This is a genomic window from Kribbella sp. NPDC051587, assembly GCF_044453945.1.
In the GTDB taxonomy this organism is placed as follows: Bacteria; Actinomycetota; Actinomycetes; order Propionibacteriales; family Kribbellaceae; genus Kribbella.
The window spans coordinates 282,782-340,452 of sequence record NZ_JBITDE010000001.1; the positions used below are offsets into that span (position 1 = coordinate 282,782).

Here is a 57,671-nt window from a genome sequence, read left to right on the forward strand (position 1 = left end):
GACGCCGATATTCACAGCGGATATCGCGCGGTCGATGCGAACGCAGGTTCGCCCCAACGTCTCCATCGATAGCGGCTGTTCTCACGACCCTCAGGATCCCGGGGCCCTTCGAGTTGCTCGCCGGCCGCCTGAACAGGCGGGCGGTCCAGGTTCTCGAGCTCCGCGCCCGGCAGCGCCGCAAACTTCTTCACCACCCTGCTCCTCGCATCCGGCGTACCGATGCTGTCCCACGGCAATGAGCTGACCTGGGTGGACTGTTCGACGACCATGACGAGTACCTGCGAACGTTCGTGGCCGAGCTCGCCGAGTACCGCGCTGCGCACTCATGTCGGGGTTGTACGGACCGTGGACCCGGAAGCCGTGCCGCTGCCCGGCCATGACCGAGGGCAGGTAGCAGTGCCATGGCGACCCATCGGCAAGTGAGTGCTCTGGACTATGGCGCAGGCTCGCCGTGGCGCATCCTCGCAGGCGAGAATGCTTCCCATCGTGCGTACGAACCGCTGGCTCGATACGCTCCGTGGGTGAGGATGCACGGGTTGTTGAGAGCCGTCGTGGCGATCCTCACCATCTCGCTCACGCTGGTCCTGCTGCCGATCGCGATCAACGTCGGCACCGGGGGCGCCGCGCCGGCGTTTCTCGAGCCGTACGTCGCCTGGACCTGGCCGGCCATCGGCGTGCTGTGGGCGATCGCGATCGTCACCGGCCTGCTGGAGATCCGCAGCCGCCGGAGCGGTGCGCAGTACGCGCGGTCCGCCGATCAGCCGCGGAACCGCCCGAACGCGCTGGACCGGGTAGGGCGCTATTTGGAGGGCCGGTTCGCCGGCTCTTTGGCGTCCCGGACCCGGCTCGCTCTCGATCTGGACGAGCCTCCCGGTGCCGAACTACACCCCTACGACCTGCTGGTCCGGCCGCTCGGCGGTGTCGACACCCAGGTCAGGTCGGGTGGCGAAATCGCGACTGTGTTCGACGAACTGCAGGATTCGATGCTGATCCTCGGAGCCCCCGGGGCCGGCAAGACCACGCTACTGCTCGACCTGGCCCGCTCGCTGGCCGAGCAAGCGCGCAACGATCGCGACCGGCCCATTCCGGTCCTGGTCGACCTGGCCGGCTGGACCGGACCGGGTGCCTCCGCCCGGGCTGGACTCGCCGACGGCGACCCCGCTGACAGCACGCTGCTCGCTTCCTTCGTCAGCTGGCTCCTCGACGAACTGAGCAGCAGGTATCAGATCCCGCCCGCGGTCGGCAGAGTCTGGCTGCGCGACGGGCGACTGGCCTTGCTGCTCGACGGTTTGGACGAGGTCGCGATCGGGCATCGGGACCGGCTGGCTCCGGTGCTCGACGAACTGCGCCGGCGGTACCTGATCACGCAACTGGCAGTCACCTGCCGGATCCATGACTACGAACGCCTGCCGCAACAGCTCGGACTGTACGGCGCTGTCCGGATCCGGCCGTTGAGCCGCCGGCGGGTGCTGGAGTATTTCGCCGCCGTCGGGCCGGAGCTCGCCGGAGCCCGAGCCGCGATCGAGCAGGACGAGGACCTGTGGGACATGGTGGACTCACCGCTGATGCTGAACGTGATGGCCCTCGCGTACCAGGGCCGCGACGCCGACGACATCGTCGCGGGCGACGTCGCGGATCACCGGCGGGAACTGTTCGACACCTATGTCTCCGAGGTGCTGGCCCGACGCAGGCCGGCCACCGGGCCGTACAGCTCGCGGACCGCTGTGCGGTCACTGTGGTGCCTGGCCCGATGGACCCGGATGGGCGAGGGTGACCGGATCGCTCTGCCCCGCCGCCTTCCCGCCGGCGGCTGGTACGGGATGTCGCTGCCCGAGATCCGCGAGCTGGGCCACATGGTCTGCCTCCCGGCGCTGCTGGCGGGGTACCTCGGCGGACTGACACTGGCCGTCGCGGGGCTGTTCGGCCTGCTGACCGGGCTGGGGTTCGGCGTCCTGGGGCTGGTCCTCGCCCAGTCGTCGCCACGGACCTGGCGGGTCTTCCGGCGCCGGCCGGAGCAGCCGCGGGCGTTGATCGCCGCGCTGGTGATCGGCCTCGGCGCGATCGCCGGTCTCGCCGCCGGCCTCGCAGCGGTCGGGATCGTCACCTTGCTACCAGTGTGGTCGAGTCTCGGCCTGTTGGCGGTCGGCGCCGCGATCGTCTACCTGATGGAGGCCGTGGACCTGACCCGGCCGACGCAGAGCTGGCACCGGCGACTGCTCGGTCTGCGATTCGTGGTGATCGTCGGATTCGGAGCGCTGACAGTGTCCCGGGCGCCGTCACCGAAGGCGTTCCTCCAGGCGTTCGTCATCGGCCTGGTCGTGGTCGAAGGCGCCCGGTTGATCAAGCGTCTCCCGATGGACCAGCTGGAACCTCGCGACGACAGCAGCGAGTACGTCGACGGTCCGCGGTTCCGGTGGCGGATGGCCCCCTGGATCGGCAGCACGGTTCTCCTTTCGTTGCTAGCGGCAACTGTCTTGAGGGCGGGAGTGGGGACGACCCGTTTCGAGCCCCTGCTCGGCCTGTTGCTCGGGGTGATGGCCGCCCAGGGCTGGGAGTCGCGCGGTCATCGGACGGCCGAAGCCGTCTCGCGCCTGCTCCACGGCCTGCTGCTGAGATGGACCGGCTACCTGCCGTGGCGGCGCAGAACCTTCTTGCGCTATGCGGCCGACCGGCATGTGCTGGCCCGGACCGGGCAGGGCAGCCGGTTCGAGGGTGAGCAGTACGCCTTCATTCACCTGCTCGTCCGCGATCACCTGGCCGAGTGTGACCCGGATGCGCTAGCGGTCAAGGTGGACGAACGCATCGCGGCCCGGGAAGGTCGTGCCGGGCCAGCGACGCGCAGCCGCTAGGACCTTACGTGCGGCCGACACCGCGATGTACGCCGCCAGGGAGGCGCCGCAACCGTCGTCACCGCGCCCACGTCCGCCTCGACCCGAGAGCTACCGGCCGAACACCCAGCGATCAGTCGGTCCACACCCCGCCGGTCTGGCCCCAGCAACCCGGCGACCAGCAAATGCAGGCCCACCTCGACGTACAGGTCGACGACCTGGAACGCGAAACCGCCCGCGCAGTCAGCCTCGGAGCGACCGTCGAAGACCACCAGCCCCAACCCGACGGCGTACGAGTCATCCGCGACCCTCACGGACACATCCTGTGCCTGTTCCTCCCAGGCTTCTGAGGTCAGTGGGCCTCCACGGGCTTGGACGTGACTGACACTGAACGCGATCGCCAGCGAGTTCTCGGACAGGCGAACCACAAGCTCCGAACGACGACGAGCCGGCGTACTTCGTGAGCGACTGAACCGGGGCTGACCGTGATCGGACAGCTCCTCATTCTCATGCCCGTGCCCCGGTCAGCAAGACACCCAGCATGAACACCACCCATCAGCTCAACCGACGAGCCCCTCCATGAGGTCTTCCGGGCCAGGCCTGCCGGGAATCCCCGCCATACGGTGGCCGTTGCGCCGGCTGCAGGGTAATGCCCACCTGGACTGCCTTCTGCTGCACCGCGGCCTGCGGACGACCGAGCCTGACACCGATCACGCACGGCGGAATGTTCGATGCGGCGAACTCAGCCAAGGTGGCGAGCTCCCGCTCCGTCCACGGCTTCTCCGCATTGCTGACGGACTGCGGCAACACCATCGATCTCACTTCTTCCTTTGAGCGTCTCTCGCCCTGTGCCCACCGATCGCCGCTTGAAAAGCCCGGCGGAAACGTCGCGGCGGCGTGGGCGCCGAGGACCGGGGGCTTGGACAGGAAACGGTGGGCCACCACAGGTCATACCTTGTTCAAACCCACCACGCCATGGGTTACCCCTGAGTTGACGGACCGCGCCGCACCTCCTGCAGCCCAGCCCGGCGCGACCTCGGCCTCACCCTCCGAGCCCTTCGCCGCGCCGCAGACTCACCAGCAAGGAACTCGCCGCCAGCATCAACTGGCCTGCCTTGGGGGCCACCTTCGCCAACGCGTCCTCAGGAGGATTTGCTGACCCTCTGCCTGGAGATCAGCTCCCGTCCCATTGGAAGCCGTAGCAGCCGGGGCCGAAGTTGAGTGCAACACCGTGCAGGGAATCGGAGTTGTCCAGTTCGACGGGTTCGCGGTGTTCGGTACCGTCGGCTGCGCGGGTCACCCGGATCGGGCGGCACGGCAGAGCGTCCTTGTCGAAGTTGACTTCGAGCGCGTACAGACGGACGGGCAGCCGGAACTTGCGTTCGAAGTTCGTGGCTGTGGGATAGGGCGGCCGGTTCACGAGGGCGTGTTCGGTCATGATCGTCTCGCCCCGGGCGAGGGGATGGTCGAAGAGCAGTTCGGCGATGACGATGCCCTCGGCCTGCCGGTTGACCAGGCGCCCGAGCCGGCACCGCCGCAGCGGTTTCACCAAGGGCAGGGGCGAGTTGTGGTCGTCGAGGTGGACGACGAGGACCCACCTGTCCGGCCCGTCGGCCTGGGCACGCAGTACCTGGCGCGACAGCGCCGAGCGTTCCTCGCCGTCGGCGCCGACGACGACCACGTCGTGCTGGCTGATGCAGGTGAGCCGTTCGTCCCAGTGGGTGTCGATCGAGTGGAGTGCGTTGCTGATGGATTCGGGGTGTTCCCACAAGGCAGTGAATCCGAGGCCACCGTCGGCGAGGTGGCCGAGGCCCCGGCCACGTGGGCGGGGTGGGCCGAGCAGAGCGGTCAGAGAGCCTCCCGGCAGGTTCAGCATCGTCTCCAGGTGTTCGAGCGCGACGAGTGACTCGCCGCGTTCGGGCCGGCTACGCCCGCTTTGCCAATAGCTCAGGGTCGCGATCGTGACGGGGGCCCCTAGCTCGCAGAGGCGTTGTTTGATCCGTTCAAGACTCAGGCCGCGAGCTGCGATCGCAGCTCGCAAGGCGGCCGGAAACGGTCCGTCGCGCAGGAGCAGCGTGAGGCCGGCCGACCTTTCGGCGGCGCCGATCGGTCCTTGATCGTGTGGTCCAGCCATCGTGACTCCCCGTGGTGATCTGCGCCGTCTGCTGAGGATAGAACCTCGGTCCGGCAACGGAACAGGGCCGGCGGCAATAACCTCGGTGGCAATGCGGAATTAATTGTTAACTGCTGATCGGTGGCCGTGCTGGTGCAGTGCTGCCGAATTCTGCCCACCACCGGTAGAAAGCAGGGTTGCGGTCGACGAGGGTCAGATATGCCTCGGCCCCGGCGTCGAGCAGCACTTGGGGGTCGAGCCGGCAATGGCTCGACCAGACCAGGTCCCAGCGATAGCACAACGGGTCGCCGGTGATGGGGCGGATGGCGATACCTGGACTTTCGCGCGAAATAGCCTGCGCCAGCGAAATGTATTGCCCGCTGCTGACGAACTCCCGGGCGGTGCCGGCGTCTGCGGTCTCGCACCCCACGTCGGGGTCCAGTCCCGCGCCGGCGCACAGTTTGCGTACCTCGGCGAGATCGCCGGTGTCGTCGTGCGGGTCGACGACCCACCTGCTGCCGGCAAGATCGGTCAGGTCCACAGCGCTCTTGCGGGCCAGTGGCCCGTGGTGTGCCACTGCTACGAAGACCGGCTCTCTAGGGACGAACGTGGCCCGACGGACCTTGGCGGAAGGCGACACGTCGGCCTCGACCGGCAATGCGAGCAGCGCGGCATCCAGCCGACCGGCCTGGACTTCCTGGACAAGGTTTGCCGTGGACGGGTCGGCGGTGCAGTACACGGCATGCCCGGCGCGGCCGAGTTGGAGCGCGGTGGCGCCGAGCAATGGACCGGGCGGGCCGGCGAGCCGTACGGCGGGCTGGAGGACGGAGTCGTCAAGTGCGGTTCCGGTCACGGGCAGACGAGCCATCTCCGCCAGCACCGTCCTCGCCGTGGCCAAGACCTGCCTGCCGTGCTCGGTGGTCGAGATCCCGGCGCGGGATCGCTCGAAGACCCGCACCCCCAGCAGGTGCTCGATCCGCACCAGCTGGGCGCTCAGGGACGGCTGTGCGACCCCTGATGCGCTCGCCGCCTTACTGATGCTGCCGTGCTCAGCGATAGCGACGAGTATGCGCAGGTGCCGTACCTCGAGTTCCATAGCCCGGATGCTATTGGAGCGTTCGGGGAAATGGTATGCCCCGTTCGGCTTGTCAATGGCTTCGGCCGCGTCTTGGTGTGACCGCAGCTTCGCCGCCGCAACTAATACAGCCCGTGATCGGAAGTTCGGCGCATTTTTCTCCTTAAATCTTAATCATCGCCTTCCGCGGCGCGGCGGGGTTAGCGTTTCGGCCACCCTGAAATCCGCCCCCCAAGGAGGGTCAGTCATGCGAATGCACCGGAAAATTGGCGCGGCACTGAGCGCAGCCACGCTCGCAGCAACAGTACTGATAGTGATGAATGGAGGCTCGGCCCCCAGTTCTGCGGCGGCGACGCCTCCTGCCCCGTCGGAAACGCCGTCCATTCCGCCGGCAGAAGTGGCCGGCCTGGCGGCCCATCTCGGAATCTCGCCTGACCAGGCCCGCAAGCAGTTGTTGCAGCAGGACAAGGCGCACCGGGTCGCAGCCTCCCTGCCCGGCCCGTTGAAATCACAGCTGGCCGGCCAGTGGTTCGACGCCTCGACCGGGAAGCTGACGGTGGCGGTGACGACGAAGGCCGCAGCAGCCGCCGCCCGCAACGCCGGCGCCGAGCCGAAGCTGGTCAGCCGCAGCCGCTCGGAGCTGGCCGGCTTGAAGTCGTCGGTGCGGTCGCTCGTGGGCAAAGGGGTGCCAGGCGTGTACGGCTGGGGCGCGGACGTCCAGGCCAATGTGATCACCGTCGACGTGAACACCTCCGCCAGCACTCCGGCGACGGAAGGGTTCTTGACCAAGCTGGCCAAGCTCGGTGACGGCGTACGGGTGGTCAAGACCGACTCACAACCGCATCAGCAAGGCGGCACCCTGCACACCGGCGACCCGTGGTGGCCCGGGACAGAGAGCAACTGCTCGGTCGGTTTCAACGCGACCGATGCCAGCGGGGCCAAGCAGTTGCTCACCGCCGGGCACTGCACCAACGATGTCAACCAGCCCGCGTACGGGCAGAGCGGCCAACTGAACAAGCTCGGCACGTCGAACGTGGGCGGCACGCACAGCGTGAACGCTCTTGAGGGCGACATGGGCGTCGTGGCGATCACTGAGCCGAACTGGACCCAGACAGCCGCCGTGAACACCTGGGGCCAGCCGGCGATCACCGTGTCCGGCCAGCAGGAAGCCATGGTTGGCGACACAGTCTGCCACTCCGGCAACACCTCGCACTGGAAGTGCGGCACGGTGAAGTACACCCACAAGGACGTCACCTACGGCAGTCTGGTGATCGGCGACCTGACGTGGACCACTGCCTGCTCACTGGGCGGTGACTCAGGGGGCGGCTGGCTGGTCGGTGACAAGGCGACCGGTCTGCACGACGGCGGCCCGTCGCAGTGTGTGGACAACCCCAGCGACGATGACATGTCGATCTTCCAGCCGGTCGGCGAAGCGCTGCAGAAGTGGAACCTCACGCTGGTGACTGGCGGTGGGGGCGGCGACACGCAGGCGCCGACAGCGCCAGGTAACCCGCGGAGCACGACCACAACAGCCAACAGTGTATCCTTGGCCTGGGATGCCTCCACCGACAACGTGGGCGTGACCGGCTACGACGTCTACAACGGATCAACCCTCGCGACCAGCGTGGCCGGGACCAGCGCCACCGTCTCCGGTCTGTCGGCGGACACCAGCTACACGTTCACGATCAAAGCCAAGGATGCGGCCGGCAACGTCTCACCTGCCAGCGGCGCAGTCGCGGCACGCACCCAGCCCGGCGGCGGCAGCGACGACGAGCCGCCGACGACGCCAGGCAACCCCCGCTCGACCGGGGCCACCAGCTCGACCGTCACCTTGGCCTGGGACGCCTCCGTGGACAACATCGCCGTGAGCGGGTACGACGTACTCAACGGCGCCACTGTGGTTACCTCGGTGGCAGGCACCGCCACCACGGCCACCGTCACCGGCCTGACGGCGGACACGGCGTACTCGTTCAGCATCCAGGCCAAGGATGCCGCCGGCAACAAGTCCAAGCCGACCGTCGCGGTCAACGTCCGCACCCAGCCCGGAAGCGGTGGCGGCCGGACATTCACCAACGGCACCGACTACCCGATCCTCGACTACCAGTACGTCTACAGCCCGGTCACCAGCAATGTGACCGGTAACGCCGCGACCACGGTGACGCTCGCCATCACCATCCGGCACAGCTGCTCGGAAGATCTCGGTATCTCGCTGTTCGATCCCAACGGCAAGGCCTACCCGGTCAAGTACAGCGGCGGCTCCGGTTGCACACCTTGGAGCGGACCGAAGACCTTCACCGTTCCCGGCGTCTCCTCCCCAGCGGGCGGGACCTGGCGGCTACGCGTGACCGACTACGGCCCGGGTGACACCGGAACGCTCGACACCTGGTCCATCACGCTCTGACCGTCCCCGCCAGGGCTCGGACGGAGCAGGGGCGGACCAGCCCGAGCCCATCCCGGGGCCGGGTGGCACCTGCCGACACGCCCTGCCTGCAGGCAGCACGGCCACCCGGCCCCATCCCACAGCCAGCCCCACTTTCTCGAGCGGAACACTCATCATGAAAATCAAGCAGGTCGCCCGCAAAAGGGCGTTGAAGACTACCGCCGTCGCGGCGCTGGTCGCCGCGATGACGGCTACCGCGCTCACCACCGGCGGCTGGTCCGGGCCCAGCCCGGCCGCCGCCCAACCACCCACTCCCGCCCAGCTCGCCGCGAACTCCGCGGACGGTCTCGTCTCGGCACGCCTGCCGGAGTTGCGGGTCGGCAAGTACGACACGTTCGTACGCCGCGGCGTCGTCGCCGGCACCAACGGTTCGCAGTACGTCCCCTACGACCGGCTGTATCAGGGACTTCCCGTGGTCGGCGGTGACTTCGTGATCGTCACCGATCACGCCGGCCACGTTCTCGACACCTCTGTCGCTCAGACAAAGCCTCTGGGCACGGTGGCCACCAAGCCGGCCGTCAGCCAGGCCGGCGCCGAATCCGTCGCCCGTCGCAGACTCGCGCACGTGCAGCGCCTCGAGGGATCCCGGCTGGTCGTGGACGCCCACCTGGCCACCCCGCGCCTGGCCTGGGAATCCACGGTCTCCGGACAGTCCCGCACCGGTGAGGCGAGCCGGCTCAGCGTCTACGTCGACGCCTTCACCGGCAAGGTACTGCGAACGCAGGAGCACGTCGCGCACGGCAGCGGCACCGCTGCCTACAACGGACCCAACCCCGTACAGATCGCCACTTCCAACTCCGGTGGCCAGTACTCGATGCGTGACCCTGAGATCACCAACTTGTCCTGCCAGGACTACAGCACCAATCAGGTCTTCACCAAGTCCACCGACACCTGGGGCAACGGGCAGGCGACCAACAAGGAAACCGGCTGTGTGGACGCGTTGTTCGCCGCACAGACCGAGAAGAAGATGCTCTCGGCCTGGCTCGGCCGCAACGCCATGGACGGTAACGGCGGCGCCTGGCCGATGAAGGTCGGACTCAGCGACGTCAACGCCTACTACGACGGCAGCGCCGTCACCATCGGCCACAACCAGGCCAACGCCTGGATCCCAGCGATGGACGTCGTCGCGCACGAGATGGGTCACGGCATCGACGACCACACCCCCGGCGGCATCTCCCAGGGCGGCACCCAGGAATTCGTCGCCGACACCTTCGGCGCGGCCACCGAGTGGTACGCGAACGAATCCAGCCAGTACGACCCGCCCGACTACACCGTCGGCGAGGAGATCAACCTCACCGGCAGCGGCCCGATCCGCAACATGGCCGACCCGTCCAAGGTCAACGGCGACCCCAACTGCTACTCCAGTTCGGTGCCCGGTAGCGAGGTACACAAGGCCGCCGGCCCCGGCAACCACTGGTTCTACCTCCTTGCCGAAGGCACCAACCCGACCGACGGCCAACCGACCAGCCCCACCTGCAACGGCTCGACGGTGACCGGTCTGGGCATCCAGAAGGCCATCACCATCATGTACAACGCGATGCTGTTGAAGACCTCGTCCAGCTCCTACCTCAAGTACCGCACCTGGGCCCTGCAGGCCGCCAAGAATCTCTACCCCGGATCCTGCACGGAGTTCAACACCGTCAAGGCCGCCTGGGATGCGGTCAGTGTCCCGGCTCAGTCCGGTGACCCGACCTGCATCACCAGCAGCAACGACTACTCCCTCGCGGTCACGCCGTCGTCTGCCTCCGTCCAACCCGGGCAGTCCACCACGGCGACCGTGGCCACCCAAGTGACGCAGGGCAGCGCGACCACGGTGAACCTGTCAGCCGCTGTCACCCCGTCCGGACCGACCGTTTCCGTCAGCCCGAGCTCGGTCACCTCCGGCAACTCGGCCACACTGAACATCGCCACCACAACCGGTACTCCGGCCGGCAGCTACACCGTCACCGTGACCGGTAGCGGGCCGGCGAGCCACTCCGCGACCTTCACCCTCACCGTGGGCGGCGGCAACGGCGGCACCACACCGGACATCGACGTCGCGAAGATCAAGGCCGACCTCTCCCAGCTGAACACCGTCGCCACCAACAACGGCGGCACCAGGCGCGCCGGCACGGCCGGTCACACCCAGTCGGTCGCCTACATCGAGGACAGGCTGAAGGCAGCCGGGTTCACCACCGTCCACCAGCGGTGCAGCTCGTGCAGCTACCCGTCGGACAACCTGGTCGCCGACTGGCCGGGTGGCGACAGCAACCAGGTCATCATGCTCGGCTCGCATCTGGACAGCGTGTCGGCCGGGCCCGGCATCAACGACAACGGCTCAGGCTCGGCCACCATCCTTCAGATCGCGCTGGCGCTTGCCCAGCAGAACCCGGCCATGGCCAAGCACGTCCGCTTCGCCTGGTGGACCGGCGAGGAACAAGGTGAGCAAGGCTCGCAGTTCTATGTCAACAGCCTGACTTCCGCACAGAAGTCCGCGATCAAGACGTACTACAACTTCGACATGGTGGCCTCACCCAACGGCGGCTACTTCATCAACCACCTCGCCTCCAGCGCCTCCACCGAACTGAAGGCGTACTGGGACTCCAAGAACCTGCAGCCCGAGGAGAACACCGAAGGCGCCGGACGCTCGGACGACTACCAGTTCGAGCAGGCGGGCATCGCCACCAGCGGGTACGCCGCCGGAGCGTCCGCCACCAAGACCTCGGCGCAGGCCAGCAAATGGGGCGGCAGCGCGAACCGGGCCTACGACTCCTGCTACCACCAGTCCTGCGACACAGCAACCAACATCAACGACACGATCTTGAACAACTCGGCCGACGGTACGGCGTACTCGCTGTGGAAAGTCGCTGTCGGTGCCACCCAGCCGTCGCCGGTGACCGTGGCCAACCCCGGTGCGCAGACCAGCACCGCCGGGCAAGCCATCAGCCCGATCACCCTGACCGCGTCCGGGGGCACCGCGCCGTACACCTGGTCAGCCACCGGGCTGCCCGCCGGGCTGTCGATCAGCGCGTCCGGGACGATCTCGGGCACGCCCAGCAGCCCCGGCAGCGCGAACGTCACCGTCACCGCCCGGGACAACACCGGCCAGACCGCCGGTACCTCGTTCACCTGGACCATCAACCCCTCCGGTGGCGGCTCGAGCATCAGCAACGGTGATTTCGAGGCGGGCAACCTGAGCGGCTGGACCGTTGGCGGTACCGCCAAGGCAGCCACCGTTGTCAGCACGGGCGCACACGCCGGCAGCTACGCCGTGCGGTTGGGCGACACCACGGCCACCAACGGCGAATCGACGGTCAGCCAGACCTTCACCGCGCCCGCCAACGCCACTCGTGCGGCCTTCTGGTACAACGCCGTCTGCCCGGACACCGTGACCTACGCGTGGGCCAAGGCGACGCTGACCGACAATACCGCGGGCAGCACGGCGACCCCGCTCGCGAAAACCTGCACCAACAACCAGGGCTGGAAGCAGGTCGCGGCGCCAGTCACGGCCGGCCACAGCTACACTCTCACGCTGGTCAACCGCGACGACAACTACCCGGGCGACCCGGCGTACACACTGTTCGACGACGTCACCACCGATGGCACCAGCACCCCGCCGGGCAACGACTTCAGCATCAGCACGAGCCCGGCGTCGCTGACCGTCCAGCCCGGACAATCCGCCACCGCCACCATAACGACCACCGCATCAGGCACCCCACAGACGGTCACGCTGTCCGCGGCGGGCCTTCCCGCGGGAGCCACCGCCTCGTTCAACCCGGCGTCGGTGACCGCGGGCGGATCCGCCACCCTGACCATCGCAACCCAGGCATCCACCCCGGCCGGTACCTCCCAGGTGACCGTGACGGGCACCGCCGGATCGCTGACACACACCGCGGTGATCTCGCTGGCTGTCGGATCCACCACCCCGCCACCATCCGGATTGACCAAGATCAGCACCGATCCGTACAGCAACACCGATGCCCAGCACGCCACCCAGCTGGAAACCGTCAGCTACGCGGCGGGCAACACCGTCGTCACCGCTTGGCAGAACGCCCGCTATGAGAACGGCGCGGGCACTGGTGTCGGATGGGGCACCTCCACCGACGCCGGCGTCACCTGGCAGCAGGGCAAGGTGCCCGGCCTGACCAAGACCGACGGCGGTACCTACGACCGGGTCGCACTTCCGGCAGTCGCGTACGACGCCAAGCACGCCAAGTGGCTCATCGCCTCGACCGGCTACAGCTATGACGGCTCAAGCGTCAAGGGCATGGCTGTGGCAGTCAACTCCTCGGCCGACGGAGTGAGCTGGGGCAATCCGATCACCGCGATCGCGGCTTCGGGCAGTCAGAGCCTGGACAAGGACTGGATCGCGTGCGACAACGTCGCGGCCAGCCCCCGCTACGGCACCTGCTACACGGTCGTCGACGACTTCGCCGCCGGCAACCAGCTCTCCGTGGCGACCTCGACCGACGGCGGCAGCACCTGGACCGCGGCGAAGTCGGTGTCGGGCGCGACCGGCGCTCTGCCGACCGGAATCGCGAGCCAGCCGAACGGCAACGTGGTGGTGCTCTACGACCGCGTCTCCGGCGGCAACAACCAGATGGTGGTGCAATCCACCGACGGTGGCGGCACCTGGAGCCAGCCGATCAACCTCAGCGAGCTGCGGTTCCACCAGCCCGCCGGCGGTGTGCGAGGCAACCCGCTGCCGCGGATCGACGTCGACGCGGGCGGCAAGTACTACGCCGTGTGGCCTGACAGTGCTGCTCACTCAGGCGACACCGCGAACGACATCGTGTTGTCCACCTCGACCGACGGGAAGACGTGGTCGGCCAAGACCAGGATCCCCATCGCTGCGGTCGACAGCGGGAAGGACCACTATTTCGCCAACATCGCCGTCGATCACAGCAGCCAAGGCAGCAACGCCAAGCTGATCGTCTACTACCACGAATGGGCCAACGCTGACTGCACCGCCGAAACCTGCCAGCTCACGCTCGCCTACATCACCTCCACCGACGGTGGCGCGCACTGGTCAGCCCCGGTCACCCTGGCCGGCCCGTTCGGCCCGCAGCAACTGGCCAACACCTCGTCCGGCCGGTTCCTGGGCAACTACATCGCGGGCTCGGTGACAGCCGGCAAGGGCGTCGGGGCCTGGTCGATCGCCAAGGCTCCGACCGACGGCAAGGCCTACGACCAGTCCATCAACGCCGGCACCCAGGTCATCACCGGCGGCTCGGTGGTGGGCAGCACCCTCGCGCCGGCCAAGCCGGCCCAAGCTTCCCACCAGCAACGAAAGGAGATCAGGTAGCTACCGACGCACAGACGGCGCACAGAGCGATGCCGGGATGACCTCGTCGGGCGAGGCATTCCGGCGTCGCACTTCTGCGACGCGGCTCGCAGCCACATCAGACGCGCCATCACCGTAACCCGATGCTCGACATCGACGGTGCTCATCGGTGTCGAGCAGGATCTTGGCGTGCTTGATGCGTTCATGGCGTTCTCTGCATGCACGATGTCGCCTTGGCCGGCGACAGGCTTCGGTGGTGCCGCCCTTAGCTCTTGTTAGCGGGGTTGAGGTGGCTGACAATTGGCCCGGGGGATCGCCGTTGTGAGGAGCTGACCGACAGGATGCGACGGACGCTGTCACCCTTGGTCGGGCGCCGAGAGCAACTGAAAGCTCTTCTCGGAATGGTTGCGGCCCCTCCTGCTGCTGTCTGTGTGGAGGGTGAGGCAGGCGTCGGCAAATCCCGTCTGCTGCAGGAGGTTCTCAGCCATCGCCTGCTGGGTGATCGGCAGCGGCTGGTCGGGACGTGCTCCTCGTTGAGTGTGCCGGCACCGTTGGCGCCGGTCATCGAGGCCGTGGTGTCGGTGGACAGGGCCCGGCTGCGTACGGCGTCCGATCCGCTGCTCGGTGCCTTGGTGCCGTTGCTCCCGGAGTTGAGTTCGTGGCTGCCGGCGCCGTTGCCTCCGCTCGAAGACGTGCGGATGAACTGGCATCGGCGGTACCGGGCGCTCGGGAGTCTGCTGGCAACTGCCTGTCCGGCTGTCCTCGTGATCGAGGATGTCCACTGGGCCGACTCTGTCACGATCGATTTCCTGCGGTTCCTGCTGCGCGATCCGCCGGCCGGTCTCTCGGTGGTACTGACGTACCGGTCCGGTGAGCTCGCGCAGAACCTGAACGGCATCCTCGACCGAACGGCGCCGCTACCGGCGATCGTGGTCGAGCCGATGACCGTTGCCGAAACGGCCAGGATGCTGGAGGTGATGGTCGGCAGAGCGCCCGTGGCGGTGCGCGAGGCCTTGCAGAAGCGGTCGGGAGGAATACCGTTCGCGATCGAGGAGATCGTCCTGTCCGCGGTGGAGCGGCGTCAGCAGAGCGCAGCTGCCGGATCGTTGTGGGACGAGCTTGCCAACGACGTGGTGCCTGCGGGGTTCGTTGGGGCGGTGGAGCAACGCTTGTCCCGCTTGGACGAAACTGCGCGGAGCTTGGTGACCGCGGCCGCCGTACTGGGTGCTCCGGTCTCCGAGATGGTGCTTTTCCCGGTCGCCGGCGTTTCCGAACAGGTTGGGGAGACGGCGCTCGATCTCGCGCTGGAGGCGGGACTGCTGGTGGAACGTGACGGCACTCATCAGTGCCGTCACGATCTCCTGCAGCAGGCGGTCCTTCAGACTCTCAGTCGCTCGGTCTCCCGTCGGCTGCACCGCCGGGCGGCCGCCGCGCTCGGCGCCGAAGCGGTACCGGACCTTGCGCGGATAGCGTTGCACCTGCGGTCCGCCGGCGATGCGGCCGGCTGGCGCCTGTACGGCGAACGTGGCGCGGACTCCGCCATCGCGGCCGGCAACGCGGCGACCGCTGTGAACCTGCTCCTCGAGCTGCTTCCTGGAGCAGAGCAAGCCGATGCGGGCCGGCTCGCCCTGAAGCTGGGGCGGGCCGCCCTCGACGGGCTGGACTGGTCCGCGACGGTCAGCTTGCTCCGCGGTCTTCTGGACCAGGTTCCGTTGCGGCCCGAAGTACGGGGCGAACTCCGTACCGATCTCGGCCTGCTGCTCTTGAACCAGGCCGGCGATCCCGCTGGTGGTTATCGCGAACTGGAACGGGCGGCGGAGGAACTGCGGGCCGCTCGTCCCGACCTGGCCGCCAGGGTGATGTCGTGCCTGGCCAACATCCATGCCGGACATCAGCACGTCACGACCCATCTCGGCTGGCTGACCGAAGCCGAAACTCTGGCCCCGGCGATCACCGATCCGTCCGCACAGATGGCGTTCCAGGTCAACAAGGTGACCACGTTGATGACCTGCGGCGAGCCGACCTGCTGGTCGTTGGCAGACGCGCTGTTCGAGCCGACCGGCGACACTGAGGCCGGCCGCCACCAGATGCGGGCCTGCCTGAACCTGACCGACGCCTCCTCATGGCTCGGCCGCTACGATCGTGCGGCGGGGTATCTGGCTGCCGGGCGGGAACTCGCGGCGAGCTTCAGCGCGGCCTACACGGAGGAACAGTTCGACGTCGCCTGTCTCTTGATCGACTGGCTGCGCGGTGACTGGCACGGTCTGCGGGAGCGTGCGGACGACCTGGCTCGTCGCCACGAAGGACTGCCACGGTTGGCCGCCGAGTGTCGGCTGATTGCCGCTGCCCTGGCGATGGAGCTCGGCGGGACGGACCCCTCTGTGATGCTGCTCCGGCTGGTGAACTGTGACCCGCCTCTGACTCCCCCGGTGACGGCGACCGCGCACATTCTGATGGCTGAGCTGAGATCGCGTCAGCAGGCGAAAGACCTGGCCGTCGCGAGTGTCGACAGGGCTGTCGAGGTGATTCGCCGGACCGGCATGTGGGTGTGGGCGAGTGAGGTCACGCCGACTGCCGTCGAAGTGCTGTGCCGGTTCGGGCGCGCGGGTGACGCCCGAAAGCTGCTGGTTGAGCATGGCAACGGAATCTCTGGGCTGGATGCCCCTTCCGCGTACGCCGCCTGGGAGTTGGGGACCGCCATCGCGGAGCACCACGAAGGCAACCTCGATGCAGCCCTGCACAGGTATCAGCGCGTCGCGACGGCGTACGCCGAACTTCCTCGGTCCTTCTGGCTGGCCAGAACGAAAGCCCGGCTGGGCGAATGTGCCTTCGCCGCCGGCCATGACGGGACAGCCGACGTGCGAGAGGCCGAACAGCTGTTCGGCGCTCTCGGTCTGGCACGGAGGGAACAAGCCTGCCGCGAGATTCTCCGTGCGCACAACGCGCTTCCGCCGCGCAAGCGCGGTCGTCCCGGGTACGGCGATCGCCTGTCGCCCCGGGAGCGTCAGACGGCGCAGTTGGCGGCGTCGGGGCGTACCAACCAAGAGATTGCGGCCGCGTTGCACCTGTCGGTTCGCACCGTCGAGCAGCATGTCGCGCGATCGCTGCACAAGCTCGGCCTGGCCTCCCGGGTCGAGTTGGCCGCCGGCCTCGTCGACGAGAACCGGCCAGGACAATGAGAAACGCCGGTCCGATACGTCATCGGACCGGCGTTCATCGACGTCCAGCAAGGACTAGACGGTGATCGACCAGCGATCGAGCTGTCCGGTGTCACCGGGGCCGCCGTCGCTGATCGACAGCTTCCAGCTGCCGGCCGCGCGCTCGCCCGACGTGGGAACGCTGAACGACTTGGTCCCCGGGAACGCGTGGCAGACAGAACCGCCGTACTGCAGCAGGGCGTATCGCCGCCCGGACGGCGAGATCAGCGCCATATCGAGGTCTTCGATACAGGTGTGCTGCGCGGTGACGTCGACCTTCACCAAGGACGTCGCATCTCCGGAGGCGGTGGACTGGATCGTGCTGCTCACCGGCTGGAAGTCCTGGATCGGTACGACGGTGTTGTTGCTGAACACCCGGCTACCGCCGTTGTCGGTACCGGTGCGCGCCTTGACGGCGCTGCTCGCAGCAGACCTGTTCCCGGCCGCATCCGTGGCTCGAACAGTCAACGTGTACTCAGTTCCGGGAGCCAGATTTCCGACCATGCCGGAGGTGTTCTGGGTGGTGAGAACGAGCGAGTTCCCGTTGTAGATCTGGTAGCTCGCTACCCCGACGTTGTCGGTCGAGGCGTTCCACGACAACGTGATGCTCGTCGCCGTCGTTCCGTTCACCCGGACGCCGCCAGGAACAGACGGCGGGGTCGTGTCGCCGCCCCCACCACCGCCGGTGAACAGCCTGAGCCCCCACTTGTTGAGAGCCTCGTTGACCGGCTGGAACAGCGACTGGTCAGGAGCACCACCCGGGCTGCAGGATGCGTAGCCGCCGGAGTGCAGTCCGACAGCCTTGTCACCGGCGAGCCACGCGCCGCCAGAGTCTCCGGCCAGCGAACATGCTGTGGTGAAGGCCAATCCGTCGATCGCTCCGCTGGCGTAGACGACGGTCTGGTTCACCGCGGTGACCTTGCCACACTGCCAGCCGGACCCGATTCCGGAGTGACACACGGCCTGGTTGACCATCGGTTCGGTCGATCCGGAGACCGTAACCGGCGCGCCGCCGTACGTGTTCACGACTGCCGACAGCTGCCAGTTCGGCTCGGTCACGTCGACCATTCCCATGTCGCCCTCGCGATTGAAAACGCTGTGACTGCCATCCGTGTTGGAGGTCCCGATCCGGTCCTGCTGACCAGGTGACCCCCAGGCCGGCTGGTTCACGTCATTGGTGCAGTGGCCGGCGGTGAGGAAGTGCCGACCACCGCCGGAGTCGACGGCCGGAAAACCGACCGAACAGTTGCTCTCGGCACCGGGGAACCACGGATTACCCGGCTGTACGTCGCTCTGCGGCGCCGGCGAGGACGACACGTCCTGGATCCTCACGCCGGAACCAAGCCGCTCGACCTCGGCGCGAAACCTCGCCGTGGCAGCTGCGGCTTCGGTGGTGTTCACCCGGACGACGACCTGGTTGGCGACCGGATCGACGCCCCATCCGCTCACCCCCGGCACACCTGGTGCCGCGAGCCGGGAGACGGCAGCCGTCAGCGTGCGCAGCTCAGCCGGCCCACGAGAAACCAGCCGGGGCAGAGCTCCCGCAGCAGTCACCAGGTCGCTGCTGCGTTGGTTGTCCACGGCAACAGTCAGCCGTCCACTCTGTTCGTCCAGCCACATCCCGGCGTTGCTCGTCCGAACCGAGGCAGGCAGGGCAGCGGCAACCACCGCCGCCTGCTCCTGACGCTGGAGCCGAAGCCTGGCCTGGTCCTGGCTGATGCCGAGGTCGCGGCTCAGTGCGGTCACCATTGCGGACGGCGGGCCCGAAGGCTGTGGGCTTGGCGGTCCGGCGTTCGCCGGGGTCACCACAGCCAGTACGGCGGTGGTCAGCGCGGCAACGCCGATTGCCGCGGCATGTCGATGGGATCTCATCAGTTGTCTCCTCTGGGGCGTGAGATGTGCAACGGACGTTCGGGCCACGTCAGCGGGTCGTTCGGTTGGTGACGCGAACGTCGTCGACGCCCGCTTCCACCAGGCTTCCGCCCGCGGCGTCGGCCGCCTCGACCACGAGCCGAATCGACTTGCCGGCCAGCGCGGACAGATCAGCCTTGGCCGTGGTCCAGCTGGCGGCAGTGTCGGTGCTACCGGTCTTCTTCTCGAAGACCACGGTGCTGCCCGTGCTACTGACCGCTCGGACCCGGAGGTAGTCAGCACCGGCGGAATTCGTCAGATAGCCCAGGTACCACGACATCGACAGGGTCGTCTGTCCGGTCGTGGGCACCTGGATCGGACCCGAGGTGGCACTGGTGACGCCGCCGTCGATGTCGTTGTCGCCAACGCTCGCGCCCGCGGCAGCACCGCTGACGAGCGCCTTGGAGCCGCTGACCGCGTCGTTCGGCTGCATCGCCAGACCCGAGTACGTCGTCCCTTGCGGATCACCGATCTCGAACCGTCCACTCGTGGCCTGGTCGGTGTGGTCGGCGTTCACGGTCCAGTTGCCGGCTTGCTCGAAATCACTGCTGAACACGGTCGTCTCGGTCGGGTCGGGCCCCGGGTCGGAGCCACCGCCGCCCACAGCCTTGAGGGCGTTGGCGATTCCCTCACCGAAGAACGAGTTCTTGGCCGGCGTACCGGTGCAACGGGTGTCTCCGGACGGGCACGGGGTGTCGATAGCCTGGCTGAGCAGCAGCGCGCGCAGCTCGTCCGGCGTGGCCTGCGGGTGGGCCGAGGCCAGCAGCGCGACGACTCCGGCGGCGTGCGGGGACGAGGCGGACGTGCCGTTGAAGGTGGTGTAACCCCCGCCGAGGGCGGTGGTGTTGATCATCGCGTTGCCCTCACCACCAGGAGCGGTCAGCTCCACGGTGTTGATGCCGTAGTTCGAGTAGGAGGCGAGCCCCTTGTCGATCGTGTCGGCGGTGACCGAGATGGCGTTGGGCAGATCACCGGGCAGGAACAGACCCGGCTCGGTGTCGAGGTTGGTGGAGTAGTTGCCCGCGGCAGCGACCGTGGTGGTCCCCTTCGACTTGGCGTAGTCGACGGCGCGCTGGACCCCCTCGATGACGGCCGCCTGGTCGGGATCGTTGGGGTCGTTGTACTGGTTCGGGTCGACGTAGTAGCTGTTGTTCGTGACCTTGAACCCGTGCTCGGCCGACCAGACCAGGCCGCAGATCACGTTCTCGGGGAACATGTTGCCCGACGACTCCATCACCTTCACCGCGGCGATCCGCACGTTCGGGGCGACGCCGACGACACCCTTGCCGTTCTTGGCCGCCGCGACGATGCCGGCGACCGACGTACCGTGTCCGGCCGCGGGCGCGCCCGGGTCGGGTTCCCAGGCGCCCGGCGCGGTGTTCGGCCGTCCATAGAGGCAGGACACGGAGTCGGCGGAATCGAAGTTGTCCCGCAGGTCCTCGTGAGTGCCCTGGACACCGGTGTCGACGATACCGACCACGACGTTGCGGCTCCCGGGGTTGATGGCCCAGGCCTTGTCCGCACCCATCTGCTGCATGTTCCAGTCGACCGGCTCGCTCGGCGCCGCGATCGCCGAACCCAGCTGCGGCTCGAGGTACTTGCGTGCCATCGACCGCGGTCCTGCGGGAACCCGGGTCCCCTCGTCGGGTACGTCGTACCCGGCGCGGCTGTCACCGACCTTCTGCACCCCGGCGACCTTGCGCATCTTGGCGGCGAAGGTGTCGGCACCGGAGTGCGCGACGACGATCCCGAGCTGCGGGTAGGAGTTGTACACCGTGCCGCCGTTGGCGGTGACGGCCTGGGCGATCGTGTCGAGGTTCCCCGGCGCGGCGATCACCAGATAGGCACGGACGCTGACCGTGGCCTGCGTCGTTCGACTCGGGGTCGCAGCGGCGCTGGCGGGGTGGCCGGCCGTCATGCTGAGGACCGCTGCCAGGGCCACGGCCCCGACGAGGCCAGAATGCTTTTCGTACCGAAACAGATTCATGAATCCTCCTGTCAAAGCGCTCGCACCCGGGCGAAGGTGCGAGTCACCTTGGGTGAAGGCTGGCCCGGAGCGACCCAGCAGATCAATCCGTGCGATCACCTAGGAAAACAAGGGCGGCACGCAATCAAAAGCGCCGTTCTTGAACTCTTCGAAAGCTGATCTGACGATGGACGAATGCGAACAGCCCAGGCCGCCGGTCATCTCCAGGACAGCTCGAGCCGCGGTCAGGACACGCCCGCTCGGATCGTGGTCATGGTCTGGTTCGGCGACCACCTGCTGTCGAGCTATGTCGCCGAGCCGGCCCTCGCTGCTCGCTTCGCGACCGCGATGCAGCGCCGTCTCACCGGGGTGCGGATCACGACGGCAGAGGTCCGTCAGATGCCGTGGAAGTAGAGATCCACCTCACCGTGCGAACTGCTGTTGTCGGTCACCACCGTCGCCTGGGACCCGCCTCTGCCGACCCAGCGCAGCGTGGCTGGAGGCGCGCCGGAGTTGGTGGTGAGCTTGATCGAGTGCATTCTGACCAGTCGGTCGGGCGGGATCGGGCCGCCATTGGTGACGTCCTCGAAGCACTGGATGACGTCTTTGGCCTCGCCGGTCCGGGTGACCTTCAGGTCCAGGCCGGGACGACCGACGACCGACACGGTGTAGTTCCAGCCCGCCGAGGTGCGCCCGGTGAAGGTGATGAGTCCGGTGACCTGGTCGCCGGGATCGACCGCGGCGAAGTTGCCATGGACGTACTTGCCGCCGATGTAGGCCCAGTTCGCGAGGCGGTAGCCGGCGACATTGTTGCCCCAGCCAAGAACCGGTTGCAATGCCCCTCGGGACAACCCGTTCCAGACGAAGTACGTCTTGCGCGGATCCTGTTCCAGCGGCTTGGACGGGACCGTCCAGGTGGTGGAGAACGACTTGATATTCGTGGCCGCGGCAGAGGGACACGCACCGCCCAGACCCGCCGAAGCCTCGGTGGCTGCACGCTCCTTGGCCGGCGATGCCGCTCCGAGATCCGCCAGAGTGCGCCCGGTCCGGCTGTCGACCTTCCACAACCGGCCGGCTGATGATCGCACGGTCTCCCCCGGGGCTACCGCGATCACGTCGGACGACGGCTGCGGACCGTACGGCGTATCGATCATCGCGGTGCCAGTGGTGATCGGGAGGGGCTGCGCGGCGGGTGCGAGCAGGTCGAGCTGGAGGTAGTCGAGATTGAAGTTCTGGTACGAGTTCTGATCCATCCTGAGCACCACCTCGTGCTTTCCGGCGGTCAGGAACCGTTCTTCGAACCGCTGCTGCTCGAAGGCGCTGTGGGCGGTGGTATTGGTGATCGACACGGACGCGCCGGGCTTGCCGTCCCAGTCCAACCGGACCGTGCCGGCCGGTGCGTAGGGCGACGACACCCGGCCGATCACCCGATAGCGACCTGTCTGCTTGACCACCAGCGAGTACTTGATCCACTCGCCCGCGCGGATCCAGTTGACGGCGACAGCGCCTTCGGTGTCACACACGTCGACGCCTTCACCAGGCCGCATCACGGTGCAGCGGTTGGCATCCAGGTCATGGAAGCCGACCCCCTCGCCGCCCGGAGCGTAATCCTCTGCCTGCACCCGGACCGTCGCGCCCGGCCCGCGGCTCTGCCAACGGCTGAGGTCACCGCCGCCGCGCCAGTAGTTGAGCGCCTCGGTATTGTCCGTCTGGATCATCGATGCCCCGAAGCGGCTCACCACTGTCTTCCAGCCCAACGTCTCGTCGCGCAAGGACGCCTCGTCGGTCATCTGGGCGGCGAGGCCCTTCCACATGGTGTTGATCCACACCCGGCTGGTCCGCTTCATGGTCGCGATGGCGGCCGGCTGCACCTGACGGTCGTTCACGTTGTCGAAGATCACCTCGTAGGCGACCGGCTGACGACCTGGGAAGGTACCGATGTCGGCAGCGTTGTTGTCATCGACCATGTGGATGTACTGCGCGGCGGGATGCCCGGCCATGAACGCGACGGCATCGTCCTTGGTCGGACTGCCCTTGAACAGTCCCTGGCCGACCGTCCCCGTCGCCGCGAGAACGTCGTACACCTGCTCGCGGAAGGGCCAGCCTTTGTCGAGGTTCACGAACGCCCGCCCCTTCACCAGGCGCATCGCCTCGTTCAGCGTCGGGACGGTGTAGGCGGTCAACGGCGCCTGGGTACCGCCCAGCCCTTTCCGCAACCGAAGCGACTTGAGCTGCGCGAGCGTGAGATCGGAGACCCGGCCGGTGCCGTTCGTGGTCCGGTCGACGGTGCCGTCGTGCATCAGCACGAGCTGCCCGTCCTTGGTCCGCTGGATGTCGACCTCGACGATGTCGGCCCCGTCGCGCATCGCGGCATCGATTCCGGCCAGCGAATTCTCCGCCGCCTTGCGCCACTGGCCACGATGCGCCGCGATCATCAAGGGTGCGCCGTCGCCATGCATCTGCAACTCATGCTGAAGTCGATCGGACGAGGTGGGCGGACCGGCCGCGGCCGGAGTGGTCAAGCTCGCCACCAGCAGGCCGATGACCGAGACGACGCCGCCGAGGCGTGCGGATTTTGCCAACATGATTCCTCTTCACTGGAGTACGAACACCGCGACAAAACAATCGTGATGTCGTTCCTGTCACGGCGAATTTCCCTGATGCCGCGTCAGCCTAACCCTATTTCAGGCAGCACAGGAATAGTCCTCGACCAGCAACGGAAGAACAAGAGATTAACTACGCACACTCGCCATTCAGCACGCATTTTATGAGCCCGATACGTATTGAAATGACCCAGGTACGCATTTAATGCGAGCCATCGCGAGCGAAACGCGCCCCGCTGCGCGGCCCTGTTCGCGCTCGTCGCGGCGCCGGCCTGGCTGGGCGTCTGTTGGTCGGCTAGCCGGCTACGTGGGCTGTGTTGTCGATCCAGTGCTGCGCGAGGCTGAGGTCGCCCGAGATGTCGATGCCCGTGCCTTCAAGGCTGAGGCGGCGAGTCATGACGAGGAGGAGCGAGCCTGCTGGGCCGGTGACAGTGACGCCCGACGGATGGGTGCCGCGGTGCCAGGTGGCGCCTTCGGGGCCGCGTACGGCGTACCAGGCGTCAGTGGTGTCCGTGGCCTGCCATTGGAGTGTCTGGCCGGTGCCGCGGAGTGCTTCAGTGGATTGAGGTCGCCGCGCCGCCCAGGTGGGTGAAGTAAGCATCGCGAGGTGGTTGCCGATGAGCTCGGCAGCAATGTCCGGGGCGATGCCGGCGCCGGTCGGTCGGGTGGTTGCGTTGACGGTGGCGGCCGTGTTGGCCGCGTCGAAGCCGTGGACAACGGACTCGTTGAGCATGCTGGTTAGCCAGAACTGCGTACCGGTCCGCTCGTCACCGGCGGCATTGAACACCGGCGCGTCGATCGCCTGATCCGAGCACGCATCTACGACCCGCTGGGCAGACTCTGACAGCCACGCCTGCCAGACACCGGAATCAGTGGGTGCTTTCGCCACCTCGGTGGGCAGCTGGGCCGGGTCGGTGATGCGCCGCTCGATGATGTCCGCGACCCAGTGCTGCGTCTGTCCGACGTGCTCAACCAGTTCGGCGACCGTCCACTCCGGAGCCGTCGGCACCACCGCGTCAGGTCCGGCCGCGACAGCGGATTCCGCCAGCCGGAGAGTGTGTTCGACGATCGCTCGCCGGGCACGTTCTGCGGTCACCTTGTTCATGTGAGTGGTTCCTCTCAGGTTTCGTCCTCGATCTGCCGCAGACTGTGCCCTACGGTCTTTACGGTTTCTTTCCGGTTTCTCTCCGCGGTCTGCTTGGAAGGATGATCATGGGCAAGATCCAGCCCGGCCCGGGCCAGGAATCGGTCTGGGACTACCCGAGGCCTCCGTCGATCGACTTGTCGACCGAGCAGGTGGTCGTGACTCTGGGCGGGCAGGTCATCGCCGAGACTTCGCGCTCCTGGCGGGTGCTCGAGACGAGCCATCCACCGACGTACTACCTGCCGCGTTCGGCCTTCGCCGAAGGCAGCCTGCGCTCGGCCGAGGGAACGTCGTACTGCGAATGGAAGGGCGTCGCCAGCTATCTCGACCTCATCGGCGGCGAGAAGGTCGCGATGGGCAAGGCGTGGTGGTACCCCGACCCGGCTCCGCCGTACGCCGCCCTGCTGGATCACGTCGCCTTGTATCCGGGCGCCGTCGACTTGTGCACGGTCGACGGCGAGCGCGTAGCGCCTCAGCCCGGCAGTTTCTACGGGGGTTGGGTGACGTCACGTGTTGTCGGTCCCTTCAAAGGCTCGCCCGGCACCAACTTCTGGTGATCCACGCGCGGTGTCGGTGGGACATCGGCGAAGTAGAAGCGGGACAGGGCGGCGCGCAGACGGGCTCGGCGTCGGTGTGGGGCCGGTACGCCGTTGCCGTCGGTGGCGGGTGGTAGTTCGAGAACGGTGGTGCGTGCGCGGGTCTCCAGGGTGTAGGCCTCCGACGGCGAGATCGGGACGTGCCGCTCGGAGTAACCACCGTCCGGGGATCGGGTGATGATGCCGCTCTCGATGCCGTGCAGGAGTCGCTCGGAATCCTTGCGCTGCAAGGAGAGGGCGATGCGCCTCGTGATCCGGAAGGCCAGCACCGGGCCCACGATGATCAGGACGCGACAGACCCAGGTGATGGTGTTGATGGACGAGTGGAACTGCACCGCGATCAGATCGTTGCCGCTGTTCAGCCACAGTACGCCGTAGAACGTGACCAGCGCGGCCCCGATACCGGTCCTGGTCGGGACGTTGCGCGGCCGGTCCAGCAGGTGGTGTTCTCGTTTGTCCCCGGTGATCCAGCTTTCGAGGAAGGGGTACAAGGCAACAAAACCGATGAAGAGCGGCGGGATCACCAGCGCGGGCAGGAAGATGTTCCAGCTGATCGTGATGCCCCAGAAGTGACTCTCCAGGCCGGGCATCAACCGTACGGCGCCATCCAGCCAGCCCATGTACCAGTCAGGCTGGGAGCCCGCGGTCACCTCCGCCGGGTTGTACGGCCCGTAGAGCCACACCGGGTTGATCTGCAGCAGTGCGCCCATCAGCGCGGTGATGCCGAAGACGACGAAGAAGAAGCCGCCGGCCTTGGCCATGTAGACCGGCATCAGCGGGTAGCCGACGACGTTCTTCTCGGTCCGGCCGGGACCCGCGAACTGGGTGTGCTTGTGATAGACGACCAGGAAGAGATGCACGGTGATCAGCCCGAGCAGGATTCCCGGGATCAGCAGCACGTGCACCGTGTAGAACCGGGACACGAAGTCGTCACCCGGGAACTCGCCGCCGAAGATGAAGAAGCTCAGGTACGTACCGATGATCGGCGAGGCCAGCACCAGCCCCTCGGTGATCCGCAGGCCCGTGCCGGACAGCAGGTCGTCGGGCAGGCCGTAGCCGATGAAGCCCTCGACGACGCCGAGGAACAGCATCACGATCCCGATGATCCAGTTCAGCTCGCGCGGTTTGCGGAAGGCGCCGGTGAAGAAGATGCGCAGCAGGTGGATGCTCATGGCGGCGATGAACAGCACGGCCGCCCAGTGGTGGATCTGCCGCATCAACAGGCCGCCGCGCACGTCGAACGAGATATTCAGCGCTGACTCATAGGCCTCGGACATATGCAGGCCCTTGAGCAGGCTGTAGGAACCCTGGTACTCGACCTCGGCCATCGAGGGCTTGAACCACAGTGTCAGGAAGATGCCGGTGAGGATCAGGATGATGAAGCTGTAGAGCGCGATCTCGCCGAGCATGAACGACCAGTGGTCCGGGAAGACCTTGCGCAGGTTCTTCCGGCCGACCTTGCCGATCCCGGTGCGGTCGTCGAGCCATCGCACCGCGCCGGGGAACTCCTGGTTCGCCATCGGTCATCCGCTCTCTCGCCGGGCCTTGCACTGAGAACTTCCGCCGCAACCGGCCGGCTGGATGCATCCGGCCGGGGGCTTTCGGCCGAAGACAGCACAAATGCCCGCACTCAAGAGGAGCCATCAGGGATTCGCTAGAGTGTCCGCCGTGACCAGCAGGGAGGCCGGCAGCCCGTCGCCGGCCGAGATCGCGAAGGCCTTCGCGGAAGGGCGTCCGGACAGCCTGTCGGATGCCTATCAGCGCTGGTCGACGATGATCTTCACGCTGTCACTGCGAGCACTCGGCAACCGTGCCGACGCCGAGGACGTCACCCAGCAGGTCTTCGTCTCCGCCTGGCGCGGCCGGGCGAACTTCGACCCGGACAACGGCCAGCTCGGCGCCTGGCTGACCGGGATCACCAGGCACCGGATCGCCGACCGGCTGACCGCCCGCAGCCGCGAACTGCGGAACTCCGAGGCCGCGGCCCGGCTGGCCGAGCAACGGCCGACCCAGGTTGTCGACGACCTCACCGTCGATCGGCTGGTGATCGCCGACGAACTGGAGCGACTCGACGACCCCCGTCGGACCATCCTGAAGCTGGCCTTCTACGAAGACCGAACACATCCACAGATCGCGGAGCAGCTGGATCTGCCGTTGGGAACCGTCAAGAGCCACATCCGCCGTGGTCTCTTGCACCTGCGGGACCGACTCAAGGAGGTGACTGGTGACGCCACATCTCGATGACGAGGTCCTCGCGCAATGGGCGATGGGCGAAGGTGGCCCGGACGGACCCGGCACCGCTCATCTCGAGTCCTGTGACCGCTGCGCGACCACGCTGTCCGAACTGCGGGTGATGCTGGACAAGGTCCACGATCTGCCGGAACTGGAAGCCCCGCCTGCGGAGCTGTGGGCCCGGATCACCGACGAGCTGAGCCTGGATCCGGACCAGCCGGAGGACGCGCCCGCTGCCCCCGTGGCACAGCTGCGTGACAAGCGCCGTACGGCGGTTCCGGGACGTTTTCGCGGCCGCACGCTGGCGGTCGCAGCGACCGTCGCCGCACTGGTCGGTGCCGGCGTCGGGATCGGCGGCACCCTGCTGCTGCGCGACGACGAGAAAGCGCCACCGGTCGAGGTCGCCATCAAACTCGATCCGCTCGAGGGCAAAGCCGGAGCCGGTACGGCGGACCTCGTGCGAGCGGCCGCCGGTGGCCAACTGAAGGTCACGGCCTCGGGCCTGTCCGCACAGCAGGGGTTCTACGAGGTCTGGCTGATCAACACCGACGGCAAGCGGATGGTGTCACTCGGCGTACTCGATCCGGCCACCGGCGGCACGTTCCAGATCCCGCGCCAGATCACCGCTCAGGGCTACCGCATCGTCGATGTCTCGCTCGAGCCCGACGACGGCAACCCCGAGCACTCCCACGACAGCATCATCCGGGGAACCCTCCCCGCCTGAGGCCCGCTGGCCGCCGTACCGATCGGTCAGTGCTCCTGACAGAGCTCGAAACGCCTTTACGGCATGGGATCGGCGGTCACGACCAGGTTGTCACGGTATCCCCCGCGGCGATCGGCAGATCAAGCCAAACGGCCGGTACGACGAGTCTGCTCGGAGCCGGTGAATGCGCGGCCACCGACGGCAGTTCCGCCGGCCTGGCCGTGACTGTCGGCGAAGCGCGTTGTCCGGATGCACCCAGGCGAGCTGGAGCTTCTGGCGATGGTCGCCTGCAGAACCGATGAACAATATGAACTCAACGTGTGGTGCCGGTCACGCGCGGTGGACTCTTTCGGGAACCTGAAGGAGGAACCATGCGACGCATCTCCGCCCTCGTCGCGGCTGCCGCCGTGGCCATGCTCGCAGTGCCGTCCACCACTTTGCCCGCCGCAGCGGCTGGATCGAGCGGCTGCGGTTCGACACCGCCGTACGCAGTCGGCGCCTCGACCGAAGCGACGTTGAGCTCTGGCGGCCGGACCAGGAGGTACCGGATCCATCTGCCCACGTCCTACACGAAAGACCAGCCTTCGTCTGTCGTCCTGTCGTTTCACGGGCACGGCTCGTCGAGACAGGAGCAGGAATCACTGACCGGCTTGTCGAAGCTGCGAACGATCGCCGTTTATCCGCAGGGCATCACCGGGACCGACGGCGCGTCGGCCTGGCAGGGTGCGCCGTACTCGTCGACCGCCGACGACGTGCTGTTCACCAACGATCTCCTGACGACGCTCGAACGTCAGCTCTGCGTCGACACCAAGCGGCTGTACGCCTCGGGGAAGTCCAATGGCGGCGGCTTCACCGCGCTCCTCGCGTGCCGGATGACGAGTCGGATCGCCGCGTTCGCACCGGTCGCCGGCGCGTACTACCCGCAAGCCGGTCCGTGCAATCCGTCCCGCCCAGCGCCCGTCAAGGCCTTTCACGGTACTGGTGACACCGTGATCCCGTACGACGGCGACCCGACCCGGGGACTTCCCGCCATCCCGGACTGGTTCGCTGCCTGGGCACAACGCGACGGTTGCGGCGCCTCGACCAGCCAGACGGTCGGTCGCACGGTCTACCGTCAGTGGAGTGGTTGCCCACTCGAACAGGTCCGCGTCAACGGCCTTGGCCACGATTGGCCGAGCGCAGATCCGAACGCGACCTCATTGATCTGGGACTACTTCAACGCCCACCCCCTCCCCTAGACCACGCTGCTTTCGGCGGGCCTGGGCACGGCCCGCCGTCTCAATGGTGCGCACGGCAACGAAGAGGATGAACGCGGTCGTGCAGGCCAGTACCACCCAGGCATAGGTCTGCCAGCCTGGCGGCTGCACTGCAGAGAACCAGCGGATGGCGTAGTTCGTCGTCGACGCAAGTGGGAAGGTGAAGATCCACCAGCCACTGCTGAAGGAGAGGGTGCGGTACTCGCCCACCAGTGCGCCCTGCACCAACAGCATCAGTACGAGGACGCCCGTCATCAGGTCCTGTACCTGGTCGACCCGGCCCGGGTGGGCGATGAACCACGCCAAGTTGGCGGTGGAGGTGCCGGCGACGAAGGCGGTCATCGCGGGCCGGAGCGCGTCGGGTAGTCGCTCGCCGATAAACATCCGTACGGCGACGATCGCGGTCATGGCGACCCAGAAAAACAGCCCCGCACCGATGGCGGCGATGGCGAGGGACCGCGCACCGATGGTGGAGAGCCCGATGCTCGCGATGAACGGCCCCGCGACCGCGGGGATGTAGTAGCCGGGATGAACGGCCTGCAGGTCGACCGCCCCGCTGAGCCAGTGCGCGATCAGCTGGGCGACGACCACTGCGAGTGCGATGACCGCTGCACCACAGATCCAGGCGAACACCGTGAAGTTGTAGGAGGTGTAGTGGGCCGAGAGCAATACGGCGACGAGCGGGATCACCGACGCGAACGGCCCACTCATCGGATGCCTCAAGTCGTCGCTGAACGCACCACGCGTCCGGCAGCCGCCGCGAAGGTACGTGATGACGAAGGTCAGCCAGAGTGCATCGCTGGCGCCGTAGAAAATCTCGGCGGGCCAGGCCGGCGCGTGAACCAGACTCGTAGCCGCTGACCAGGCCCCGCCGAGCCCTGCCAAGCCGAGCGGCATACCGAACAGGGTCAGCGTCAAACGCTGTGTCGGATTCTGGCGGCCGCCACCCGGCTGTTCCGCGAACAGGGGATGGTGGCCACGCAGATGGAAGCGGTCGCGGCCGCGGCCCCGGTGTCGAAACGCACGCTGTACAAGCATTTCGCCGACAAGTCGGCCCTGATCGATGCCTACCTGCAGGAGCGAGACCGGCGGATGTTCGGCGAGCAGCTTGGGTCGGAAGACAATGCACGCGGCCAGATTCTTGAACTGTTCGCTCCCAGCGGCACCGGCCCGTTCATCGCGACCTGCCCCTTCATCGCCGCATCGACCGAATTCCCCGAACCGGACAGTGATCCACACCGTGCGGCGACGCGGCATAAGCAGGCCTTCGAGAGACGGCTGCAGCGATTGGCTGCCAACGCCGGCGTCAAGGACTCCCAGCGGGTTGGCAGCCTGATCTCACTGCTGTACGACGGCGCGATCAGTCGGTCGCAGGCCTTGAACGATCCGCGGCCCCTCACTGAGGCCCGACGCCATGTCGCAGACCTACTCGGCGATCAGCGCACAGACTTCTCGTAAGCCAGCAACGATTGCTTCATGGAGTCCCAAGCACTGGGACTGCGAAACGCTCGCGAGGTGATCATTGCCCCTTCCATCCCGGCGATCACCGCGTCAGCGAGGCTTCGAGCAGCTGTGCGACCAATGCCGAAGGCAACGAAATGGAAGGCCACCCGGTCGACCATCTCGGTGAATCCCTGCCGGCCGGTCTCGGCGAGGTCTTCCACATCGTGTGGACCTTCAGTGACGAGCGGCGCGAGACCACACCCGCGCCCGAAGCCACTGTCCAGCATTCCGTCCCGGCCCGCATCGACGTACCGCTCGATGAATTCCGCTGCCGAAGAGGACTCGGCGGCGAACTCGTCGATCATCCGCACCTGATCGTGGGCGTGCGCGGCCGCCGCCTCGGTCGCCAGTTGCGCCTTGCCGCCGGGGAAATGAAAGTAGACCGACCCCCTCGGGGCCCCACTGCGCTCGAGTACGTCGGCGATCGCCGTGGCATTCAACCCGCGCTCCCGGATCAAACTACGGGCCGCCTCGATCATGTTCTGCCGAGCGTCACTCCTCCGTGGCATGACCGGCTCCTCACTCAACTATGCATTACTCCCTACATAGTACTACTCGAGCGAAGCCCTGCACGCCAGCCAGACCGCCTGATCCGGGTCAGGACCCAGCCGGACGAGACCTCAGCACTTCTCGGAGGAGCGCGGCGGTTTCGGCGGGCTGGGAGTAGAACGGCGAGTGCGAGGTGTCCAACCGCCGTACGGTCGCAAGCCGGGTAGCGAAGCGCTCTCGCATGTGGACAGGAAGCCCCGCGTCCCGTTCGCCGATCACATAGGTGCTTGGGGTGTCATGCCATGCCGCCCGGGTGAGAGGCTGCCGCATCGAACTGAGGGATTGCGGACCCAAGGCGTCAAGCTGCTGCCTTTGCGTCATGCTCGGACAGATCGTTGTAGAAGACCTGCTCAGCACCTCCGTAGGAGTGAGCACAGACGACAACCGGGCCGTCGACGCTCAGCACCAAGTCCTGCACGGCCCGGGCATCGTCGTACATGCTGCCCAGTTGATCCACGGACACTGGAGCACTCGACGGCAGCTGAATGGTTCGAGCATCCACATCGGGAAGCTCTTCGAGCAGACGAGTCCACACCTCCTTGCGGTGGAACGCACCGTGGACGAGAACAAGAGTCGGCAGTGCCATGTCGGAATCTCCTTTCAGATGGGGCACCCAGGATTTGTTCTATGTATAGCAGCATATATACTGGGCGAACAAGCCAACCTCCGCCCTTGAAGAGAGGAGTCCGTCGTGCCCTTCGTCGACATCTCGCTTGCCAGGGGAAAGTCACCCGACTACCTGCGCGCCGTATCCACGGCAGTCCACGATGCGCTGGTCGCCGAGCTGAACATGAAGCCCGACGACAACTTCCAGCTCATCCACCAGTACGACGAGGGCGAGATGGTCTTCGACCGTGCCTTCCGTGGTGGGCCGCGCAGTGACGACTGGCTCGTGATCCGCATTACTGATGGACTCGACCGCGGCAAGCGCGCCAAGCGCCGGTTCTACGAAACCGTCGTGCGCCTGCTCCAGGACGATGCAGGTGTCCGGCCCGAGGACGTCTTCGTCATGATGTCGCTCTCAGGTCCCGAGGACTTCTCCTTCGGCGGCGGCGTCATCGCCACCGACGTCGGCGCGGCCGAAGCGTTGGAGGCTGCCGGCAAGCATCCCGACGCCCGCACCGCCTACAGCACAGCAGAGTTGACCTACGCGCTGACCGCGTTGTTCCAGCGCGGCGAGATCGATCCGATCCGGCCAATGCTCCGCGATGACCTGGTTCTGAGACTGCCGACCTCACTCGGCTACGGCGGCGAGTTCATTGGGATCGAGCCTTTCGAGAAGTTGTTCAGCGGCACGCCCGGCGGCGACAAGGTCTGGGAGTCATTCGCCATCCGTCTCGATCAGGTCATTGAGGCCGACGGCCACCTGGTCGTCCAGCTCACCGACACCGCCGTACCCAAATCGACCGGCACCCCGATCGTCATTCACAACCTGTGGCTGTTCGAGGTCAGCGGCGGGCGCATCACCAGCGCCCAGCTGTACGCCGACACCGCTGCCACCGGCCGCCCGGCAAGCTGACCAACCAGGTCACCCTCCGCCGATCACATCACTGAGCAATGGGAATTCATCAATGCGTCATGGAGGTTTTCCGTAGCGTGATGGCGCCATAACGAATGGCTCGTGGTTGCCTCTTTCCCCTTCCTTTTTGGTTGACAGGGGGCGACTTGACGCTACGGTTTGCCGCAAGGGGAGAGTCACAATCCGGGGGGCCGGCATGCTGAAACGTTTCGCGACCGCATTTTTCGTTCTCACGACTGCGGTCGTGACGCTGTTAGGTCTCACCACCGCGCCTGCGTGGGCAGCTGAGGGTGACCCTGCGGCTTCTGTTGTGGCGACGTGGAACTGCACCAGCAGCCCGTGTCCATGGGGGCCGTCGGACAGTGCCAACGCGGCGGTCTGGCCGGCTGAGGCCGAGCCGATCCACGCCCGCTACGGCTACACCGTCACTCACGACGTGTATGCCCCGGCGTCCAAAGTCGCGGGCTGGAAGATCACCGTCACCTCCGGCAGCGCCACGGTTTACGCAGGCCCAGCGGACGACTCGCACTCTGGACTAACCACGCTGTCGGCCGGCAATAGCTACACCGTGCCCAGCACCCTGAACCCCAGCTACCTCGTCAGCGTGCAGGACGGTTCGTCATTCGCGTACACGATCACCCCCGGCATCCCGACCACCCCGCCACCGGCCTCGGGTGACAGCTCGGTGCTGGCCACTTGGAACTGCACCAGCAGCCCCTGTCCGTGGGGACCGTCGGACAGCGCCAACGCGGCGGTGTGGCCGGCTGCGGCCGAGCCCGTCCGGGCCCGCTACGGCTACACCGTCACTCACGACGTGTACGCACCGGTGTCCAAGGTGGCGGGCTGGAAGATCACTGTCACCTCCGGCAGCGCCACGGTTTATGCAGGCCCGGCCGACGACTCCCACTCCTCGCTAGCCGCTCTGTCGGCCGGCAGCAGCTACACCGTGCCCAGCACCCTGAACCCCAGCAGCCTTGTCAGCGTGCAGGACGGTTCGTCGTTCGGGTACACGATCACCCCCGGCGTGCCGACCACCCCGCCGCTGGCCTCCGGTGACAGCTCGGTGCTGGCCACCTGGAACTGCACCAGCAGCCCCTGCCCGTGGGGGCCGTCGGACAGCAACAACGCGGCGGTCTGGCCGCCCGCGGCCGAGCCCGTTCGGAACCGCTACGGCTACACCGTCACTCACGACGTGTACGCACCGGTGTCCAAGGTGGCGGGCTGGAAGATCACCGTCACCTCCGGCAGCGCCACGGTCTACGCGGGCCCAGCCGACGGCACGCACGCATCGCTGGCCGTACTGACGGCCGGCGAGAGCTACACCGTGTCCAGTTCCCTGAGCAACAGCAGCCTCGTCAGCGTGCAGAGCGACTCCCCGTTCGGGTACGCCATCGTGCCCGGCACCGCTGGCCCGCCCACGCCTGCCTGCACCGACCCCACCACCTGCAACCCGGTCTCCTGGGTCAGCGCCCGCTGGCGCTACGCCGGAACCGGCGAGGACCCCGACTGGTACGGCGGCGTGGTCACCTGGCCGGCCGGTACGGCGTACCAGGGCAATGGCCGTACCGGCTACAACGCCCGCAACGTTTTCTCGGAGTCGGGCGATCCGCTCTACCCGTACATGGGTGCCTGGGCCGACGGGTGCACCGTTCACGTGGTCACCGGCCGGGTCCTGATCATCGAGTGGGAGCGCGGCAAGGACGTGTGGCGGGAGACCCTCGTGGACGCCGGTCAGACGCACACCATCTCGCTCACAGGCGCCGAGAACGGCGCCATGATCGAGACGAACAACAACCTCGAGCCCTTCACGGTCTCGATCAGCAACTGCACCCCGCGGCCGCTCTCGGAGCCGACCAACCGCATCCCGGTGGCGAACGCCGGTGCGCCGCAGTCGGTCACGGTTGGTACGCCCGTGACCCTGAACGGATCCGGCACTGACGCCGACGGTGACCCGCTGACCTACGCGTGGACCCAGACCGCTGGGCCGGCGGTAACGCTGTCCAGTACGACGGCGGCGAAGCCGACCTTCACTGCCCCGGCCACACCGGCCACGCTGACCTTCAGCCTGGTCGTGCGCGACGGCAAGGCCAATAGCGCGGCAGCGACCACCACGGTGACCACCACCGCGGTCAACGCCGTACCGGTCGCGAACGCTGGTACGGCGCAGACGGTCGACACAGGTACTGCGGTGACCCTGAACGGGTCCGGCACCGACGCCGACGGCGACCCGCTGACCTACACCTGGACCCAGACCGCTGGGCCGGCCGTGACACTGTCCAGTACGACGGCGGCGAAGCCGACCTTCACCGCCCCAGCCACACCCGCCACGCTCACCTTCAGCCTCGTCGTACGCGACGGCAAGGCCAACAGCGCGGCGGCGACCACCACGGTGACCGTCACCGCTCCGAACCTGGCCAGGGGCAAGACCGCCACCCAGTCGAGCACCAGCGGTACCGCGGTGGCGGCCCGGGCGGTGGACGGCAACACCAACGGCGTGTTCTCGAGCGGCTCGGTGACCCAGACCAACCTCTCCACCCAACCGTGGTGGCAGGTCGACCTGGGTTCCGCGGCGGCCGTCTCCACGGTCACGGTGTGGAGCCGGACCGACTCGAACCGGATGGGCAGCGGCTCGGTGTTCATCTCCTCGACCGACATGAACGGCCGGTCGATGTCCTCGCTGCAGTCCGACCCCTCGGTGAAGCAGATGTCGTTCGCGGCGTTCTCGTCCACCACCAACAGCCTGACCCTGAACGCGGGCAACGCCACCGGCCGGTACGTCCGGGTGCAGCTGTCGAGCATCATCGCCACGCTGAACCTGGCTGAGCTGCAGGTCGCCGGTACCACCGGCGCCGTGAACCTGTCCACCAACCGGCCGGCCACGCAGTCGTCGACCGACGTCGGCACCGCCGCCCGGGCCGTGGACGGGAACACCAACGGCGTCTTCTCTGCCGGGTCGGTGAGCCGGACGGCGTCCAGTTCACAGCCGTGGTGGCAGGTCGACCTGCAGACCAGTTCCCGGGTCAGCAACGTCACGGTGCACAACCGGACCGACGCCGCGACTGACAAGCTGAACAACGCGGTGGTGTTCCTCTCCACCGCCAGCATGTCAGGCCGGACCTACGCCCAGCTGATGGCCGACGCCACAGTGACCAAGCTGAACCTCGGGGCGACGCCAGGTGCGGTCACCAGTCTGCCGACCAACACCGTGGCCCGCTACGTCAAGGTGCAGTCCCCGGCCACCAGCGCCGGTGTGATCAGCCTGGCCGAGGTCACGGTGACGGGCACCCAGCCCAACTGACGCACGACCAGGTTCGGCACAACGTCGGGGTCAGGATGTTGATGGCGTGAGCTGTTGGCAGATCAATTGGTGAGCAAGTTGTGCCGTTGCAAGCAGGTCCTCGCGGGCCGTGTCGATGGTGGACCGGGCTGACAATCCGTGCCAGATGGATTGGATGAGCCCGGTCAGAACCGCTGCGTTGGTGGTCGCGACCAGCTGCCCGTCCTGGATCGCTCGCTGGATGCGCGCGAGGAGGGCCTGCTCGTTCTCGGCATGTAGTTCGGCGATGTAGGCGCTCGTATCGAGCGTGCTCGTGCTGTCGGTCATCACGGCACTGCTGATCAGACACCCCGGGTGCGTGCCGGTCGGCTGGGTGAACTCGTGGACCGATTCGATCAGAATGCGCTCGACGACAGTCCGGATGTCGTTCTCGGCGACAGCCTGCTGGTAGATCTCGCGGTACCGCTCGGCATACGTCCGCACCGCCTCCTCGAACAGCCCGGCCTTGCTACCGAAGGCGGCGTACAGGCTGGAGGTGGAGAGCCCGAGGGTCGAGACCAAGGCGCGGGTCGAAGTGCCGGAGTAGCCGCGTCGCCAGAACAGGCGAGCGGCTTCGAGGACCGCGTGGTCGCGGTCGATGTGTACGGCGATCCGGACGCGCCGGGTCCGGTCGTCGTACCGGGTGTGATGAGCGATGCGCACGCGTGGCGCGACGTCGTCGGTGCCATCGATGCGTGGCCCTCAGTGGTGGTCGTCAACCGCCGGGGACGCACGCCCTCGGGGCCTCTGACCAACGCCTATTCGCTACGGACAGAGGTCGAGGACCTCGGCATCGTTCTTGACGAGTTCGACAACGCGACGGCGCTCTTCGGCTGGAGCTACGGCGGCCTGATCACCTTGCTGGCCGCCAACGAACACCCGATTCCCCAGGTGATCGCCTACGAGCCTGTGATGCGACCATTCGGACGCGATGCACTGCCGGACCTGAAGAGCGCAGACGACGCAGCGGACCGGGATCGCAGCGTCGAGATCGTCAATCGACAGATCTCCGGCTTCTCCTCTGCGCATGTCGAGGATCTTCGCGCCGACCAGCACAGCTGGGCGCTCCTACGTCGCTTGAGCAAACCCCTGTACGCCGAACTCTCCGCCCTCAACGCAGCGTCACCTCCGGACGCGATGGCGCGACAGGCAGGTCACGTCAACCTGATCATCGGCCAGCACAACCGCGGAACCGCCCCCTACGGAACGTCGTTCGACAACGTGCGGCAGCACGTCACTCACGCCGCAATCCACGAGCTCGCTGGCCAGGGCCACCTGGCCCACATCCAAGCGCCGACCAAGCTTGCCCACCTGCTCAACACCCTCGCCACCATCTGATGGACACGCCAGCGAGAGTCCGTCAGCCCTGGTAGACGGTGCCGGCCTCGACGAAGCACAGGGAGTTGCCCCAGGCATCGTTGACGTAGAACGAACGCTCACCCCAGGGCCGGACGGTGATCTCGCCGCCCGGCTGGCCGTGCACCTGTTCGGTCGCCAGGCAGCCGAGGTCCTGGGCGCGGGCGTAGACCGCGTCGAGGTCGCGGACCGTGAAGTACAGCGACTTCGGAAGTGGCTGGACCGGTCCGCTGCCGGAGACGTCGAGGACTTGCAGTGTCACCGGGCCGCAGGTGAAGTAGCAGCGCGAGCCGGATTGCCTGCGGCCGACGACACCGAACAACGTCGAGTAGAACGAGGCTGCCTGATCAAGGTCAGCCACCTCGACGTTGAGCCGGAACAGGGTCGGTGCATCCGAAGGATCGGAGGCCGGGTTTGCATCAGTCATGGGTGTCTTCCTGTGGTCGATGGTCAGGGTGAGCCGGCCCAGAGAACCAACTGAGCCAATTGACCGCCAGTTCGATGCGCCGAGGCGCGAGTCGGTACGTGCGGTTCCGGCCATGCCGTTCGGTCGTGACCAGGCCGGCCTCTTCCAGCACTAGCAGGTGGCGGGAGATCGTCGGCCAGGCGTGCTCGAACATTCGCGCGATGTCGCCCGCCGCCATCGTCCCGCCCTCGAAGTACAGGGTGACAAGGATCTGCCGTCGGGTCGGGTGGGTCAGCGCGGCGAAGATCGCGTCGTACGCGGAGGCGGAGGCACTGTCCGGAACATCTTGCACATCCTAATTATTAGCGTGTTCGCTAATAGTTCGTCAATCTCAGCACCGACATCTACTCGAGGGTTACCTTGACCAGCCAAGCTAGCGGAGCCAACCGGCGTCGCGCGCGGCCCACGGGTTGCATTCGTACATGGACGGAGTGACCTTCGCGGAGGGGTTCAGCGATGGGTGGCGGCCCCAGCCGAACCAGTTCGCCACGTTCTGATTGGTACCGTGCTGTCGCAGTTCTCCTGGCCGGTCACCGGCATTGCTGTTGTTGACGAAGGCCTGCTGGGAAAGTGATCTGGTGATCGATCCGCGCCCGGTGTTGGTTCCGTAGAACATGCCGGAGAAGCACCAGGCCTGCAGCTCCAGTTGCCGTGACAGCAGTTGCCCGGCAGCGCTCTTGTAGCCGATGGATTCGTTGCGCGCCAGGAACGCCGCCATCACGCCGATCTGCTCCTGGACGTGGTGGCCGTACTCGTGGGACAACACCGCCAGCGCGTAGCCCTCGCCGTACCGGGCGATGGATCGCATCGAGTCGAACGGCATCACGATGGTCCGATCGGCAGCGCAGTAGAACGCCTCCCGGCCGGTGTTGTTCTGCCCACAGGCACCCGAGTACGACGCGGAGCTGGCTCCGGCCCACAGCAGCGGGGTCTGCAGTGTGAGGCCGAAGTGGCTCAGAGTGGCTCGCCAGGCACGGTCGTGGCAGGAGATTGCAGCCTGGTAGAAGATCCGGGCCGCAGCGGCCTGGAGGTGCCACGCCGGCAACCGGCAGTTCAGCTTGGCAATGCCGTAGCCCTGCTCGAGGTGCACCGGATTCATTCCCAGCAAGGGATCGTTGTAGACCGATCCGGTCACTCCAGGGGACCAGGCCGACTCAGTCGGCTCGCTGGACGTCGGTGCGACCGTCGGTGTCGGAACGCTGGTGGGCGTAGTGCTGGGCGAGCTCGTGGGCTCGGTCGGCATCTCTGAAGATGTAACGATGACAGGTGGATCATTGGCCGTTTTGATCGCGCCGGACGACTCACATCCGCTGACGACCGCAGCGGCAACGACGACCACAGCGGTGACCGTACAAAATCTTGCCCTCACAACACTGGCTCCCCTTCAGACAGCTCGAACACCGGCACAGTCAACAACCTCTACCTTGATGCATCAAAGTATAGACTGGTAGAGGTTCAGCATGAGGGGAGAAGACAGGCTTGGTCTTCGGCCAGAGGCAGGATCCGTGGTGACGCTTTCCCAGTGGCCGGACGCGTGCAACCTCGTGACTGATCCGGAGCCCGCACCGTCGGCGCCCGCATGTCCTGACCCCGAACCCCTTACCTGGAACGGAAACGGCGGCCTTTCCATGCAATACGTCATCCTCCTCAGAGGTATCAACGTCGGCGGCCGGAACAAGGTCGGTGTGGCCGACCTCACCGCAGCCCTGGAAGCGGGCGGCTTCACCGACGTGAAGACCTACATCAACTCCGGCAACGTCGTACTGACAAGCCTTGCTACGAGCGCCGAGGTGAACAACGCGGTCGAGAAGCTGATCAAGGACGCGTTCGGCTTCGCCGTGGACGTCCTCACACTCACAGGAGCTGCCTACCAGCAGATCACCGCTGCGCTGCCGGCCAACTGGATACACGGCAAGGCGATGGGCTGCAACGTGATGTTCTTGTGGGCGGACGCCGACTCTCCCGACATCGTCGACAAGCTACCCGCCAAGCCCGGGATCGACACCCTGATCTACGTCCCCGGCGCGGTTCTGTGGGCCTTCGACGGCAAGGACGTCAACAGAACCGGCATCTCCAAGCTCGCCGGCCCCGGCCCCTCCCAACGCATGACCATCCGCAACTGCAACACCGTCCGCAAGATCGCCGCCCTGCTCGACGCGAGTGCGCACAGGTGACGAGATCCGGACGCAGCGCCTACCACGACCGGCGCCAGGGTGCCCCGCGGTTGTGCGTCACCCGCTCTCCTCTGCACACGTAGGTCGCAGACAGGCGTCGCGGGAAGACGCTAGTGCCTGGAGGACAGGCGGGTCCGCTTGCTGCACACTCGATGAGGGGAACCGAGATGAACAAGTCACTGCGACGGGGCGGGGCCGGTCTGGTCGCCGGCCTCGGTTTGCTGGGCGGTGTGGTCGTCGCCGCTCAACCGGCTGCCGCTTACCCGGGCAGCTGCCATACCGGGATCAGCAGTTTGGGGACCGTGTCAGCCTGGTGCGACCTCGGCTCGGGCTCGATTCGGGCCGTCGCCGGCTGCGAGTGGGCCGGCTGGTGGACCACGGCCTACGGCTCGTGGGTCAACATCACTCAGGGCGCATCGCACGTCTCCTGCCCCTGGCCGTACGGCGTGCGCTGGGGCGGCTTCAACGCCAGGGACTAACCAGCCTGATCGAGCCCGCTGAAACCGACAGCCGGCCGGAGTGGTCCGGCCGGCTGTGCTTGGTCAGTCGATCGCCTGGTAGAGGGTGGTCCAGAAGTCGAGCATCAGTTGGGTGGCGCTTGGGACAGTCGCGCCGACCTGGGTCAGGAGTACGCCGACGACGTCGTTGACCGGGTCCGCGTACGTCGACGTACCGCTGCCGCCGTCCCAGCCGAACTGCCCGACCGGGGCGTAGTCGCCGCGGTAGGTGCGCACCGCCATCCCGAGGCCCCAGCCACCGTGCTGGCCCTGGCCGAACGAGATGTGCACGTTGTCGCGAGCCAACGCCTCCCGAGCGACCTGCTGCTCGGCGGTGAGGCGGTTCGTGGTCATCAGCTCCACTGCCGGCTTGGACAGGATCCGCTCGCCCTGGTGGACGCCGTGGTTGAGCAGCATCCGGAAGTAGGCGTGGTAGTCGTCCGCGGTGGAGTTGAGCCCACCACCGCCTCCTGCAAACGCCGGCGGCTTGCTGTGACGGCCGCCCTCGGCCTCGTCCCACACGTGGAACTCACCCGTGGCCGGGTCCGGCGCGTACAGCGGGGGCAGGCGGTGCATCTGGTCGCCGGGCACCCAGAAGCCGGTGTCCTTCATCCCGAGCGGGCCGAAGACGCGCTCCTGCAGGAACTCGTCGTACGGCTGTCCGGTGACCCGGGCCACCAGCACCCCGACCAGGTCGCTGCTGATCTGGTACTGCCAGCGCTCGCCGGGCTGGTACATGAGCGGCAGGGTGCCGAGGCGCCGTACCCACTCGTCCGGCTCCGGCATCGGGACCGGGAGGTTCGGTGTGATGCCCTGCTCGAACAGGGCGGCCATGATCGGCGTACCGATCATCGTCATGTCCATGCCGAGGCCGAACGTCGAGGTGAGCACGTCCCGGACGGTGATGGGCCGCTTGGCCGGCACGGTGTCGTCGACCTCGCTGGTGATCTGCCGCAGCACCTGCCGGTCGGCCAGTTCGGGCAGCCACTGCTCGACGGTGTCGTCGAGCCGCAGCCGGCACTCGTCCAGCAGGACCATCGCCGCGGCGATCGAGACGGGCTTGGAGGTGGAGGCCATCCGGAAGATGGTGTCCCGCTGCACCGCCGGTCCCCCGTCGTGGCGCATCGTGCCGATGGTCTCCACGTGCGGCTCGCCGCCGCCCCGGCTGACCAGGGCGACCACGCCCGGGATCTTGCCGGAGTCGACGTGGCGGGCGAGGACGTCGTGCAGCCGGCGCAGACCGGTCGTGGAGAAGCCTGTGGAGGTCATGGCGGTGTGCTCCTTGCGTTGTGCTTCGGGTGAGGTTCAGAGGCTGGCGGCGGTGATGTCGCCGACCGAGGTGGTGGCCTTGATGTTCAGGTCGGGGTCGCCGCTGTTCTTGAGCGAGTTGCTGATCCGGCCGCTGGCGGTCCCGGCGTCCAGAGTTGCCGAGGTGCCGGCGGCGGCGACGATCTCGATCGCTCCGGCGTCGGTCCGCAGTACGACGTCGCCGCGGGTGGCCTCGGCGATCCGGATGTCGCCGGCGCTGGTGCGGATCTCGGCCGGACCGTGCAGGCGGCCGATCGCGATGTCACCGGCGGAGGTCGTGAGCTTGGCGCTCGCGACGTCCTCGAGGTCGATCGCGCCGTGCGAGCTCTCGACGGTGAAGTCGCCGTACCGGCCGACGGCCTTGAGCTGGGCGCTCGCCGCCTTGACCTCGACCGCGGAGCCGGTGGGCAGGTGGACGCTGACCGCGACGGAGCCGGACGGGCCGAAGTACTGGTTCTTGGCCTTGATCTGCACCGTCAGGACCCCGTCGGCGTAGCTGACCTGAGCCTCCTCGGCGGCGCTGACGTCGCGCTTCTTCGACGGGTCGGCCGGCTTGACCTCGACCGTGGTGTCGGTCTGCTCGCCTGCAATCAGCTGGATGGTGCCGGCCGGGAGGTCGAGTACGGCGGTGATCGGCTCGGAGGTGGTGAAGGTAGTCATCGTGGTGCCTTTCATGGTTTCCGTTCGGTTGATGGCACTACCTTCGCGAGCTGCGCTGACACGGGCCCGACATCGCGCTGACACCGCCGAACCGAGAGCTGTCAGCGAACGGGCTCGAGGCGCAGGGCATCGACGGCCTGCGCCAAGGTGGTCAGCGGGCGAGTGCGGCCGTGCCACCCCGGGCCCGCACCGAACGCGCGGCGTCCGGTCGCCTCGATCCTTCGCCGAAGTTGTGCCTGACCTGGCCGCCGGATAGTGGCCCACAGGACGACGGCCGACGGGTCGGCCCGGGGAATCGCATCAAGGACGGCCACCGGGCTGGCGTCCGGACCGAACATGACCGTGGACTGACCACGCTCCAGCAGAACTGCGCGAAGCGTGGTCAACGCGAGGGTGTGCCGCTCCTCCGGGCAGGGCACCAGAAGCACCGGCTGAGCCGGTCGTGCCTTCAGGTGGGGCTGGCTGACGTACTGCTCCACGGCGGCCGTGTAGCCGCCGGCCAGAACCAGCTCGATATCGGTGCAGTCGTGCTGCTGCTGGAAGCGCGCTTCCAGCCGTCTGAAGGCAGGCGCGACAAGATCCTGCCAGGTCCGAGCAGCGCCGTACCGGGTCAGGGCAGTGCCGAGGCGGTCGCTGAGGTCCGTGAACTGGAACTGTTCGGCCGCGGCGACGAGCGAGTCGACCGTCGCGGCGAAGCCCGAAGGTGCGTCCGCGCTCAGACGCGCAGCGTCCTGGGCGGCGACTCCCCTGTCGATCAGTCGTTGCATCCGGCGGATGCGCGCGATGTCGGCCGGGGTGTAACGGCGGTGCCGGCCGATGGTACGTGCCGACGGACTCACGCCGTACCGGATGTCCCAGGTCCTCAGGGTGACGGCAGAGATGCCGAGCAGCGAGGCCGTCCTGCCAACGGGCAGCACGACGTCCTGAGCTGGCTTCGTCGGCATGGCTTCAGCTTGGCACGGTCTGCCTAAGTTTTGCCGAAGTTCGGGAGATCGTGTTTCGCACCGGCTCGTCGTGGTCACCGGGTGCGCACCCAACTCAGGAAAAGGTGGTCATGATGGGAAACATCGTCGAATCCGTGGATGTGAACGTTCCGGTCCGTACGGCGTACAACCAGTGGACGCAGTTCGAATCGTTCCCGCAGTTCATGGACGGCGTCGAGGAGATCCGTCAGACCGACGACACCCACACGCATTGGGTGACCTCGATCGGTGGGGTGAAGCGGGAGTTCGACGCCACGATCACCGAACAGCACCCGGACGAGCGCGTCGCCTGGACGACCGAGGACGGGCCGAAGCACGCCGGCGTCATCACCTTCCACCGGCTGTCCGACGCGGAGACCCGGGTGACGGCGCAGATGGACATCGACCCCGACGGCATCGCCGAGACGGTCGCCGACAAGGTCGGCGTGATCTCGCACCGGGTGAAGGCCGACATGTCCAGGTTCAAGGAGTTCATCGAGGCCCGCGGCACCGAGACCGGCCAGTGGCGCGGCGACGTCGAGCCGGGTGCCTGAACCAATGAAGCTCAAGCAGCTAAGGCGGCAGCTGCCACTCGTGGTGACTGCCGTCACGATGGCGACCTCCAGCGCCCTGCCCACCGGCGACGCCGACGGCGACCCCAGTGACTGGTCAGGCGCGCCCTGGATCGTTTTCGCCGTACTCGCGCTCGTCCTGGTGGTTGGCGGCGTGCTCCTGGCCCGCCGCCTGACCCATCGCAAGGACAACCACAGATAGTTCAGCAGGCGCCGTGGAAGTACCACTGGAAGGTGATGTACGGCGGTTCGCCGATCGGCACGGAGAAACACGGGTGACTGAGAGCCTTCGGCGCAGAGCGAAAGCTGGTTCTAACGCACGGCGATCCCGACCCCGGTGGGCGGTACGGTCTCGGCATGCTGGTGCGCCGACGGACTGTCTTGCTGGGGGCTGCTTCGGTTCCGTTGGTGGCGGCCTGTGGGGCGAGCCCGGGCGACGGCGCGCCACCGCTGAAGCTGGAGAAGACCTGGCAGGAACCACTGATCACCCCGGGCGAGGCGATGCCTGGGCGCGCGCGGATCGTCGGCGACTCGGTGGTACTCGCCGATGGATCCGGGGCCGGAAAGGTTCGGCTTGTCTGCTTCGGCGCTGCCGACGGCGTACGGCGGTGGACACTCGACGGAAGCAAGCCCATCGCCAACGGATGGTTGTCGATCGTCGGCCCGGCGAAGTACTTCTCGCCGATCACCATCCAGAACCCGGGCATCCGGCTCGTCGGCGGTGTCATCCCGATTCCGTATGCGACCGCCCAGAAGGGCGCTACGACCAGCGGAATCATCGGTGTCGACGTCCAGACGGGCGAGCCGGCGTGGAGTTTCGCCGCAGCGCCCTCCCCCACCTTTGACCGCACGATGGTGACGGCGGTCGCCGCTTCCGTCGTACTCGCGACTGTCAGCAGGCCCTACGGTCCGCACTGGCCGGTGACGTCGCCGACCACGATCGCTGTTGACGCCAAGACCGGCACCGAACTGTGGCGGGCGACCGGTGTCACCGGGCTGTCGGGTGACGGCGACTCGGTCGTCGTGGCCCGCCGTACGGCGAACTCCGCAACCTGGCTGCCCGAGGTCAGGGACGCGCGGACCGGCAAGACTCGCTGGGCCGGCACCAGCGCGATCGGCGGCACGTACGACTACCAGGCGACAGCGGCCGACTTCGTGCTCCTCAACCCCGGCAACAGCCGGGGGCACTACGAGCTCGTCCGATTGTCGACCGGCGAGCAACTCGACCTCCCCGAGACGTCGGAGAGTCTGGTCCTGCTCGGGACCGAACCGCCGGTGCTGGCCTGGGACAGCGGGATGTCGTGGTTTGCCAAGGGCCCGAACGGATTCGTCACCCAGACACTCCCCAAGGGACGAGCGGCCAAGGGTAAGCAGCGTCCTGGCAGCCTCACGTTCAAACCTGCGTTGGGCAGCGGGCCGTATCTGTGGGGTGAGCTCCAGTCCAAGGTGGGCAGCAAGAAAGAGGACATCAAGTTCACCGGAACGGTCGCTCTGGATCGGACCGGCGCCCTCTGCTCACCTCCCATGCGGGACGGAGCGGCCATCGCGGACGTCTCCCAGCAGTGGCTGCTCCTCGGCCTGAAGGACCACCTCGCCGTCCACCGGATCAGCCCGGCATGATCAGCGCGGCATGATCAGGCGACAAGAGGCCGGCCGGCGGAGGACAATGGGCGGATGAGTGCGGTGGATCGGATGCGGCGTTGGGATCGATGGGTCACCAGGCGATCCTTGGCTTCGTTCGCCGTGTCGCGCCTGACCGCGGAGCTGTACCGGGACAAGTCGGCGTGGGCCGCTTCGATCCTGGTGCGTACCGCCGCGGGCTCGCTGCAACCAGCTGCCGGCCAGGCCTTCCAGGCCTTGGTCGAGGGATGCGAAGACCCGCGCGCGGTCGGCGGTGTGATCTATGAATCCTTGTTGCATTGCGGCGGAAAGGACGACTCGGACACGACCTGGACGCGGGTCACCGGACCACTGCTGCTCGGCGACTCACCGCCGCGCCTGATCCGGTTCCTCGATCATCCGCCGGCCGGCAGCCCACGCGGCACTGAACCAGCGGACATCATCAAGCAACTCATGATGTGCGTTTCCTTCAGTTCGCGCAGACGACCTGACCTGGAACAGTTTCTGTCCAGCACAGATCAGCCTCTGATCGTCGAAGCATTGCGGGCAAGCTGGAGCGACAAGACCTTCTTGCCCAACGACATTGTCACGGACGTAGGTGTTGCGAACCCGCACCTGCAGCCCTCGGGCACGGGCCGGAGTGATGTACTGCTGGCCGTCGTCAAGGATCGCCTGGACCTCCTCGACTTCACCAATCCCTACACCGTCGACTCTTTGCTGCGTGGCGCCCAGATGAAGCGGCCCGACCTGGCCGACAAGTTCCTCCGCGTACTGAAGGCCCTACCTCCCGGCACCGCGCAAGAGCGCCTGTGCAAGATCGTCACGCGCAGGCTCATCCCCGATAACGCAGCCACCGTCGCCGCACTCGAAGCGGGGTACCTGCCCGAGGGGCTGCAAGATCGAGTCCTGTTCCTCTTCCTCACCCAGCAGTGGAGCCTGTACGACGCGATCGACCCGACCGGCGATCTCCTCTACACCGCTTTCCTGCAAACGCATCGCTCGCCCGACCTGCGCGACCACACCCTGACCTGGGCCATCATCGAGACCGCGCGCCAGAACGGCCGGCCCGATCCCGCCGCTCGCTACCTCGAAGAGAATCCGGTCCCCGAGGGCACGCGCTCCGACGGACCGCGCCCGTCGGTCGGCGGCTACAGCAGCGACTACGGCTTCGGCGGTGACCACGGCAGCGGCGGCTGGACCGGCGGCAGCTTCCACACCTAGGTCCTGCGACCTCGTGACCCATCGGGCGTTTACAGTCCGGTCTGGACCGGATGAGCGAGGAGATTTGCTGTGGCGCGGACGCGGGAGGAAAGCAAGGACTACCCGGCGCAGCCGCGGCATGCGCAGCCGAAGAACTGGGACGAGCTGACCGCGGGAGCTGCCGACGCGGCGGTGCGGGTCAGCAAGGGCGACCACTCGAACTACAACGGGCAGGACCCCAAGAACGTCCGGCGGGTGCAGGGCCTGAAGATTGCCGGCGAGGCCACCTGGGAGCAGGGGCTGCGGCTCAATTACGGGTACGTCGAGCACTGGCTGCGGCACATGTACGCCCACCAGGGGCAGGTGCACGACCGCGAGACGCGGCTGCACATCCGGCGCGCCTTGGAGACGCTCTTTCATGAGCACCTGCACCTGATCAGCTCGGCCGGCACGAACCACACGCAGGCCGAGGGCGAGATGAAGTACGCCGAGGTGCAGGCGCTCGAGGAGGGCGTGACCGAGGCCTATGCCTACGAGCACCTGGACGACTTCATCACCGACCTCGGCATCGACGAGGTCTGCCCGGGGATCATGGACCCGGAGGTGAAGGACACCCCGACGTACCCGCGGTTCACGCCGGCCGCGATCGAGATGACGCGGCTCGCGGGCGAGGCCACGGGACGCGGTGGGCCGGAGATGTTGCGCCGGCTCGCGGTCGAGAACCCGCAGTACAAATGGCGGGTGCTCACCGGTGAGCTCGTGAACGCGTCGAAACTGTACGACGTACTGCCGAAGGAGCAGGCCGGTCCCGCGAACGTCCGGGTGGCGCAGGCGATGTGGAAGGACTACGCCCAACTGGTTGCCTTGGGCAATCTGCCGGAGGATCAGCAGCAGGTCCGGTCGAAGGAGATCGCCGCGCAGGCCTTCGGTTCCGGCCAGTCCGAGATCGCGACCATCCGCCAGGAGGTCCAGACCCACGGCCGGATGCTGACCGAAGAGGAACGCGCCCAGCTCCCCGCCGACGCCCTGAACGCGAGCCGCCTCGCCAACACCGGCACGCCGCCACCCCAGGCCACGGCCCCCTCAGCGACCCCGGCCGAGAAGCCCCGCACTACCCCGGACAGCAGCAAAGCGGCCACGATCGCACGCGACTGAGCGCGGCCTGGGATACTGAAGACGCCCCTGCCGCCCGCCCCCGAGAGGTGTTCAAGGTGCTCAGATCCGCCAAGCGAACCGCGATCGTCACGTTCCTGCTCGCTCTCCTCACGTTCTCGCCAGTCGCTCCCGCCACCGCGGTCACTGGCGCCCTTCAGGTCAGGCCCGCCGGCGCGGAGGTTGTCGCGGTCACACCGGTCGCGGACCGGCTCGTCGACCTGTCCGTCCGCTCCCAGGCTCTCGGCGGACGGACGGTGAAGGTACGGCTGCTGACGCCCGACGGCTGGAATCCCAGCGACCGTCGGCAGCACTGGCCGACTTTCTGGTTGCTGCATGGCTGTTGCGGCGACTACACCTCCTGGTCCGGAACCGATATCGCGAAGATCGACAGCCTCCGCAAGGTCCTGGTGGTCATGCCGGAGGCCGGCTGGAACGGCTGGTACAGCGACTGGTGGAACTACGGCGCGGGCGGCGACCCGGCCTGGGAAACCTTCCACACCACCGAACTACGGCAACTCCTCGAGCGAAACTGGGGAGCCAGCTCGAATCGCGTCGTCGCCGGCCTGTCGATGGGCGGCCAAGGATCACTCCTGTACGCCGCCCGCCACCCCGGCATGTTCCGGGCGGTCGCGTCGTACTCCGGCTCAGCGCACCCTCTCCTGAACGACGAATCGGTTCAGCGGATCATGGGCTTCTTCGCCGGCCAAGGCAACGACCCGCTGCGCGTCTGGGGCGATCCGGTAGCGCAGCGCGGCATCTGGGCGGCGCACGATCCCTACTACCTCGCCAAGCGCCTGAAGTCCCTGCCGGTCTACCTGTCCTGCGGCGACGGTACGGCAGGCCCGTTCGACCCGCCCGGCAAGACCGACGCCCTGGAAGCCGACTTCAACCGCCAGAACCACGCCCTCGCAACCGCCCTCCAGCAGGCGGGCGCACGTCGACTCACCACCGACTTCTACGGCCCCGGAACCCACGGCTGGGCCTACTGGCAACGCGAACTCCACGACTCCCTGCCCATGCTCCTCAAAGCCCTCGGCGTCCATAGCGCCTGAAAGGCCGTCGCGGCCCAGGGCTGGGGAAACCTGGGCCGCGACGGGGTTCGATGGATCAGTTGACGTTGACCAGCGCGCCGACCTGGAGCGTGCCTTCGTTGAGACCGGCGGTGTAGCTACCGAAGATCTTGCCGTTGGTGTCGACGTGCTCGTTCGTCCACGTCGCGCCGGCGGCCTTGCTCCGGACCCAGAGACCGCTGCCCGGTACGACGGCCGTCACGTGCAGGCTGCCGTTCGGAAGTCCGGCCGCCGACAAGGACGAGATGGAGTCGTTCAGGTCGATCGGGTCGGATCCACCCCACTGCTTGCTGACGTTGCGGCTCTTGAACCAGATACCGCTGCCCGACACGAGGTTGAACAGGTTGAGGGTGCCGTCGGGCAGCCCGACCGCACCGATCGAGGTGATGTACGGATTGGTGTCGACCTGGTTCGCCGCAGCGGCCCAGACACCGTTCTTGAACTCCCGCGTCCAGACGCCGCTCCCAGCGACGGCGGTGAACAGGTGCAGGGTGTCGTCCGGAAGTACTGCGGCCGCAACAGCGACCGTGTAGGGATTGGTGTCGACCTGCCTCGAGGTCCAGACGCCGGTGCTCGCGTTACGAATCTTGTGGAAGACCCCAGCCCCCGGTACGACGGTGAACAGGTGCAGCGTGCCGTCGTTCTCCCCCGCGGCAGCGATCGCCGAGATGTTCGGGTTGGTGTCGAGCTGCGTCGCCTCGGCCACCCACTTGCGGGTCTTCGGGTCGCGGAGCCGGTACCAGACACCGCTGCCCTTGACCACGTTGAAGGCGTACATGCTGCTGTTCGGGATGCTCGCCACCGCGGTGTCGGTGATGTTGGCGTTGCCGTCGACCGCGACGGCCGAAGCGTCCCATCCGGCCGAACCCGACCACTTGGTGCGGTTGAACAGCGGACCACGCGCGGTGCGATCAACCGGGGCGTCCTCCCACAACAGGTTGACGATGCGCTGCGCGTCCGCCGCCTGTACGCCGTACCGGTCGGGGTAGGCCGAGACCTGAATCTTCTGGCAGATCGGGCCGATCGCACCGGCCTTCCAGCTCTCGTTCGGGTACAGCTTCTCCATCTCGTTGAGGAACCGGTTGGTGGTCCAGGTCGCGTTCAGGCGTTGCTCTCGAGTGCCCCACCACTTCTGTTGCTGGAACAGGCCCACGCTGGTGGCGTCGCCCCCGTCGAAGTTCTGCAGGGTGGTCTCGACGATCGCGGTGGTGACCGCGATGACTGCGGCTCGTTCGGTCAGACCGCGATCATGGACGGCGTCGACGATCATCCGGGCGCAGGAGACCCGGTAGGCATTCATGGCGTTCTTGAGCTCCTCGGTCAGCTGACCGTTGAGAGTGTTCGCCAGTTGCCCGTCGCGGCTGTTGCTGCCCTTGGGGTCACACGGCACTTTCGGGAGTGCCGCCTGGGCGATCCGATCGTTGACCGACGGATCGACGGGTGCCGCGTCGGCGACGGTGCCGAACAGGCTGGTGGCGGCCACGGCCAGGGTGACCGTTGCAAGAAATCTCTTGTGCATCGGAATGTCCTTTGTCCGGAGCCGGGATCAGGTCGCGTTGACGAGGGCGCCGGCCTGCAGCGTGCCGTCGTTGAGTCCGGCCACGTAGCCGTCGAAGATCTTGTGGTTGCCGTCGATCAGCTGGGCGTCCGCGGTCCAGATCTGGCTGCCGTTGTTGGTACGGATCCACAACCCGCTGCCCGGCACGATGGTGCTGACCACGAGCTTGTTGCCGTCCTTGGGCAGCGTGGTCGCCGAGATCGCGGTGATCGCGTCGTTCTCGTCCATCAACACGGCGTTGCTGGTCCAGTTGCCGGTCGTCTTGTCCCGCAGCCGGTGCCAGACACCACTGCCGGGAACGAGCGTGAAGAGGTGGACGGCACCGTCGGCGCTGCCAGTGGCTGCGATGTCGGTGGTGTACGGGTTCGTGTCGCGGATGGACGCCTCGGCGTCCCACACGCCGTTGATCCGCTGCCGGCTCCAGACTCCACTGCCGGGGACGACGTTGAAGGCCTGCACGTTGTTGCCGATCGCGGCGATGGCGATGTCGGTGCTGTAGGGGTTGTTCTCGATCTGCCGTGAGGTCCACACACCGGTGCTCGGGTTGCGGAAGCGGTAGTAGACGCCGTTACCGGGCACGAGCGTCAGCAGGTGCAGGGTGCCGTCGGGCGTCGCGGTGGCGGCGATCTTCGTGATCGCGCCGTTGGTGTCGACCGGGCTGGCCGCGTCGACCCACTTGCTGGTCTTCGGATCACGCAGGCGGTAGTAGACGCCGCCGCCCTTCACCAGCGTGAAGGCATACGCGTTGCTGCTCGGGACGCTCGCGATCGCGGTATCGACCAGCTTGGTGTTGGAGTCGACCAGCGTCGCCGCGTCGTCCCAGCCGGAGCTGAGCCAGCGGCTCCGGTTGTACAGCGGGCCGCGCGGTTCCTGGCTCACCTCGGGCGCCGTCCACCAGGTCGTCTGCTTCTTGGCGCCGGCCCAGCTCAGGCTGAAGTGGATGTGGTCGGTGTGCGGGTTGGGGCCGTCGTACGGCTGCCAGCCCTGCGACGCCTTGTGCGCCGACCAGATGCGGTGGTTCCAGATCATGTACATGATGCCGAGGCGGCGCGCCATCGCGTCTTCGTTGCCGTATTTGTCCGTGGCCAGGAGCCATTGCAGGACGTCCTCGGCAGCGGCTTTGTCGGCCGGTTTGTTGATATCGAGCATGTAGTCGAGGGCACGGCCTTCTTTGTGCTCACTCTGACCACCGGAACTGCATTCTCTGACGATCCCGCCGTTGTGCTTGCCGTAGGTGCGGTTCAGCAGGTCGCGCAGGCCGACGGTGCCCGGCTGGGCCGGTAGACCACAGCGGGTCTGCCCGTCGTACGGAGCGTAGGCGTCAATGCTGCTAGGGAAATTGGGAGTCACCGGTGCCGCAGTGGCGGCCTGCGGGGCGAGGGTGGCGACGAGGCCGACGGCCAGGGCGCCGACGAGCGCCCGGACGGTACGGCGCCAGCGGTTGGGGCGGATCTTTTGCATGACGGAGCCTCACTCGGTTCATGGCAATTGGATTGAACAACCAGAACCGTAGAGAGCCTTTTATCCCGCAGACAATACTGTTGCAGCTTGTGGCAGGTGCAGGAAACGGCAATGAAGTAACCTGCAATTGCCACAACCGGAAAACAATCAGAATGTTCCTTGACGGCCGCGATCAGGAACTGTAGGCGGGCCGTTCGATGGCCGGAAGCTGTCAGTTCGGCCCGCGGGCCGATAGATGCCCTAGGCAAGGTGCCATGCTGGGGCCATGATGACTCGATCCCTGGTGGCGACCCTGGCCGTCGTACCTCTCCTGGGTACGGCGGTCGCCGGGGTGCCCGCAGCGCAGGCGGCGCCGAACGCCGATCTGACTGTCACCGAGATGACCATGGACAAGACCCTGGTCGCGGTCGCCGGGCTGAACACTGCCTCGGTCACATTGACGGTCAAGGCGAAGTACACGGGCAGCGCGACGACGCTCTACGCGATCTTCGAGCTGAGCGATACCGGCCCGGGACCGTCGCAAAGCCTGTACTCCACACCCCTGAAGCTCATCGCGGGCACACCCGACAACGGCACCTGGCAAGGCCCGGTGAACGTCACGTCGTCGGCAAACGGCGCGTACTACACCTACGGCATCAAGGCCGGTCGGTTCGATCCGGCCAGCAACGACAACACCGAGCCGGCACCCGTTCCGGAATCGACTCCTCTGCTGCGGGTCTCCGGGCGGAACATCCCGCGTGTCACCGCCAAGGTAACGCCGAACCCGGTGCCGGCCGGCAAGCCGTACTCGGTCCGCTGGTCGGTCATCAACTCGGCGACAGGCAAGGCCTACGGCACGCGCCTGAAGGTTGCTCTTGGCAACGGTGCCGCCTGCGCGGGCCGCGTCGACCAGGTACCGACCGTGCTGACCGACACGGCCGGCTACGTCACCCGCTCCTACCCCTCCACCGCCGCTGACTCCGCGAACTGCCTGCTGATTCCCGGCACCGAAGCTCCGCTCGGCGGCCTGACCATGCTCGCCCCACGCGCAACCATCATCTCGGCGACTCCGGCCCGCGCCAGCGCGCCGGTCGGCACGATCGTCCCTGTCAACGGCACGGTCGCCGGCCCGCCGGTTGGCTGTGAGGTCCTGCTCCAGCGTCTGTACGGCGCCTCGCAGTGGCGCACTGTCGGGACCTCGACCGTCCGGTCGAGTGGCCGGTTCACCCTCAACGCGCAACCGGCGTACAAGGGCTCGATCGCCTACCGCGCCTGGTTCTGGAACTGCCGCAACTACCCGGTCGGCAGCTCCAAGACCTTCCACATCCAGGGCACCTGACCGACGGCGTTCACTCCCTGGTGCCTGCAGCGGCCAGGGAGGACTGCCGAAGCAGCCGCGCGATCGGCACGATCGTCGTACCCATCGCGAGCAGCGTCGCTCCGCCGAGAACAGCCAGTACGCCGGTCAGCGGCACGTACGGGACCGCGGTCCCGGTCAGTGCGTAGACCACCGCGGTGAGGGTCACCGCGGCGATGGCACCGCCGATGAAGACCGAGATGCTCAGGAGCCCTGCCTGCTCCGCGCGAACCATTCGCTTGATCTGGCGGCGGGTGACGCCGGTCAGTTGCAAGACGGCCAACTCACGGCGGCGAGCCAGGGCAGCCATCGTCATGGTGTTGGCCGCAGCGAGCGCCGCGAACGCGATCATCACGGTGATCAGCAGTTTGTTGAGCCAGGCACTGATCGCGAGATCCTTGGACACCCCGGCGGTCGCCTGCTCGGAGGAGATCAGGGTTGCCGAGGGCAACTGAGCGGTCAGCGCCGCAGCGGCTTCGGGCGTAGCCCGGACGAGAAGCCTGGTCGGCGCCAGGCCGACGGTCGTCTGGGAGAGGACGACGTCGCCGAAGCCGAGGCCGCGGTCATAGATCGCGGCGACCCGCAGGTGCTTCTGGGTTCCGTCGCCAAGCCACAGGTCGGCCTGGTCACCGAGCTTCCAACCGCGCGAGGACGCTTGCGTCGACGAGACGGCGACGCTGTCCGGGCCGACCGCTGCCAGCTTGCCTTCCCGGACTCCGAGATCGATCGTCGCCTTGGTATCGCCCGAGCCGATCGTCAGCGCCGGGATCACCTCGAGGCTGTCCATCACCTTCACGATCACGGAGGTCTGGCGCGTCGGCGTCACCGCCTCGACGCCAGGAGTCCGACGAAGCTTCGCGACCGCCGCCTCGGAGACGCCCTTGGGTGCAAGCACCGTGTACGGCGCGAGCGTCCCGGCCCGCACCTGCTGGACGGTCTGGCGTTCCACGTTGTCCTGCAGGAACCAGACGGATCCACCGAAACCGACCGACAGGACCAGCGCAGTCAGCACGGTGGCGCCGCCGCGGGCGTTGGCTGCGAGGTTCTTCGCGGCGAGATAGCCGCTGTTGCCCCAGCCAGCGCGGAGGACAGGCGCAAGGTACTTGGCGGTGAGGCTGTTGATCCACGGCGCGAGGAGGGCTACCGCGATGACGAACAGGTACAGCATGCCGACCGCTCCGGCGAGAGCAGCCTGACCGCCGGTCCCCACTGAGACAGCACTGGCAGAGACGGCTCCGGCGAGGGACGCGAGCCCGAATCCCAGACGCACCTTGCTCAGCCGAGTGGGCTCGACCGAGATCTGTGCCAATGCCTCGGCCGGACGGATACCGGAGAGCCTCCGGCTGGCCAGCAGCGCCGAACCGAGCGCAACCAGCACGATCAACAGCACCGCAGCAGGCGCAGCCAGCACTCCGAGGGACAGGGCATAGTCAGCCGGGAGGAAACCGCGGGTCACCAGCTGGTCCCCCAACCAGCGACTTGCCAGCAGCCCGGCCGGTACGCCGATCACCGAACCCACGCCGGCCAAGATCACCGCCTCGGCCATCAGCATCCGCCGTACCTGCCCTGGTGTCGCGGCCGTTGCCCTCAGCAACGCCAGCTCGCGCCGCCGACCGCGGATGGACAGACCGATCGTTCCGGCGACCACGAAGATGACCAGCAGGACGACATAACCACCGAACGCGGCGCCCACCCGGACCAGCAGGCCGCGCGCCGCCGCGATATCGGGCCGCTCGACCAGCACCCGGTCCCTGCCTGTATAGGCTTTCGCGCCCACCGACTCGGCGACCTTCTCGACAGCTGAGGTGACGGCAGCCTGGTCAGCCTGCGGAGTCAGTGTCACCGCGAACGCGCCGGCCGCAGCGGCCGAGACCTTCTCAACACCCGGGACCTCGCGCAGTTCACCTGCCAGGTTGGCCGGTACGGCGCCGGGCTCGGGCAACTGCACCGTCGCCTTATAGGGATCGCCGAGCTGCTGACCCGTGATGGTCAGATCGCGTTTGGCGACGACGATCTCGGCATTGGAGTACTGCTGTGGCTCGGGCAGTGGGCGCAGGCCGGACTCCACCAGCGCACCCATACTCGTCAGGATCGTCACGCCGGCGATCAGCGCGATCAATGTCGCCAGGACACTGCCCGGCCGGTGCTTCAGCAGGCGGAAGGCGAGGCCGGTCATGCCACTGCCACCGATCCGCGCTGGACGCGGCCGAGCGTTGTCAGCTGGGCGGCGATGCGGTCGATACCAGGTTGCGGTGTGTCGGCAACGATCCGGCCGTCCGCGAGTACCACCACGCGATCGGCGTACGACGCGGCCACCGGATCATGCGTGACCATGATGATGGTCTGACCGTGGTCGTCCACCATCGACTTCAGCAGCGCCAGTACGCTGGAAGCCGTCTCGCCGTCGAGTGCACCGGTCGGCTCGTCGGCGAAGACGACCTCCGGACGGATGGCCAACGCCCGCGCGATCGCAACTCGTTGCTGCTGGCCACCAGACAGCTCAGCCGGACGACGGTGCAGCAGCCCGGCCACTCCGACCCGTTCGACGACCTCGGCCAGCCAGCGCCGGTCCGGCCGCGCACCCGACAGCCGGAGTGGCAGCGAGATGTTCTCCTCGACGCTCAGCGCGCCGATCAGGTTGAACATCTGGAAGACAAAGCCGATCTTGGTACGGCGCAGCCGGGTCAGCGCGGTCTCCGACAACCGGGACAGTTCGGTGTCACCCACGAACACCCGGCCGGAGGTCGGCCGGTCCAACCCGGCCGCGGTCTGCAGCAGGGTGCTCTTCCCCGATCCCGACGGCCCCATGACCGCGGTGAACGTGCCATACGGGAAGCTCGCGTCCACGCCGGCCACGGCATGAACGAGCTGCCCGCCCACGTCGTACGTGCGAGTGAGCTGCTCGACCCGCACCGCGGCTCCGGTCGGCAACGGCATGTTTTTCGTCATGCCTGCAACGCTAGGGAGAACGGCGCGCCGTCAACATCCCGCCAACTGGCCGTTAGAGGTAGAGCAGGCTCTACCATCTTCGTTCGCGCGTCACTTCTCCGCGTCGAGGCGAAGGTCCAGCAAGGTGGAGAAGACGTAGAAGTTGGGGATCCGGCTGATCTCCGAGAGCATGGTGTTCCGCCGAGCGCCGCGCTCCCGGACGTAGATCGAACCGTTCGTAGCCCAGGCGCCCTCGAGCTGGTCCCAGGCCCAGACCTTGTCCTTCGCGGCGAGCGAGTCCCACTGCATGGTGATCGGGCCGAACCGCAACGTCTCACCCTGCCGGAACAGCTCCAGCAGGCGGGGCAGCTGGGCCTTCGTGACGGCTTGCTGGATGGCCGGGCCCCAGGCATCCACGGCGGTGTTCCCCTCGTGCGAGCCCTCGATCCTGGCCTCGGTGCCGTCGTCGCCGTACACGTGGTAGGAGAAGCTGGTCGAGCTGACGGTGCCGAAGTCCGCCTTCTGCTTGACGATGGTCTGCTTCACCTGCATCGAGTCCCAGCGGAAGGCCGACAGCTTGCCGCGGTAGTCGACGAAGGTCATCCCGTGCTCGAACAGGTCGAGCCGCACCTTGTCCTTGTTGGCGGCCTTGCGCCCCATCTTGACGGCCCACCACGCGGCCGCGATCGACATCGGCGTACAGACGATCGCCAAGAACGGCGGTCCGCCGGCGAACAGCGAACCGAATCCGAAGACGCCGCACAGAACAGCCATCACGGTGAGGATCACGAACCCCGAGGAGTGCTCCCTCGGGTGGTGGGTGGCCTGGTACTCGCCGAGCCGCGCCTGGGCGACCGCCGCGCTGATCTGATCGGACAAAGGGGTCCTCGTTCCCTTAGGATTACCTTGAGCAGAGAAGGTAGCAGCCATTACCTTGACTACACAAGGTAATGGCTCGCGCCCGGATATGCGCGGCCGGCCGGGACCCAGCAACTAGACTCCCTGAGCTATGGCGGCCACTCGTATTCGCAGAGCCCCCGAGGAGTCCCGGCGGGCGATCCTGCAAGCAGCGGAGGAGCTCCTCGTCGAGGGCGGCCTCGACGCCGTCAGCGTCCGCGCCGTCGCCAAGCGGAT

Annotated in this window: 48 protein-coding genes (1 of these 48 cut by a window edge); 24 read left to right on the top strand and 24 right to left on the bottom strand. The window is 67.1% G+C overall.

Annotation, left to right across the window (positions count from 1 at the left end; translation table 11 throughout):
- Positions 1–11: 11 nt before the first annotated feature.
- On the bottom strand, positions 12–323 hold the full coding sequence (locus ACIA49_RS01325) for a hypothetical protein (protein WP_396375079.1): 312 nt from the start codon (positions 321–323) through the stop codon (positions 12–14).
- 204 nt (positions 324–527) lie between these two features.
- Between ACIA49_RS01325 and ACIA49_RS01330 the strand changes: the two genes are divergently transcribed.
- Together ACIA49_RS01330 and ACIA49_RS01335 are read left to right on the top strand one after the other, a co-directional pair.
- Positions 528–2,849 carry an NACHT domain-containing protein gene (locus ACIA49_RS01330; protein WP_396376022.1) on the top strand — a complete coding sequence of 774 codons (2,322 nt, stop codon included), beginning with the start codon at positions 528–530 and terminating at the stop codon, positions 2,847–2,849.
- A gap of 8 nt (positions 2,850–2,857) precedes the next feature.
- Positions 2,858–3,178, top strand: a complete 321-nt coding sequence (locus ACIA49_RS01335) for a VOC family protein (protein WP_396375080.1) — start codon at positions 2,858–2,860, stop codon at positions 3,176–3,178.
- Positions 3,179–4,002: 824 nt separating this feature from the next.
- Here ACIA49_RS01335 and ACIA49_RS01340 read toward each other — a convergent pair.
- Together ACIA49_RS01340 and ACIA49_RS01345 are read right to left on the bottom strand one after the other, a co-directional pair.
- Entirely contained in the window at positions 4,003–4,962 is a 960-nt protein-coding gene (locus tag ACIA49_RS01340) for an XRE family transcriptional regulator (RefSeq protein WP_396375081.1), read from the bottom strand.
- A 106-nt stretch (positions 4,963–5,068) separates the two neighbouring features.
- Complete coding sequence (locus ACIA49_RS01345; RefSeq protein WP_396375082.1) at positions 5,069–6,037, bottom strand: LysR family transcriptional regulator; 969 nt, start codon at positions 6,035–6,037, stop codon at positions 5,069–5,071.
- A gap of 376 nt (positions 6,038–6,413) precedes the next feature.
- On the opposite strand from ACIA49_RS01345, the gene ACIA49_RS01350 reads away from it, so the two are divergent.
- The 3 genes from ACIA49_RS01350 (at position 6,414) to ACIA49_RS01360 (ending at position 16,898) form a co-directional block, all read left to right on the top strand.
- Positions 6,414–8,417 (top strand): fibronectin type III domain-containing protein, encoded by a 2,004-nt coding sequence (locus ACIA49_RS01350; protein ID WP_396375083.1) that lies wholly within the window; start codon positions 6,414–6,416, stop codon positions 8,415–8,417.
- Between the two features lie 154 nt (positions 8,418–8,571).
- A complete protein-coding gene (locus ACIA49_RS01355; protein WP_396375084.1) occupies positions 8,572–13,740 on the top strand; it encodes a M28 family peptidase in 5,169 nt (1,722 codons plus the stop codon).
- Positions 13,741–14,060: 320 nt separating this feature from the next.
- Complete coding sequence (locus ACIA49_RS01360) at positions 14,061–16,898, top strand: ATP-binding protein (protein ID WP_396375085.1); 2,838 nt, start codon at positions 14,061–14,063, stop codon at positions 16,896–16,898.
- Between the two features lie 54 nt (positions 16,899–16,952).
- Here the strand turns inward: ACIA49_RS01360 and ACIA49_RS01365 are convergent, their stop codons facing one another.
- Together ACIA49_RS01365 and ACIA49_RS01370 are read right to left on the bottom strand one after the other, a co-directional pair.
- Complete coding sequence (locus tag ACIA49_RS01365) at positions 16,953–18,788, bottom strand: proprotein convertase P-domain-containing protein (protein ID WP_396375086.1); 1,836 nt, start codon at positions 18,786–18,788, stop codon at positions 16,953–16,955.
- Between the two features lie 49 nt (positions 18,789–18,837).
- Positions 18,838–20,814: a S8 family serine peptidase gene (locus tag ACIA49_RS01370; RefSeq protein WP_396375087.1), complete on the bottom strand. Its 1,977-nt coding sequence runs from the start codon at positions 20,812–20,814 to the stop codon at positions 18,838–18,840.
- Positions 20,815–20,988: 174 nt separating this feature from the next.
- On the opposite strand from ACIA49_RS01370, the gene ACIA49_RS01375 reads away from it, so the two are divergent.
- Complete coding sequence (locus tag ACIA49_RS01375; protein WP_396375088.1) at positions 20,989–21,207, top strand: hypothetical protein; 219 nt, start codon at positions 20,989–20,991, stop codon at positions 21,205–21,207.
- Here ACIA49_RS01375 and ACIA49_RS01380 read toward each other — a convergent pair.
- Both ACIA49_RS01380 and ACIA49_RS01385 read right to left on the bottom strand, forming a co-directional pair.
- Complete coding sequence (locus tag ACIA49_RS01380; protein ID WP_396375089.1) at positions 21,189–23,378, bottom strand: glycerophosphodiester phosphodiesterase family protein; 2,190 nt, start codon at positions 23,376–23,378, stop codon at positions 21,189–21,191. The two genes, ACIA49_RS01375 and ACIA49_RS01380, sit on opposite strands and share 19 nt — an antisense overlap.
- A gap of 313 nt (positions 23,379–23,691) precedes the next feature.
- Positions 23,692–24,501: a maleylpyruvate isomerase N-terminal domain-containing protein gene (locus ACIA49_RS01385; protein ID WP_396375091.1), complete on the bottom strand. Its 810-nt coding sequence runs from the start codon at positions 24,499–24,501 to the stop codon at positions 23,692–23,694.
- Between the two features lie 107 nt (positions 24,502–24,608).
- Between ACIA49_RS01385 and ACIA49_RS01390 the strand changes: the two genes are divergently transcribed.
- Positions 24,609–25,097 carry a DUF427 domain-containing protein gene (locus ACIA49_RS01390; RefSeq protein WP_396375092.1) on the top strand — a complete coding sequence of 163 codons (489 nt, stop codon included), beginning with the start codon at positions 24,609–24,611 and terminating at the stop codon, positions 25,095–25,097.
- On the opposite strand, the gene ACIA49_RS01395 is transcribed toward ACIA49_RS01390, so the two are convergent.
- On the bottom strand, positions 25,028–26,656 hold the full coding sequence (locus ACIA49_RS01395; RefSeq protein WP_396375093.1) for a cytochrome bc complex cytochrome b subunit: 1,629 nt from the start codon (positions 26,654–26,656) through the stop codon (positions 25,028–25,030). The two genes, ACIA49_RS01390 and ACIA49_RS01395, sit on opposite strands and share 70 nt — an antisense overlap.
- Before the next feature lie 148 nt (positions 26,657–26,804).
- Here ACIA49_RS01395 and ACIA49_RS01400 point away from each other — a divergent pair, with 148 nt between their 5' ends.
- From ACIA49_RS01400 to ACIA49_RS01410, 3 genes are all read left to right on the top strand, one after another.
- Positions 26,805–27,380 carry a sigma-70 family RNA polymerase sigma factor gene (locus ACIA49_RS01400; protein ID WP_396375094.1) on the top strand — a complete coding sequence of 192 codons (576 nt, stop codon included), beginning with the start codon at positions 26,805–26,807 and terminating at the stop codon, positions 27,378–27,380.
- Positions 27,361–28,092: an anti-sigma factor gene (locus ACIA49_RS01405; RefSeq protein WP_396375095.1), complete on the top strand. Its 732-nt coding sequence runs from the start codon at positions 27,361–27,363 to the stop codon at positions 28,090–28,092. Before ACIA49_RS01400 ends, ACIA49_RS01405 begins: the two co-directional genes overlap by 20 nt.
- Positions 28,093–28,442: 350 nt before the next feature.
- Positions 28,443–29,309 (top strand): alpha/beta hydrolase family esterase, encoded by an 867-nt coding sequence (locus tag ACIA49_RS01410; protein WP_396375096.1) that lies wholly within the window; start codon positions 28,443–28,445, stop codon positions 29,307–29,309.
- Here the strand turns inward: ACIA49_RS01410 and ACIA49_RS01415 are convergent.
- On the bottom strand, positions 29,268–30,245 hold the full coding sequence (locus ACIA49_RS01415; protein WP_396375097.1) for a hypothetical protein: 978 nt from the start codon (positions 30,243–30,245) through the stop codon (positions 29,268–29,270). The genes ACIA49_RS01410 and ACIA49_RS01415 overlap by 42 nt on opposite strands.
- A 15-nt stretch (positions 30,246–30,260) precedes the next feature.
- On the opposite strand from ACIA49_RS01415, the gene ACIA49_RS01420 reads away from it, so the two are divergent.
- Positions 30,261–30,785 carry a TetR/AcrR family transcriptional regulator gene (locus tag ACIA49_RS01420; RefSeq protein WP_396376023.1) on the top strand — a complete coding sequence of 175 codons (525 nt, stop codon included), beginning with the start codon at positions 30,261–30,263 and terminating at the stop codon, positions 30,783–30,785.
- Here ACIA49_RS01420 and ACIA49_RS01425 read toward each other — a convergent pair.
- From ACIA49_RS01425 to ACIA49_RS01435, 3 genes are all read right to left on the bottom strand, one after another.
- Complete coding sequence (locus tag ACIA49_RS01425) at positions 30,764–31,309, bottom strand: TetR/AcrR family transcriptional regulator (protein ID WP_396375098.1); 546 nt, start codon at positions 31,307–31,309, stop codon at positions 30,764–30,766. The genes ACIA49_RS01420 and ACIA49_RS01425 overlap by 22 nt on opposite strands.
- Positions 31,310–31,427: 118 nt before the next feature.
- The gene (locus ACIA49_RS01430) at positions 31,428–31,700 is read right to left on the bottom strand and encodes an alpha/beta fold hydrolase (RefSeq protein ID WP_396375099.1); all 273 of its coding nucleotides are present in this window, start codon (positions 31,698–31,700) and stop codon (positions 31,428–31,430) included.
- Positions 31,678–31,965: an alpha/beta fold hydrolase gene (locus tag ACIA49_RS01435; protein WP_396375100.1), complete on the bottom strand. Its 288-nt coding sequence runs from the start codon at positions 31,963–31,965 to the stop codon at positions 31,678–31,680. The genes ACIA49_RS01430 and ACIA49_RS01435 overlap by 23 nt, the downstream gene beginning before the upstream one ends.
- A gap of 105 nt (positions 31,966–32,070) precedes the next feature.
- Between ACIA49_RS01435 and ACIA49_RS01440 the strand changes: the two genes are divergently transcribed.
- Together ACIA49_RS01440 and ACIA49_RS01445 are read left to right on the top strand one after the other, a co-directional pair.
- Positions 32,071–32,898: a tautomerase family protein gene (locus tag ACIA49_RS01440; RefSeq protein WP_396375101.1), complete on the top strand. Its 828-nt coding sequence runs from the start codon at positions 32,071–32,073 to the stop codon at positions 32,896–32,898.
- Between the two features lie 196 nt (positions 32,899–33,094).
- Positions 33,095–36,196 (top strand): PKD domain-containing protein, encoded by a 3,102-nt coding sequence (locus ACIA49_RS01445; RefSeq protein ID WP_396375102.1) that lies wholly within the window; start codon positions 33,095–33,097, stop codon positions 36,194–36,196.
- 30 nt (positions 36,197–36,226) lie between these two features.
- Here ACIA49_RS01445 and ACIA49_RS01450 read toward each other — a convergent pair whose 3' ends face one another.
- Positions 36,227–36,877, bottom strand: a complete 651-nt coding sequence (locus ACIA49_RS01450; protein ID WP_396375103.1) for a TetR/AcrR family transcriptional regulator — start codon at positions 36,875–36,877, stop codon at positions 36,227–36,229.
- Between ACIA49_RS01450 and ACIA49_RS01455 the strand changes: the two genes are divergently transcribed.
- A complete protein-coding gene (locus ACIA49_RS01455; protein ID WP_396375105.1) occupies positions 36,863–37,552 on the top strand; it encodes an alpha/beta fold hydrolase in 690 nt (229 codons plus the stop codon). The genes ACIA49_RS01450 and ACIA49_RS01455 overlap by 15 nt on opposite strands.
- A 22-nt stretch (positions 37,553–37,574) precedes the next feature.
- Here ACIA49_RS01455 and ACIA49_RS01460 read toward each other — a convergent pair whose 3' ends face one another.
- The 3 genes from ACIA49_RS01460 to ACIA49_RS01470 form a co-directional block, all read right to left on the bottom strand.
- On the bottom strand, positions 37,575–37,997 hold the full coding sequence (locus tag ACIA49_RS01460) for a VOC family protein (protein ID WP_396375106.1): 423 nt from the start codon (positions 37,995–37,997) through the stop codon (positions 37,575–37,577).
- Positions 37,990–38,328, bottom strand: a complete 339-nt coding sequence (locus ACIA49_RS01465; RefSeq protein WP_396375107.1) for an ArsR/SmtB family transcription factor — start codon at positions 38,326–38,328, stop codon at positions 37,990–37,992. The genes ACIA49_RS01460 and ACIA49_RS01465 overlap by 8 nt, the downstream gene beginning before the upstream one ends.
- A gap of 81 nt (positions 38,329–38,409) precedes the next feature.
- Positions 38,410–39,279 (bottom strand): neutral zinc metallopeptidase, encoded by an 870-nt coding sequence (locus ACIA49_RS01470; protein ID WP_396375108.1) that lies wholly within the window; start codon positions 39,277–39,279, stop codon positions 38,410–38,412.
- Between the two features lie 385 nt (positions 39,280–39,664).
- Here ACIA49_RS01470 and ACIA49_RS01475 point away from each other — a divergent pair, with 385 nt between their 5' ends.
- A complete protein-coding gene (locus tag ACIA49_RS01475; RefSeq protein WP_396375109.1) occupies positions 39,665–40,210 on the top strand; it encodes a DUF1697 domain-containing protein in 546 nt (181 codons plus the stop codon).
- Between the two features lie 167 nt (positions 40,211–40,377).
- A complete protein-coding gene (locus ACIA49_RS01480; RefSeq protein WP_396375110.1) occupies positions 40,378–40,689 on the top strand; it encodes a hypothetical protein in 312 nt (103 codons plus the stop codon).
- A gap of 63 nt (positions 40,690–40,752) precedes the next feature.
- Here ACIA49_RS01480 and ACIA49_RS01485 read toward each other — a convergent pair whose 3' ends face one another.
- The 3 genes from ACIA49_RS01485 to ACIA49_RS01495 form a co-directional block, all read right to left on the bottom strand.
- A complete protein-coding gene (locus tag ACIA49_RS01485) occupies positions 40,753–41,976 on the bottom strand; it encodes a serine hydrolase domain-containing protein (protein WP_396375111.1) in 1,224 nt (407 codons plus the stop codon).
- Positions 41,977–42,012: 36 nt separating this feature from the next.
- Positions 42,013–42,675, bottom strand: coding sequence for a DUF4097 family beta strand repeat-containing protein (locus ACIA49_RS01490; RefSeq protein ID WP_396375112.1), 663 nt, complete (start codon positions 42,673–42,675; stop codon positions 42,013–42,015).
- A 101-nt stretch (positions 42,676–42,776) separates the two neighbouring features.
- Positions 42,777–43,619, bottom strand: a complete 843-nt coding sequence (locus ACIA49_RS01495; protein ID WP_396375113.1) for a MerR family transcriptional regulator — start codon at positions 43,617–43,619, stop codon at positions 42,777–42,779.
- Positions 43,620–43,732: 113 nt separating this feature from the next.
- On the opposite strand from ACIA49_RS01495, the gene ACIA49_RS01500 reads away from it, so the two are divergent.
- The 6 genes from ACIA49_RS01500 (at position 43,733) to ACIA49_RS01525 (ending at position 49,236) form a co-directional block, all read left to right on the top strand.
- Entirely contained in the window at positions 43,733–44,191 is a 459-nt protein-coding gene (locus ACIA49_RS01500; protein ID WP_396375114.1) for an SRPBCC family protein, read from the top strand.
- Between the two features lie 4 nt (positions 44,192–44,195).
- Positions 44,196–44,411, top strand: coding sequence for a hypothetical protein (locus ACIA49_RS01505; protein ID WP_396375115.1), 216 nt, complete (start codon positions 44,196–44,198; stop codon positions 44,409–44,411).
- Between the two features lie 155 nt (positions 44,412–44,566).
- A complete protein-coding gene (locus ACIA49_RS01510; protein ID WP_396375116.1) occupies positions 44,567–45,829 on the top strand; it encodes a hypothetical protein in 1,263 nt (420 codons plus the stop codon).
- A gap of 54 nt (positions 45,830–45,883) precedes the next feature.
- Positions 45,884–47,050 carry a hypothetical protein gene (locus ACIA49_RS01515; protein ID WP_396375117.1) on the top strand — a complete coding sequence of 389 codons (1,167 nt, stop codon included), beginning with the start codon at positions 45,884–45,886 and terminating at the stop codon, positions 47,048–47,050.
- A 69-nt stretch (positions 47,051–47,119) separates the two neighbouring features.
- Positions 47,120–48,184: a hypothetical protein gene (locus ACIA49_RS01520; protein WP_396375118.1), complete on the top strand. Its 1,065-nt coding sequence runs from the start codon at positions 47,120–47,122 to the stop codon at positions 48,182–48,184.
- A gap of 56 nt (positions 48,185–48,240) precedes the next feature.
- On the top strand, positions 48,241–49,236 hold the full coding sequence (locus ACIA49_RS01525; RefSeq protein ID WP_396375119.1) for an alpha/beta hydrolase: 996 nt from the start codon (positions 48,241–48,243) through the stop codon (positions 49,234–49,236).
- 55 nt (positions 49,237–49,291) lie between these two features.
- On the opposite strand, the gene ACIA49_RS01530 is transcribed toward ACIA49_RS01525, so the two are convergent.
- Together ACIA49_RS01530 and ACIA49_RS01535 are read right to left on the bottom strand one after the other, a co-directional pair.
- A complete protein-coding gene (locus ACIA49_RS01530) occupies positions 49,292–50,773 on the bottom strand; it encodes a hypothetical protein (RefSeq protein ID WP_396375120.1) in 1,482 nt (493 codons plus the stop codon).
- A 27-nt stretch (positions 50,774–50,800) separates the two neighbouring features.
- Positions 50,801–52,273, bottom strand: a complete 1,473-nt coding sequence (locus tag ACIA49_RS01535) for a hypothetical protein (protein ID WP_396375121.1) — start codon at positions 52,271–52,273, stop codon at positions 50,801–50,803.
- Between the two features lie 265 nt (positions 52,274–52,538).
- Here ACIA49_RS01535 and ACIA49_RS01540 point away from each other — a divergent pair, with 265 nt between their 5' ends.
- The gene (locus ACIA49_RS01540; RefSeq protein ID WP_396375122.1) at positions 52,539–53,591 is read left to right on the top strand and encodes a hypothetical protein; all 1,053 of its coding nucleotides are present in this window, start codon (positions 52,539–52,541) and stop codon (positions 53,589–53,591) included.
- Positions 53,592–53,601: 10 nt separating this feature from the next.
- Here the strand turns inward: ACIA49_RS01540 and ACIA49_RS01545 are convergent, their stop codons facing one another.
- The 3 genes from ACIA49_RS01545 to ACIA49_RS01555 all read right to left on the bottom strand — a co-directional run bounded on the left by ACIA49_RS01545 (position 53,602) and on the right by ACIA49_RS01555 (position 57,416).
- Positions 53,602–55,785 (bottom strand): FtsX-like permease family protein, encoded by a 2,184-nt coding sequence (locus tag ACIA49_RS01545; RefSeq protein ID WP_396375123.1) that lies wholly within the window; start codon positions 55,783–55,785, stop codon positions 53,602–53,604.
- Positions 55,782–56,558 carry an ABC transporter ATP-binding protein gene (locus tag ACIA49_RS01550; RefSeq protein ID WP_396375124.1) on the bottom strand — a complete coding sequence of 259 codons (777 nt, stop codon included), beginning with the start codon at positions 56,556–56,558 and terminating at the stop codon, positions 55,782–55,784. Before ACIA49_RS01550 ends, ACIA49_RS01545 begins: the two co-directional genes overlap by 4 nt.
- 90 nt (positions 56,559–56,648) lie before the next feature.
- Positions 56,649–57,416 carry a DUF6585 family protein gene (locus tag ACIA49_RS01555; RefSeq protein WP_396375125.1) on the bottom strand — a complete coding sequence of 256 codons (768 nt, stop codon included), beginning with the start codon at positions 57,414–57,416 and terminating at the stop codon, positions 56,649–56,651.
- Between the two features lie 130 nt (positions 57,417–57,546).
- Between ACIA49_RS01555 and ACIA49_RS01560 the strand changes: the two genes are divergently transcribed.
- Positions 57,547–57,671 carry the 5' end (the start) of a TetR/AcrR family transcriptional regulator gene (locus ACIA49_RS01560; protein ID WP_396375126.1) on the top strand. 493 nt of this gene lie beyond the right edge of the window, so only the first 125 of its 618 coding nucleotides appear in the window; the start codon lies at positions 57,547–57,549; its stop codon lies beyond the right edge, outside the window.

Coding starts and splice junctions, on each gene's coding strand:
- ACIA49_RS01355 (WP_396375084.1), top strand. CDS start 8,572: ATGAAAATCAAGCAGGTCGCCCGCAAAAGGGCGTTGAAGACTACCGCC.
- ACIA49_RS01330 (WP_396376022.1), top strand. CDS start 528: ATGCACGGGTTGTTGAGAGCCGTCGTGGCGATCCTCACCATCTCGCTC.
- ACIA49_RS01500 (WP_396375114.1), top strand. CDS start 43,733: ATGGGAAACATCGTCGAATCCGTGGATGTGAACGTTCCGGTCCGTACG.
- ACIA49_RS01360 (WP_396375085.1), top strand. CDS start 14,061: ATGCGACGGACGCTGTCACCCTTGGTCGGGCGCCGAGAGCAACTGAAA.
- ACIA49_RS01455 (WP_396375105.1), top strand. CDS start 36,863: ATGAGCGATGCGCACGCGTGGCGCGACGTCGTCGGTGCCATCGATGCG.
- ACIA49_RS01410 (WP_396375096.1), top strand. CDS start 28,443: ATGCGACGCATCTCCGCCCTCGTCGCGGCTGCCGCCGTGGCCATGCTC.
- ACIA49_RS01390 (WP_396375092.1), top strand. CDS start 24,609: ATGGGCAAGATCCAGCCCGGCCCGGGCCAGGAATCGGTCTGGGACTAC.
- ACIA49_RS01550 (WP_396375124.1), bottom strand. CDS start 56,558: ATGACGAAAAACATGCCGTTGCCGACCGGAGCCGCGGTGCGGGTCGAG.
- ACIA49_RS01480 (WP_396375110.1), top strand. CDS start 40,378: ATGAACAAGTCACTGCGACGGGGCGGGGCCGGTCTGGTCGCCGGCCTC.
- ACIA49_RS01385 (WP_396375091.1), bottom strand. CDS start 24,501: ATGAACAAGGTGACCGCAGAACGTGCCCGGCGAGCGATCGTCGAACAC.
- ACIA49_RS01435 (WP_396375100.1), bottom strand. CDS start 31,965: ATGGCACTGCCGACTCTTGTTCTCGTCCACGGTGCGTTCCACCGCAAG.
- ACIA49_RS01495 (WP_396375113.1), bottom strand. CDS start 43,619: ATGCCGACGAAGCCAGCTCAGGACGTCGTGCTGCCCGTTGGCAGGACG.
- ACIA49_RS01545 (WP_396375123.1), bottom strand. CDS start 55,785: ATGACCGGCCTCGCCTTCCGCCTGCTGAAGCACCGGCCGGGCAGTGTC.
- ACIA49_RS01430 (WP_396375099.1), bottom strand. CDS start 31,700: ATGACGCAAAGGCAGCAGCTTGACGCCTTGGGTCCGCAATCCCTCAGT.
- ACIA49_RS01365 (WP_396375086.1), bottom strand. CDS start 18,788: ATGAGATCCCATCGACATGCCGCGGCAATCGGCGTTGCCGCGCTGACC.
- ACIA49_RS01340 (WP_396375081.1), bottom strand. CDS start 4,962: ATGGCTGGACCACACGATCAAGGACCGATCGGCGCCGCCGAAAGGTCG.
- ACIA49_RS01470 (WP_396375108.1), bottom strand. CDS start 39,279: ATGCCGACCGAGCCCACGAGCTCGCCCAGCACTACGCCCACCAGCGTT.
- ACIA49_RS01515 (WP_396375117.1), top strand. CDS start 45,884: ATGAGTGCGGTGGATCGGATGCGGCGTTGGGATCGATGGGTCACCAGG.
- ACIA49_RS01395 (WP_396375093.1), bottom strand. CDS start 26,656: ATGGCGAACCAGGAGTTCCCCGGCGCGGTGCGATGGCTCGACGACCGC.
- ACIA49_RS01475 (WP_396375109.1), top strand. CDS start 39,665: ATGCAATACGTCATCCTCCTCAGAGGTATCAACGTCGGCGGCCGGAAC.
- ACIA49_RS01490 (WP_396375112.1), bottom strand. CDS start 42,675: ATGACTACCTTCACCACCTCCGAGCCGATCACCGCCGTACTCGACCTC.
- ACIA49_RS01370 (WP_396375087.1), bottom strand. CDS start 20,814: ATGAATCTGTTTCGGTACGAAAAGCATTCTGGCCTCGTCGGGGCCGTG.
- ACIA49_RS01510 (WP_396375116.1), top strand. CDS start 44,567: ATGCTGGTGCGCCGACGGACTGTCTTGCTGGGGGCTGCTTCGGTTCCG.
- ACIA49_RS01460 (WP_396375106.1), bottom strand. CDS start 37,997: ATGACTGATGCAAACCCGGCCTCCGATCCTTCGGATGCACCGACCCTG.
- ACIA49_RS01375 (WP_396375088.1), top strand. CDS start 20,989: ATGCGAACAGCCCAGGCCGCCGGTCATCTCCAGGACAGCTCGAGCCGC.
- ACIA49_RS01505 (WP_396375115.1), top strand. CDS start 44,196: ATGAAGCTCAAGCAGCTAAGGCGGCAGCTGCCACTCGTGGTGACTGCC.
- ACIA49_RS01380 (WP_396375089.1), bottom strand. CDS start 23,378: ATGTTGGCAAAATCCGCACGCCTCGGCGGCGTCGTCTCGGTCATCGGC.
- ACIA49_RS01445 (WP_396375102.1), top strand. CDS start 33,095: ATGCTGAAACGTTTCGCGACCGCATTTTTCGTTCTCACGACTGCGGTC.
- ACIA49_RS01535 (WP_396375121.1), bottom strand. CDS start 52,273: ATGCAAAAGATCCGCCCCAACCGCTGGCGCCGTACCGTCCGGGCGCTC.
- ACIA49_RS01530 (WP_396375120.1), bottom strand. CDS start 50,773: ATGCACAAGAGATTTCTTGCAACGGTCACCCTGGCCGTGGCCGCCACC.
- ACIA49_RS01540 (WP_396375122.1), top strand. CDS start 52,539: ATGATGACTCGATCCCTGGTGGCGACCCTGGCCGTCGTACCTCTCCTG.
- ACIA49_RS01345 (WP_396375082.1), bottom strand. CDS start 6,037: ATGGAACTCGAGGTACGGCACCTGCGCATACTCGTCGCTATCGCTGAG.
- ACIA49_RS01425 (WP_396375098.1), bottom strand. CDS start 31,309: ATGATCGAGGCGGCCCGTAGTTTGATCCGGGAGCGCGGGTTGAATGCC.
- ACIA49_RS01485 (WP_396375111.1), bottom strand. CDS start 41,976: ATGACCTCCACAGGCTTCTCCACGACCGGTCTGCGCCGGCTGCACGAC.